Consider the following 41,059-nt stretch of genomic DNA (forward strand, 5'->3'; position numbering starts at 1 on the left):
GCTCGACCGCCTGTCCCGACTGCTGGCCGGACCCCCCCGCCGCCCCGCGGGGGGGGGGGGGGGGGGGGGGGGGGGGGCGCCGGCGCCCCCGGGCGCGGGGGGGGGGGGGGCCCGTGGGCGGCCCCCCCCCCCCCCGGGCGCCACGTTTCTGCTCAGGCGCTGCTTGGGATCAGCCCTCGTCGTGGGAGACCGCGCGGCGCGCGTCCGCGTCCAGGACACCCCAGCTGATCAGCTGTTCGGTGAGGACCGAGGGCGACTGGTCGTAGATGACGGCGAGCGTGCGCAGGTCGTCCTGGCGGATCGACAGCACCTTGCCGTTGTAGTCACCGCGCTGCGACTGGATCGTCGCGGCGTAGCGCTGGAGCGGGCCGGCCTTCTCGGCGGGCACGTGGGCCAGCCGCTCCAGGTCCAGGACCAGCTTCGGCGGCGGCTCGGCGGCCCCGCCCGGAGTGGTGCCCGGCAGCAGCTCCTGCACCGGAACCCCGTAGAAGTCCGCGAGCTCGGCAAGACGCTGCACGGTTACGGCGCGGTCTCCGCGCTCGTACGAACCGACGACGACCGCCTTCCAGCGTCCCTGGGACTTCTCCTCGACGCCGTGGAGGGAAAGGCCCTGCTGGGTGCGGATGGCCCGGAGCTTGGCCCCGAGCTGTTTGGCGTATTCGCTGGACATATAGCTCCCCGGACGCTGTATCAACGTGCGGCTCGGCCGCGCGGCTGGTGACTCACTGTGAGGTTACGCAGCGTTACTCTGCCCCGTCAAGCCGAATGGTCCGGACCGACTCTTCCGTGAGGGCCACCAGCGATGGCTCGAAGGGGGGGTGATCAGGTGTGTTGCGGGGCTGGTAGCGTGGATGGCGCAATTCCGACGTCCTTTAATGATCCGTCCCGTGAGGCGGAGAAGGAGGTCCGTTTCCTATGGACACCGAGCACGACAAGCAGAGCTACGAGTCCGATGCGCGGCCGGTTCTCGAAGGCCCCGACATCGCGCGGGTACTGACCCGCATCGCCCACGAGATCGTCGAACGCGCCAAGGGCGCCGACGACGTGGTGCTTCTCGGCATTCCGACCCGGGGCGTCTTCCTCGCCCGGCGGCTCGCCGTGAAGCTGGCGGAGGTCACCGGCCGCAAGATCCCGGTCGGCTCCCTCGACATCACCATGTACCGCGACGACCTGCGCATGCATCCACCGCGTGCGCTGGCCCGCACGGAGATTCCCGCCGACGGCATCGACGGCCGCCTCGTCGTCCTCGTCGACGACGTGCTCTTCTCCGGCCGGACCATCCGCGCGGCGCTCGACGCGCTGAACGACATCGGCCGTCCGCGCGCCGTACAGCTGGCGGTCCTGGTCGACCGCGGTCACCGTGAACTGCCCATCCGCGCCGACTACGTCGGCAAGAACCTCCCCACGTCGTTGCGGGAGACGGTCAAGGTCCAGCTCGCCGAGGAGGACGGTCGCGACACCGTCCTGCTCGGAGCGAAGCGGACCTCCACGGGCGGCGAGCAGTAGCCACGCGAGGGCGTCCGTCTCTGTCGTGCGCCCTCGTGCTGCCGCGCGCCCGAATTCTCCCGCGAACTGAACTTCCTTACGGAGCCTGAAAGATGCAGCGTCATCTCATCTCGGCCGCCGACCTCTCCCGCGACGACGCCGTCCTGATCCTCGACACCGCCGAGGAGATGGCCCGAGTCGCCGACCGGCCGATCAAGAAACTGCCGACCCTGCGCGGCCGTACCGTCGTCAACCTCTTCTTCGAGGACTCCACCCGTACCCGGATCTCCTTCGAGGCGGCGGAGAAGCGGCTCTCCGCCGACGTGATCAACTTCACCGCCAAGGGGTCGAGCGTCTCCAAGGGCGAGTCCCTCAAGGACACCGCGCAGACGCTGGAGGCCATGGGTGTCGACGCCGTCGTCATCCGGCACGGCGCCTCCGGAGCCCCCTACCGGCTCGCGACCTCCGGCTGGATCGACTCGGTCGTCATCAACGCGGGCGACGGCACCCACCAGCACCCCACGCAGGCCCTGCTGGACGCCTTCACCATGCGGCGCCGGCTGGTCGGCCGGGACGCGGGGATAGGGCAGGACCTGGCCGGCAAGCGGATCACGCTCGTCGGCGACATCCTGCACAGCCGGGTCGCCCGCTCCAACGTCGACCTGCTGCACACCCTCGGCGCCGAGGTCACCCTCGTCGCCCCGCCCACCCTGGTGCCGGTCGGTGTCGAGACCTGGCCCTGCGAGGTCTCGTACGACCTCGATCGCACGCTCTCCAAGTCCGACGCCGTGATGCTGCTGCGTGTGCAGCGGGAGCGGATGAACGCGGCGTTCTTCCCGACCGAGCGTGAGTACTCGCGGCGCTACGGCCTCGACGGCGACCGCATGGCGAAGATGCCCGAGCACGCCATCGTGATGCACCCCGGCCCGATGGTTCGCGGTATGGAGATCACCGCCGAAGTGGCCGACTCGGACCGCTGCACCGTCGTCGAGCAGGTCGCCAACGGCGTCTCGATCCGGATGGCCGTCCTCTACCTGCTCCTTGGCGGCAACGAGCCCGCCGTCACCCACACCCGTACCGAGGAGAAGTAAGCACATGAGCAAGATCCTTATCCGTGGTGCGCGGGTGCTCGGCGGCGAGCCGCAGGACGTCCTCATCGACGGCACGGTCATCGAGGCGGTCGGCACCGGGCTCTCCGACGAGGGCGCGGAGGTCGTCGAGGCGGACGGCAAGGTGCTGCTGCCGGGGCTCGTCGACCTGCACACGCATCTGCGCGAGCCGGGCCGCGAGGACTCCGAGACCGTGCTGACCGGCACCCGGGCGGCGGCGACCGGCGGCTACACCGCGGTGTTCGCCATGGCCAACACCTTCCCCGTCGCGGACACCGCCGGTGTCGTCGAGCAGGTCTACCGGCTCGGCCAGGAGCACGGCTACTGCGACGTACAGCCCATCGGCGCCGTCACCGTGGGCCTGGAGGGCAAGAAGCTCGCCGAACTCGGCGCCATGCACGAGTCCGCCGCCGGGGTCACGGTCTTCTCCGACGACGGCAAGTGCGTGGACGACGCGGTGATCATGCGCCGGGCGCTGGAGTACGTGAAGGCCTTCGGCGGAGTCGTCGCGCAGCACGCGCAGGAGCCGCGGCTCACCGAGGGCGCGCAGATGAACGAGGGTGTCGTCTCCGCCGAGCTGGGCCTCGGCGGCTGGCCCGCGGTCGCCGAGGAATCGATCATCGCCCGGGACGTCCTGCTCGCCGAGCACGTCGGATCCCGCGTCCACATCTGCCACCTGTCGACCGCCGGGTCCGTCGAGATCGTCCGCTGGGCCAAGTCCCGCGGCATCGACGTCACCGCCGAGGTGACCCCGCACCACCTGCTCCTCACCGACGAGCTGGCACGCACGTACAACCCGGTCTACAAGGTCAACCCGCCGCTGCGCACCGAGCGTGACGTGCTGGCCCTGCGTCAGGCGCTCGCCGACGGCACGATCGACATCGTCGCCACCGACCACGCGCCGCACCCGCACGAGGACAAGGACTGCGAGTGGGCCGCCGCCGCCATGGGCATGGTGGGTCTGGAGACCGCGCTGTCCGTCGTGCAGCAGACGATGGTGGAGACCGGGCTGCTCGACTGGGCCGGCGTCGCGGACCGCATGTCCGTCAGGCCCGCCGGGATCGGCCGGGCCGTGGGCCACGGCCGTCCCGTCTCGGCAGGTGAGCCCGCCAACCTCACGCTGGTCGACACCGAATACCGTGGAGCCGTGGACCCCGCGGGCTTCGCCTCGCGCAGCCGCAACACCCCCTACGAGGGCCGTGAGCTGCCGGGCCGTGTCACGCACACCTGGCTCCGGGGCAAGGCCACCCTCGTGGACGGGAAGCTCGCGTGACACCTCAGATGATGATCGCCGCCGAACAGAAGTCGGCGGAAGTGACCGACTGGGCCGCCCGTATCGGCTGGCTCGTCGGCCTCGCGCTCTTCGTCGCGCTCCTCTACTGGCTGATGCGCGAGGGCTGGAAGTGGCGCGGCACCCTCCAGGGCGACCTGCCGGAGCTGCCCACCGCGCCGTCCGAGCTGGGTCCGGTGAGACTTGAGCTGACCGGTCGCTACCACGGCTCCACCACCGCCGGGCAGTGGCTGGACCGGATCGTCGCGCACGGCCTGGGTACCCGCAGCCGGGTCGAGCTGACGCTGACGGACGCGGGCCTGGACGTCGTACGCCCGGGAGCCGCGGACTTCTTCGTCCCGCTCGCGCGGCTCCGTGAGGCCCGGCTCGACAAGGGCATCGCTGGCAAGGTCCTCACCGAGGGCGGTCTGCTCGTCGTCACCTGGGCGCACGGCGACCGGCTGATCGACTCGGGCTTCCGCTCCGACCGCGCGGCCGAGCACAACGAATGGGTCGACACCCTGAACAGCATGATCAGCGAGATCAACGACACGGAAGGCGCACGATGACGACCTCCACCCGGGGAGCCGTGAAGGTTCCCGCCGTACTCGTCCTGGAGGACGGCCGGATCTTCCGCGGCCGTGCCTACGGGGCCGTGGGGGAGACCTTCGGCGAAGCGGTGTTCTCCACCGGCATGACCGGCTACCAGGAGACCCTCACCGACCCGTCGTACCACCGCCAGGTCGTCGTGATGACCTCCCCGCACGTCGGCAACACCGGCGTCAACGACGAGGACCCCGAGTCGCGGCGCATCTGGGTCGCCGGATACGTCGTACGGGATCCCGCGCGCGTGGCCTCCAACTGGCGCTCCCGGCGCTCGCTGGACGAGGAACTGCGCAACCAGGGCGTCGTCGGCATCAGCGGCATCGACACCCGGGCGCTCACCCGCCACCTGCGCGAGCGGGGCGCGATGCGCGTCGGCATCTTCTCCGGGAACGCGCTGCCCGACGACGGGACCATGCTCGCCGAGGTGCGCCGGGCGCCCGAGATGAAGGGCGCGAACCTCGCCGCCGAGGTCGCCACCAAGGAGACGTACGTCGTCCCCGCGATCGGCGAGAAGAAGTTCACCGTCGCGGCTGTCGACCTGGGTATCAAGGGCATGACCCCGCACCGCATGGCGGAGCGGGGCATCGAGGTGCACGTACTGCCCGCGACCGCCACGGCCGAGGACGTGTTCGCGGTGAACCCCGACGGGGTGTTCTTCTCGAACGGTCCCGGGGACCCGGCGACCGCCGACGGCCCCGTCGCCGTCATGCGGGAGGTGCTGGCGCGGAAGACACCACTGTTCGGCATCTGCTTCGGCAACCAGATCCTGGGCCGCGCGCTCGGCTTCGGCACCTACAAGCTGAAATACGGCCACCGCGGCATCAACCAGCCGGTGCAGGACCGAACGACCGGCAAGGTCGAGGTCACCGCGCACAATCACGGCTTCGCCGTCGACGCGCCGCTCGACAAGGTGTCCGACACCCCCTACGGCCGCGCCGAGGTCTCCCACGTCTGTCTGAACGACCAGGTCGTCGAGGGTCTCCGGCTCCTCGACCAGCCGGCCTTCAGCGTCCAGTACCACCCCGAGGCGGCGGCGGGCCCGCACGACGCGGCCTACCTGTTCGACCGCTTCGTAGAGCTCATGGAGGGCCAGCGTGCCTAAGCGCACCGATATCCAGTCCGTCCTGGTCATCGGCTCCGGCCCGATCGTCATCGGCCAGGCCGCCGAGTTCGACTACTCAGGCACCCAGGCGTGCCGCATCCTGCGCGCCGAGGGCCTGCGGGTCATCCTGGTCAACTCCAACCCGGCGACGATCATGACCGACCCGGAGATCGCCGACGCCACGTACGTCGAGCCGATCACCCCGGAGTTCGTCGAGAAGATCATCGCCAAGGAGCGGCCGGACGCGCTGCTGCCCACCCTGGGCGGTCAGACGGCCCTGAACACCGCCATCTCCATGCACGAGCAGGGTGTCCTGGAGAAGTACGGGGTCGAGCTGATCGGCGCCAACGTCGAGGCGATCAACAAGGGCGAGGACCGCGACCTCTTCAAGGGTGTCGTCGAGGCCGTCCGCGCGAAGATCGGGCACGGCGAGTCCGCCCGCTCCGTGATCTGCCACTCCATGAAGGACGTCCTGAAGGGCGTGGAGACGCTGGGCGGTTACCCGGTCGTCGTCCGTCCCTCCTTCACCATGGGCGGCGCCGGCTCCGGTTTCGCGCACGACGAGGAGGAGCTGCGCCGCATCGCGGGCCAGGGACTCACGCTCTCGCCGACCACCGAGGTACTCATCGAGGAGTCCATCCTCGGCTGGAAGGAGTACGAGCTGGAGCTGATGCGCGACAGGAACGACAACGTCGTGGTCGTCTGCTCCATCGAGAACTTCGACCCGATGGGCGTGCACACCGGCGACTCGATCACCGTCGCGCCCTCGATGACGCTGACCGACCGCGAGTACCAGCGCCTGCGGGACATCGGCATCGCGATCATCCGTGAGGTCGGCGTGGACACCGGCGGCTGCAACATCCAGTTCGCGGTGAACCCCGAGGACGGCCGGATCATCGTCATCGAGATGAACCCGCGGGTGTCGCGTTCCTCCGCCCTCGCCTCCAAGGCGACCGGCTTCCCGATCGCCAAGATCGCGGCCAAGCTCGCCGTCGGCTACACCCTCGACGAGATCCCGAACGACATCACGGAGAAGACCCCGGCGTCCTTCGAGCCGACGCTCGACTACGTCGTGGTCAAGGCCCCGCGGTTCGCCTTCGAGAAGTTCCCGTCCGCCGACTCGACGCTGACCACGACCATGAAGTCGGTCGGTGAGGCCATGGCGATCGGCCGCAACTTCACCGAGGCGCTCCAGAAGGCGCTGCGGTCGCTGGAGAAGAAGGGCAGCCAGTTCACCTTCGTCGGCGACCCCGGCGACAAGGCGCTTCTTCTTGAAGAGGCCGTCCGGCCGACCGACGGGCGCATCAACTCCGTCATGCAGGCCATCCGCGCGGGTGCCACTCCCGAGGAGGTCTTCGAGTTCACGAAGATCGACCCGTGGTTCGTGGACCAGCTGTTCCTGATCAAGGAGACCGCGGACGAACTGGCCGCCGCCGACAAGCTGGACCCCCAGCTGCTGGCGGACTCCAAGCGGCACGGTTTCTCCGACGCGCAGATCGCCGAGATCCGCGGGCTCCGCGAGGACGTCGTCCGCGAGGTGCGGCACGCGCTCGGTATCCGCCCGGTCTACAAGACGGTCGACACCTGCGCCGCCGAGTTCGCGGCGAAGACGCCGTACTTCTACTCCTCCTACGACGAGGAGACGGAGGTCGCTCCCCGCGAGAAGCCCGCGGTCATCATCCTGGGCTCCGGCCCCAACCGCATCGGCCAGGGCATCGAGTTCGACTACTCCTGCGTCCACGCCTCCTTCGCGCTCAGCGACGCCGGCTACGAGACCGTGATGGTCAACTGCAACCCCGAGACCGTCTCGACGGACTACGACACCTCCGACCGTCTGTACTTCGAGCCGCTGACGCTGGAAGACGTGCTGGAGATCGTCCACGCGGAGACGCTGGCCGGTCCGGTCGCGGGTGTCATCGTGCAGCTCGGCGGCCAGACCCCGCTCGGCCTGTCGCAGGCGCTCAAGGACAACGGCGTGCCGGTCGTGGGCACTTCGCCCGAGGCCATCCACGCCGCCGAGGACCGCGGCGCCTTCGGCCGGGTCCTCGCGGAGGCGGGCCTCCCCGCGCCCAAGCACGGCACCGCCACCACCTTCGCCGAGGCCAAGGCCATCGCCGACGAGATCGGCTACCCCGTCCTGGTGCGGCCGTCGTACGTGCTCGGCGGACGCGGCATGGAGATCGTGTACGACGAGACGCGACTGTCCTCCTACATCGCCGAGTCGACCGAGATCAGCCCCTCCCGGCCGGTCCTCGTCGACCGGTTCCTGGACGACGCGATCGAGATCGACGTCGACGCCCTGTTCGACGGCGAGGAGCTGTACCTCGGCGGCGTCATGGAGCACATCGAGGAGGCCGGGATCCACTCCGGCGACTCGGCGTGCGCGCTGCCGCCGATCACCCTCGGCGGGTTCGACATCAAGCGCCTGCGGGCCTCCACGGAGGCCATCGCCCGCGGCGTGGGTGTGCGCGGACTGATCAACATCCAGTTCGCGCTGGCCGGGGACATCCTGTACGTCCTCGAAGCCAACCCGCGTGCCTCCCGCACCGTCCCCTTCACCTCGAAGGCGACCGCGGTACCGCTGGCCAAGGCCGCCGCCCGGATCTCGCTGGGCGCGACCGTCGCCGAACTGCGGGCCGAGGGCCTGCTCCCGGCCAACGGCGACGGCGGCACGCTGCCGCTCGACGCGCCGATCTCCGTCAAGGAGGCCGTCATGCCGTGGTCGCGCTTCCGCGACATCCACGGTCGCGGCGTCGACACGGTCCTCGGCCCGGAGATGCGCTCCACCGGTGAAGTCATGGGCATCGACTCGGTGTTCGGCACGGCGTACGCCAAGTCCCAGGCGGGCGCGTACGGTCCGCTGCCGACCAAGGGCCGCGCCTTCATCTCCGTCGCCAACCGCGACAAGCGCTCGATGATCTTCCCGGCGCGTGAACTGGTCGCCCACGGCTTCGAGTTGCTCGCCACGTCCGGCACGGCCGAGGTGCTCAGGCGCAACGGCCTCAACGCCACCGTCGTACGCAAGCAGAGCGAGGGCGTGGGCCCCAACGGCGAGAAGACCATCGTCCAGCTCATCCACGACGGTCAGGTCGACCTCATCGTCAACACGCCCTACGGCACCGGCGGCCGCCTCGACGGCTACGAGATCCGTACGGCGGCCGTCGCGCGGTCCGTGCCGTGCCTGACGACGGTTCAGGCACTCGCCGCCGCCGTCCAGGGCATCGACGCGCTCAACCGCGGTGACGTGGGCGTGCGTTCACTCCAGGAACACGCCGAGCATCTGATCGCGGCCCGCGACTAGCAGCCCCGAGGGGGACACCGGAAACGGTGTCCCTCTCTTCGTGAGGACACCCTGTCTTCGTGAGGACACCCATGTACAAGATCTTCTTCAACCTCGTCTTCAAGCGAATGGACCCCGAGCGGGCCCACTACCTGGCCTTCCGCTGGATCCGGCTCACGGCCCGTGTCCCCGTGCTGCGCACCTTCGTCGCGGCCGTGCTCGCTCCCCGCCACGAGGAACTGCGCACCGAGGCGTTCGGCCTGCGGATGCACGGCCCGTTCGGGCTCGCCGCCGGCTTCGACAAGAACGCCGTCGCGATCGACGGGATGTCGATGCTCGGCTTCGACCACGTCGAGATCGGCACGGTCACCGGGGAGCAGCAGCCCGGCAACCCCAGGAAGCGGCTGTTCCGGCTCGTGCCGGACCGGGCGCTGATCAACCGCATGGGATTCAACAACGAGGGTTCCGCGGCCGTCTCCGAGCGGCTGGCCGCCCGTACGCCCGTCTTCAGGACCGTCGTGGGCGTCAACATCGGCAAGACCAAGGTCGTACCGGAGTCGGAAGCCGTCGGCGACTACGTGAAGTCGACCGAGCGGCTGGCCCGGCACGCCGACTACCTCGTGGTCAACGTGAGCTCGCCGAACACCCCGGGGCTGCGCAACCTCCAGGCCACGGAGGCGCTGCGGCCGCTGCTGAGCGCCGTCCGTGAGGCCGCCGACCGCGCGGTCACCGACCGGCGGGTTCCCCTCCTCGTCAAGATCGCGCCCGACCTCGCCGACGACGACATCGACGCGGTCGCCGACCTCGCCGTGGAACTCGGCCTGGACGGGATCATCGCCACGAACACCACCATCGCGCGCGATGGACTCGGTTTGAAGTCCCAACCCGAGCTGGTCAAGGAGACCGGCGGCCTCTCGGGCGCGCCGCTGAAGGCACGCTCCCTCGAGGTGCTGCGCCGTCTCTACGCGCGCGTGGGCGACCGGATCACCCTGGTGGGCGTCGGCGGCGTCGAGAACGCCGAGGACGCCTGGCAGCGCATCCTGGCCGGCGCCACGCTGGTCCAGGGCTACAGCGCCTTCGTCTACGAGGGCCCGTTCTGGGCCCGCGCCATCCACAAGGGGCTGGCCGCTCGGCTGGACACGAGCCCGTACGCCACCCTCGCCGACGCGGTCGGCGCCGACGTGAGGAAGTCCGCATGAGCCTGGAGCCCTTCGGAGCACGTCTGCGCCGTGCGATGGACGACCGCGGCCCGCTGTGCGTCGGCATCGACCCGCACGCCTCGCTGCTTGCCGACTGGGGCCTGAGCGACGACATCGCGGGCCTGGAACGCTTCAGCCGCACCGTCGTGGAGGCGCTGGCCGACCGGGTCGCCGTCCTGAAACCGCAGAGCGCGTTCTTCGAGCGCTTCGGGTCGCGCGGCATCGCCGTACTGGAAAGGTCGGTCGAGGAGGCGCGGGCCGCCGGGGCGCTGGTGGTGATGGACGCCAAGCGTGGTGACATCGGCTCGACCATGGCCGCCTACGCGGAGACCTTCCTGCGCAAGGACGCGCCACTGTTCTCGGACGCGCTGACCGTGTCGCCGTATCTGGGCTACGGCTCGCTGCGGCCCGCGGTCGAGTTGGCCCGCGAGAACGGGGCCGGCCTCTTCGTCCTCGCGCTCACCTCCAACCCGGAGGGCGGCGAGGTGCAGCACGCGGTCCGCGCCGACGGCCGGAACGTCGGAGCGACCGTGCTGGCCCACCTCGCCGCCGAGAACGCGGGGGAGGCGCCCCTGGGTTCCTACGGGGCGGTGGTGGGCGCCACGCTGGGCGATCTCTCCTCGTACGACCTGGACATCAACGGACCGCTCCTCGCGCCAGGGATCGGCGCTCAGGGGGCCACCGCGGCCGATCTCGCGGGTGTCTTCGGCGCGGCGGTGCGCAATGTCGTCCCGAATGTCAGCCGGGGTGTTCTGCGTCACGGTCCCGGTGTCGTCGCGCTGCGGGAGGCCGCGGCGGGCTTCGCCGAGGAGATCAGGGCCGCGGTGACGGCCGCCTGAGCCGTCCGTGAGCTGTCCGAGGGCCTCGCGGCAGGCCTTCGGCGGCGCGTCCGTGGACCGTCGGCGGCCGTTTCGCGGTCCGTCGACGGTCCCGGGGAGTCCTCCGGTGGACGCCTTTGGAGGGCCTCGATCTTGGATACATTCTCAAATCCGGGGCGGTATGTCTGAAATGTCAGGCTCCAGGGAGGCTGACCAGGACTTTTCCGCTGTTCTCGCTGACTCTGGCGCACTTGCCCGCTAGTCTCCGTCGAGTGGGAGCCCCTCCCGCGCTCGTAAGGGAGTGGGGGGCACCGGGCAAGCGTGTTGCTCGCGGTTCCCCAGGTGTGGGGCGACTAGGTTCCTCACCGGTCCGTATCCGACAGTTCGACATCCGAGGTGACGTAGGCGTGGCTCTTCCGCCCCTTACCCCTGAACAGCGCGCAGCCGCGCTCGAAAAGGCCGCCGCGGCTCGCCGGGAGCGGGCCGAGGTCAAGAATCGACTCAAGCACTCCGGCGCCTCCCTTCACGAGGTCATCAAGCAGGGTCAGGAGAACGACGTCATCGGCAAGATGAAGGTCTCCGCTCTCCTCGAGTCCCTGCCGGGCGTGGGCAAGGTCCGTGCCAAGCAGATCATGGAGCGACTGGGGATCTCCGAGAGCCGCCGTGTACGCGGCCTCGGTTCGAACCAGATCGCCTCCTTGGAGCGTGAGTTCGGCGGCTCGGGCGCCTGAGTTCTGGGCACCCCGGGATTGCTGGAATAATCGCTGCATGAGTGAACGTCCGCGGCTGACCGTGCTCTCCGGTCCCTCAGGGGTCGGCAAGAGCACGGTCGTCGCTCATATGCGCAAGGAACACCCCGAGGTCTGGCTCTCGGTGTCGGCGACGACCCGCAAGCCGCGCCCCGGTGAGAAGCATGGAGTCCACTACTTCTTCGTCAGTGACGAGGAGATGGACAAGCTGATCGCCAACGGCGAACTCCTGGAGTGGGCCGAATTCGCCGGCAACCGCTACGGGACGCCGCGTGCCGCCGTACTGGAGCACCTGGAGACGGGTGTGCCGGTTCTCCTGGAGATCGATCTCCAGGGCGCCCGGCAGGTCCGCGAGTCCATGCCGGAGGCCCTGCTCGTGTTCCTGGCTCCGCCCTCCTGGGAGGAGCTGGTGCGCAGGCTCACCGGTCGGGGCACCGAACCGCCCGAGGTGATCGAGCGCCGCCTGGAGGCGGCCAAGATCGAACTGGCGGCCGAGACCGAGTTCGATGTCACCCTTGTCAACACCTCCGTCGAGGATGTAGCACGTGAGCTGCTAGCCTTGATGGAAGTTGTTTGATCTTTCAGGTCTTTTTCCCTTTTCGGAAGGCAGAGCGTGTCCTCTTCCATCACCGCTCCCGAGGGCATCATCAACCCTCCGATCGACGAGCTCCTCGAGGCCACCGACTCGAAGTACAGCCTGGTGATCTACGCGGCCAAGCGTGCCCGTCAGATCAACGCGTACTACTCGCAGCTCGGTGAGGGTCTCCTCGAGTACGTCGGTCCCCTGGTGGACACTCACGTCCACGAGAAGCCGCTTTCTATCGCGCTCCGCGAGATCAACGCGGGTCTGCTGACCTCCGAGGCCGTAGAGGGCCCCGCTCAGTAGTCACTGTTCTCTCTTCATCCCAGGCCCGGCAGCGCGACTGCCGGGCCTGTGGTGTGTCATGGGGTTGAACGTTTCCGAGAGTTGTCGAACGTTTTCGAGAGTTGGGGAGGCCCGGTGGACAAGCCGAAGGTCGTGCTGGGGGTCAGCGGCGGCATCGCCGCGTACAAGGCCTGTGAGCTGCTGCGCCGGCTGACCGAGTCCGGCCATGACGTACGCGTCGTGCCGACGGAGTCCGCCCTGCACTTCGTCGGCGCCGCCACCTGGTCCGCCCTCTCCGGGCACCCGGTCTCCACCGAGGTCTGGACGGACGTCCACGAGGTGCCGCACGTCCGCATCGGCCAGCACGCCGACCTGGTCGTGGTGGCCCCGGCGACGGCCGACATGCTAGCCAAGGCGGCCCACGGCCTCGCCGACGACCTCCTCACGAACACCCTCCTCACCGCCCGCTGCCCGGTCGTATTCGCGCCCGCCATGCACACCGAGATGTGGGAGCACCCGGCGACGCGGGAGAACGTGGCGACGCTGCGTCGCAGGGGTGCCGTCGTCATCGAGCCCGCCGTGGGGCGGCTGACCGGCGTCGACACCGGCAAGGGGCGGTTCCCCGAGCCCGCGGAGATCTTCGAGATCTGCCGGCGGGTGCTCGCGCGCGGCGTGGCCGAGCCGGATCTCGCCGGGCGCCATGTCGTCGTCAGCGCGGGCGGCACGCGTGAGCCGCTCGACCCCGTCCGCTTCCTCGGCAACCGTTCCTCCGGCAAGCAGGGGTACGCCCTCGCCCGCACGGCGGCCGCGCGGGGCGCCCGGGTCACGCTGATCGCCGCCAACACCGCGATGCCGGACCCGGCGGGTGTCGACGTCGTCCAGGTCGGAACCGCCGTGCAACTGCGTGAGGCGGTGCTGAAGGCGGCCTCGGACGCCGACGCGGTGGTCATGGCCGCCGCTGTCGCGGACTTCCGCCCGGCGGCGTACGCGACCGGGAAGATCAAGAAGAGGGACGGCCAGGAGCCGGAGCCGATCGTGCTCGTCCGCAACCCGGACATCCTCGCCGAGATCTCCGCGGACCGGCCCCGCCCCGGCCAGGTGGTCGTCGGTTTCGCCGCCGAGACCGACGACGTACTCGCCAACGGACGGACGAAACTCCGGCGCAAGGGATGCGATCTCCTGGTGGTGAACGAGGTGGGGGAGCGCAAGACCTTCGGAGCCGAGGAGAGCGAGGCCGTGGTGCTCGGGGCCGACGGCAGCGAGACCCCGGTGCCGTACGGGCCGAAGGAGGCGCTGGCCGACACCGTCTGGGATCTGGTGGTCCCCCGGTTCCGGTGAACGTCTCAGTCACGTGAAATCTCGGCCGGCGGGAACGCCCCGATTGCCTCGACAGGGGCCTCGGGACGCGCGAGAACGGGCGTGGCGGCCCTGGCGAAAATCTAGCGGGATAGCGCAGAATGCCCGTGCCGCAGGTCACAGCGCTTCCGAGAAGCGAGACAGATGGGCCTGTGGGTGAGTGCGACCGATAAACTGTTCGCGGACGACGCCGGGCGCAGCCCCCGGCCGTTCACCAATGATCAGCCAGCAGCCGCTGCAACCTCAGGGAGCGTTGTGTCCCGTCGCCTGTTCACCTCGGAGTCTGTGACCGAGGGTCACCCCGACAAGATCGCTGACCAGATCAGTGACACCATTCTCGACGCGCTTCTGCGGGAGGACCCGAAGTCCCGGGTCGCCGTGGAGACGCTGATCACGACCGGTCTGGTGCACGTGGCCGGAGAGGTCACCACCAAGGCGTACGCGCCGATCGCGCAGCTCGTGCGCGACAAGATCCTCGAGATCGGTTACGACTCCTCGAAGAAGGGCTTCGACGGCGCCTCCTGCGGCGTCTCGGTGTCCATCGGCGCGCAGTCGCCCGACATCGCGCAGGGCGTCGACTCGGCGTACGAGAATCGTGTCGAGGGTGACGAGGACGAGCTCGACAAGCAGGGCGCGGGCGACCAGGGCCTGATGTTCGGCTACGCGACGGACGAGACGCCGGCCCTGATGCCGCTCCCGATCCACCTCGCGCACCGCCTCGCGCGCCGCCTCTCCGAGGTCCGCAAGAACGGGACGATCCCCTACCTGCGCCCGGACGGCAAGACCCAGGTCACCATCGAGTACGACGGTGACAAGGCGGTCCGCCTGGACACGGTCGTCGTCTCCTCGCAGCACGCCTCCGACATCGACCTGGAATCGCTCCTGACCCCCGACATCCGCGAGTTCGTGGTCGAGCCGGAGCTGAAGGCCCTCCTGGACGACGGCATCAAGCTGGAGACCGAGGGCTACCGCCTGCTGGTCAACCCGACCGGCCGCTTCGAGATCGGCGGCCCGATGGGCGACGCCGGCCTCACCGGCCGCAAGATCATCATCGACACGTACGGTGGCATGGCCCGCCACGGCGGCGGCGCCTTCTCGGGCAAGGACCCGTCCAAGGTCGACCGCTCCGCCGCGTACGCCATGCGCTGGGTCGCCAAGAACGTCGTCGCCGCGGGCCTCGCCACCCGCTGCGAGGTCCAGGTCGCGTACGCCATCGGCAAGGCCGAGCCCGTCGGTCTCTTCGTCGAGACCTTCGGTACCGCCAAGGTCGACGCCGAGAAGATCGAGACCGCCATCACCGAGGTCTTCGACCTCCGCCCGGCGGCCATCATCCGCGACCTCGACCTGCTCCGCCCGATCTACGCCCAGACCGCCGCGTACGGTCACTTCGGGCGCGAGCTGCCCGACTTCACGTGGGAGCGGACGGATCGCGTGGAGGCGCTGCGTAAGGCTGTCGGCCTGTAGGGCCGGTTTCACGGTGAGGCCCGGTGCCCCTTGGGGGGTGCCGGGCTTCGGTGTTTTACTCCTCCGGCTCCGGGGCCGTTTCTCCGACGTCGTCCGCGTCCGCCCGCTCCTGGCCAAAGCGTCGCCCGAGCTCATCGGCCACCTCCGATTTGCCGTGAACGCGGGCCAGCTTGATGAGCCGCCCGGCGAACAGTTCCAGGTCCGGATCGGAGGGTGAGAAGCCGAACCACGCCAGGAACGCGTCGAGCGAAGGTGCGGGATCCGTCCCTTTGTTCGATGCCGCACCGGTGATGTCCTGGGTTTCCTCCCACTCGGACGGAGGCCGATGACCGACGTGGTTTTCGGCGTACGGCTCCGATGGCGGGGACACCAGGTGCTCGAAGACCGGTGCGACACCCTCGTTGTTGGCGGCGGCGGACAGGCGGGCGAGCATGCCGATCCGGTCCACTGCTCCCTCGACTTCCCTTTCGTTCTGTGAGAGCCACCACACCACGGCGCTGCCGGTGTCCTTGAGAACGTCATCGCCCAGGTAGGTGCGCTTACTGCGTTCGTAGTTGCGCTCGTGTTCCCAGACGTCCTCGTCCTTGCGGACGCTGGAGAGTTTGGCGAGACGCTCGCGATCGGACTCGGGAAGGCTGAGTGAGACGTCCTGCGCCATCGCCATGACGCGACCGTGGGAGTCCGGGCGCATGGTGCCCAGAGCTCCGTCGAGCTGGTGCTGTGCGAAGGTGCTTCGATGGGGCGGCTGTTGGGCCGTTACCCCGCGAGCGCGCTGGAGCACAGCGTCGACGGCCAGGCCGGCAGGGTTGATGTAGGGGGCGTCCCCTGCCGTTTCCAGCACCAGCCATCGCACCGTGGCCGAGAAGGAGAAATCGTAGTCCGCGACGGAACTCGGCAGGGCCACGTGCGTGATGCGATGCTCCTGGCGCTGGGGTTCCGGCAGCGGGAGGTCGGGTTCCGGAAGGAATTCACGCGGAAACGCTTCGTGCTCCGGAGCCAGGGTGCGATGCGTCACCAGCGCGATGACCAAGAGGAGCACGGCCGTGGTGGGCCAAGCCCACCACGGCCAGCCAACGCTCAGCCCGAGGATGACGAGGATCAGTCCCAGGATGACGGTGAGGAAAAGCGTCATCGTCTTTTGGCCAGAGCGCATGGAAAGCCCTCGCATTCGGTGTCAGACGGCTTGTTCGTAGGACTCGATGCCCTGAGCGGTATTGATCTTCTCGAGCAGTTGGTAGACGGTGTTCGCCCGCTCGCCGGTGAGGTCCGGGCCCTCGCGTTGCCAGTCGAGAGCGACCCGATAGAGGCGCCCCGAGACGTGGCTGTCCGTCGCGCAGGCCGCGACGAGTACGTCCAGCGCGAAGTCGCGACGACCCTGGCCGCCCGCCGAGTTGAGCCAGTGGGCGACGGCTGGGGCCCAGAATTCGACGGGCCGGCTCACCGCTCCGGCCCAGCCCAAGGTCAGCGAATCGCGCACGATCTGAGACCCGATGAGCCGTACGGGATCGGCGACTGCCAGGAACAGCTTGAAGTCCGCAGGCCACCGCTTCTGGGCGATACTTGTGGAGAGTCGATCCAGCATCCGCTGGTAGAGACGGTTCTCGCTTCTCGCCAGTCGTAGCACGGCTCCCTGGGCAGCTACGCCCGTCGGCCCCTCCGCCCTGCGTGCCAGGTGATGCAGACGGACGAGTGCCTGGTCCGGATGGGAGCGGGCCATGGTCGCGGAGCACACCAGGACCAGGACCCGCCGCAACGTGTCGCCCGTGTCCGAGACAGTGGCCCAGTCGTAGATCCGCTGTCGGAAGTAACGACCGTGCTGGTCGTCGTCCAGTCCGAGCGCGAGCACCTGCGCGGCATCAGGGACCAGGTGGGCCGACGTGCTCCCACTCGTCCATTGTTCCGCCAGCCAGATCAGATCCTGGGGACGGCCGGTACGCAGACTCTGCGCCGTGAACCTCGCGACCGCCTCCTCGCGCTCGGACTGGGTGAGTCCGGGCTCCTTGAGACAGGTCCTGAACCAGTCGCGCAGTTGACGGCGGATGTCCGGCAGAAATGTCCAGAAGTGGTCCCGGACAGCTCGGTCGTAGCCGGCGAGACGGAAGAACACACGGCCGTTCGGCTGGGTCTCGGCGCCGATCGCCATGAACTCCGCGTGGAGATCCGCCCGGTCGAGCCGTGGTGCGGGATCCGGAGGGTGGCTCAGGACTCCCAGCAGGGCGTTGGTGGACTGAAGCACTGTTGCCGGGGTGGTGCCGTGAAACATCGCGAGGGCCAGCAGCAATGCCCGACGGTGGCCGTCCTGTTCGTTCGAGAGGTCCGCCGCCACGCGCGCGGTCTGGTCGTGGAGATCGGCCAGGGATTCGGAGAGCCAGTCGGAGAAACCGCGTTCAGGTCCCGCTGAGTTCCGGCGGCGCCTGATTCGGTCGGCCAGCTCCGCCACCTCGCGCACGGGCGCCTGGGGTAGGTAGGCCGTGAGTTCCGGACCGGCGAGTTCGTCCGCCGAAGGCACCATGCCCTCGCATCGCAGATGGCGGACGAGCAGTCTCCTGGCCGAAGGGCGGCCGATCTCCACGATGAAGCGTCGTAGTTCGTCGTGACGCAGGTAGCCGAGATGGTGCGGTAGTACCACAGCGAGATGAGCGTCGTGTCCGATGAGGCTTTCGCGGAAGGCGGGGAAGTCCTTCTGGATGGCCAGATACCGGGATTCGTCGACTTCGGAGAGATCGAGCAGGAGTCGGTCGCCGTCGTTTATGTCGCGTGTGTCGAGCGGCGAGGTGTTCCTGTCGTCACTGGTGTCGGGGAGTTCGTGCAGACTCCCCCTAGTTCCCGAGAGCTCGTGGAGCAGCATCAGGGCAGCCGCTCGTCGACCACTGCCCGGCAGTCCGTCGACGAGCACTGTTTGCGAACCGCGCAGTTCACTGCGGGCCTGTCGCATGCGCGGAGGTGGTACGAATCGCTGGTAGAGGCGCTCGCGATCGTCCTTGGAAATGGCCAGACGACCTCTGCTCACCTGTACCCGCAGCCGCGCTTCGGCGGCTTGGAGATGGAAGGTGTTGTACTGCGGCCCCGGACCGCTGTGGACCGGGCCCCGGGCCTCGTTGACGAAGGTGGCGAACATGTCGGTCACTTCTCGTCGCCCTCGTGCGGGAGCCGCGATCCGAACCGCTGGCGTATTCCGCCCTGGTTGTCCCCGGCGATGTAGTTGGTGCCGTCGCCGCTGATGTGGGGGCCGTCGTACTGGTTTCCGCTGCCGGTGTGCAGCGGGGCGTGCGCCTCGTTCACGAAGGTGCCCACCGAACCGCCGACCTGACCGATCCCGCCGCCCTGCCGGTCGGTGCGCACGGTCGCATCCTGTACAGGCTCGGCGGTGGCGTCCGGTCGCGCGGCACGGTCAAGCGCCGCGAGGCCGGGAACCTGCTGCACTAGCCGGTCGCCGAGCTGGGCCAGATCCGCGTCCATGCTGTGCAGATCGAGACGCGCATACTGGCATTCGGCGAGCTCCTCGATCGTCTTCGGGAGGCTATGCGGATCGAGCTGTTCGACATGGCGGCCGACAAACAAGGGGATCACCAGTGCGCCGGAGGACAGGGCTTCCTCGATCTCCCGTCGTACCCAGTCCTGGGGGTTGTCCAAGGCCCTCCTGCCGGGCTCCTGCCGATCCGGTGCTGCGAGCCACTGGTCGTCAATGACCGCGAGCAGAACACGACTGCGCCGGGCTGCCTGGACGAGTGCTCCCTTGAAACGGCTTCCGGGATCGATGGACTTTCTGGCGAGGAAGACGCTGTCCGCCCCGAACCTCGCTGACAGCTCCCGGTCACACATGTAGGCGACTTCCTTGCCGCCCCTGGTCCGGTAGTTGATGAAAATCTCGTGCATGATTCGGTCCTCTCTAAGACGGAGTGCCGCAGTTCAGTGAGGAGGCCAGCTCCGGAGCGAGCCCACGTACCGAAGAGTTGCGGGCGTGCCGTCCGAGGGTGTGGGAAAGCCGCCGAAGGTCGGCGTGGACGGTTGCGGAGCGAGTGAGCCGTACGGACGGCAGGATGTCGGCGGCCACTTCGCACGCCCGGTCGACATCGCCTGCCGCGGCGTGGGCGAGCGCACGCCGGACGCCGTACCGGGCCCGGGTGCGAAGCGCGTGCTCGGGGATTCGTTGTGTCTCCACGTCGAGCAGGGCGGCGGCCCGCCGTGGGTGGCCGAGATCGTAGAGGCACCAGCCTGTGAACATCGAGACCACGTCCGGTACGTGGGATGCGCCGAGCACCGGCTGCTCGGGGTCGGCGGAGTCCAGTGCGAGCAATTCACGTGCACGGTCGAGGCTGCGCATGCAGGCGTCGTAGTCGCCCTCGACCGCCGTGCTCTGCGCCAGATGCTGGGCGGCGAGCCCGCGGATCCGGGAGGGCGCGGTGCTCTCCAGCGCATGGGTGGCGAGTTGCGCGGCCTCGGACACGTCACCGCGGTACAGGCTGACCAAGGAGCCCCGGACATGGGCGTACATGGCCAGGCCGGTGTCGTGGCCCGCGTGCGCCAGCTGAACGGCCCGATCGGTCCACCACAGCGCCGACGCGTCGTCGCCGCATTCTTGGGCCATCCACCCGGCGTACTCGGTGTAACGGGAGGCGAGGACCAGCAGTGAACACCGCGTGCGGGGGCCGCTGCGTAGCGCGAGCTGCTCCAGACTGTGGATCTGCGCGATGAGCGGAGGCAGCACGCCTGCCGGCCCCGAAGCCTGGCCGAGTCGCCGAAACTGGTCGAACAGTAGGCGGGCGGCCTCGACAACCGTCGCTGCTCCTTCGTCGATCCAGGGCTGGGACTGTGCCTCACCTGCTCGCACGGTCAGTACGGACGCGGCCCCGGCGGTGATGACCCCGCGCCGCGTCAGGGATTGGAAAGAGCTCGAACCGTCCTTACCCAGTTGCATCAACCACACCTCATCGTCGTGATCGGAAGGAGGCACCGGCGGACGGGAGCGCACCACGGGTACCAATCCGGCGAGCGCACCGTCGGCCTTCAGCTGGGCATCGCACAGTCGTGCCAGTTCCGGCGTCGCACGCTTGAGGCCGCGTTCCACCTTGCTGAGCTGGCTCTTGCTGTAGTGCACGCGCCGTCCGAGCTGCTCCAGAGAGAGTCGGGCGGCCAAGCGCCGCCTGCGCAGTTCCTGCCCGAAGTCGTGCGACTGCTCCAGCACTTCGACCTCCGTCACTCACCGGCCGACAGCCGGCGAGCACCGCATCAGCGTGCGGCCGGGCAGCTGGGCCGATCAAGGCGAATAGGGGGTTTCCCGTTTCCTCTTGCGGAGGGAAGCCGACACCGGACGATGTGTCGAGAAAGCGATATCGGCCATCGCGCCCCACCGAGACCCGGCGGGTGGAGTGCGCCTTGGGCGTGCGGTGAATCTGGATCACGGGCCGCTGCCGCTTGGAATTCGGGAGGACTGGTGTCGCGGCGCCCTCGGGGACTTTCTGGTCCGTGACCGAGTGGGCGCAGGCAGCGTGGCGGTGTCGGTGCGCTCTGGTAGGAATGTGGCTGTGAGCAGCGCTGACGGGGATGGTGAGGGTGGGGCGGAAGGTGCGCCGCCTGAGCAGCTTGCGTTGATTCGGGAGAGTGTGCGCAAGGCCAACGCGCCGAAGGCGAAGCCGCGGACGTGGCGGGGGGCCGCGCTCGCCAAGGAACTGCCCGTCGCGCGTGTGCTCGTGGACAAGGGTGTGCTGCATCTCGACCGGTATTTCGACTACGCCGTTCCCGAGGACCTCGATGCGCAGGCGCGGCCCGGGGTGCGGGTGCGGGTGCGGTTCGGGGCCGGGCGTCATCGGGTGCGGGAGGGGCGCCGCGAGGGCGGCGGGCTGATCGACGGGTTTCTTGTCGAGCGGCTCGCCGAGTCGGACTACGCGGGGCCGTTGGCCGCCCTGGCTCAGGTCGTCTCGCCCGAGCCGGTGCTGAGCGAGGAGCTGCTGGGCCTCGCCCGTGCTGTCGCGGACCGGTACGCGGGCAGTCTCGCCGATGTGCTTCAGCTGGCCGTGCCGCCGCGCAACGCCCGGGCGGAGGGCAAGGACTCGCCCGCGCCGCTGCCGGTTCCCGGGGTGCCCGAGGTGGGGTCCTGGGCGCGGTACGGGCGGGGCACGGCCTTTCTTGAGTCGCTCGCGGCGGGGGGAGCGCCGCGAGCGGTGTGGAACGCGTTGCCGGGACCCGGCTGGGCCGAGGAGCTGGCGCGAGCCGTGGGAGCGACGCTCGCCTCGGGGCGGGGCGCGCTCGTGGTCGTGCCGGACGGGCGGGCCGTCTCGCGCGTCGACGCCGCGCTGACCTCACTGCTGGGGGAGGGGCGGCATGCCGTCCTCACCGCCGAGGCCGGGCCGGAGAAGCGGTACCGCGAGTGGCTCGCCGTGCGGCGTGGGTCCGTACGGGCCGTGGTGGGGACCCGGGCCGCCATGTTCGCGCCCGTGCGGGACCTGGGCCTGGTGGCCATCTGGGACGACGGGGACGGCAGCCACAGCGAGCCGCACGCTCCTCAGCCGCACGCGCGGGAGGTGCTGCTGCTGCGGGCCGCTCACGACAAGTGCGCCTTTCTGCTGGGGAGTTGGAGCTGCACGGTCGAGGCGGCGCAGCTGGTCGAGAGCGGCTGGGCGCTGCCGCTGGTCGCCGAGCGTGAGCAGGTGCGGGCGGTCGCGCCATTGGTGCGGACCGTGGGGGACGGGGATCTCGCGCGGGACGAGGCCGCCAGGGCCGCGAGGCTGCCCACGATCGCCTGGCAGGTGGTCCGGGAAGGGCTGCGGCACGGGCCGGTGCTGGTGCAGGTGCCCCGGCGGGGCTACGTACCGCGGATGGCCTGTGCGCAGTGCCGGGCGGCCGCGCGGTGCCGGCACTGCGCGGGGCCCCTGGAGTCGCAGGACGCGGGGGCGCTGCGGTGTACGTGGTGCGGTCGGGACGAGGCGGCCTGGCACTGCCCCGAGTGCGGTGGGTTCCGGCTGCGGGCGCAGATCGTGGGCGCGCGGCGGACCGCGGAGGAACTGGGGCGGGCGTTTCCGGCGGTCCCCGTGCGGACGTCCGGACGTGAGCAGGTGCTCGACACGGTGCCGGGCGCGCCCGCGCTGGTCGTGAGCACACCGGGCGCCGAGCCGGTCGCCGACGGCGGCTACGCGGCCGCGCTGCTGCTCGACGGCTGGGCGATGCTCGGACGACCCGACCTGCGGGCCGGTGAGGAGGCGCTGCGGCGCTGGATCGGCGCGGCCTCGCTGGTGCGTCCACAAGGCGCCGGGGGGACCGTGGTGGCCGTCGCCGAGCCGACGCTCCGTCCCGTGCAGGCGCTCGTACGGTGGGATCCCGTGGGGCACGCCGTCCGCGAACTCGCCGAGCGCGCCGAGCTCGGGTTTCCCCCGGTGTCGCGGATGGCGGCCGTGTCCGGTGTGCCGGAGGCGCTGGCGGAGTTCCTCGCCGCCGCCGAACTGCCCGGTGACGCCGAGGTGCTGGGGCCCGTGCCGATGCACGTCACGGAGGCGGGGCGTCCTCGGCGGGTCGGTGGGCCGCCTCCGGGTGAGCACTGGGAGCGGGTCCTCGTCCGGGTGCCGCCCGGCAGCGGGTCGGCGCTCGCCGCGGCGTTGAAGGCCGCGCAGGCTGCGCGGATGGCGCGTGGGGGGAGTGAGCCCGTACGGATCCGGATCGATCCGCCGGACATCGGGTGAGGTGGGTGGCCGGAGGGAGTGAGCACAGGGCCGCCTCCCGGGCCTGGCGGCGACGGGAGGCGGACGGACCGAGGGATGTCAGCCGTTGCGGCGGACGGAGGATGGGTGTCAGCCGTTGCGCGGACCCGGGAAGGCGGTGGGCCTCACTTCCTCGCGAAGGGCGGAGCTGCCCGCCGTCGGCTGGGTCGGCATGGAGCGGGCGGCGGGGACCGTCGGCACCGGCATGGTGGGGATGCCCGTGTTGACGGCGACGGTGTGGTTGCCCGCCGGCTCCGTGGCGCGCTCCGCCTCCGCGGCTGCCTGTGCGGTGGCCCGGCGGGCGCCGTAGCGGCGGTGCACCGCCTGCTTGGTGACCCCGAGGGCCGAACCCACCGCGTCCCACGAGAAACCCAGTGAGCGGTCGAAGTCCACCGCGGCCGTGACCAGGGTCTCGACGCTGTCCCGCAGCTCCTGGGCGAGGCGGACGGTCGGGGCGGGGGCGCGTCCGTAGACGACGAAGCCCGCGGAGGGGCCCGAGCGGCGCGGGCGGTAGACGTTGCCCAGTTGGGCGGTGAGCGTGCGCAGTGCGTCCACCTGCCGGCGGACCCGCTCGATGTCCCGCACCAGCAAGTGCAGGCTGGCCCGAGCCTGGGCGTCGTGGGTTGCGTGGTCGGCCATGAACAAGCCTCTCGAACCGGCGTTGAAAAGGATCGGGCCGCGATCGCGGCCCGTTGTGGTCAACTCTTTCTTGACCAACGCGTTTACGGGTGAGTGGTCACGCTGCGGGGGCGTAAGGGCATATGCACGGGGCGCGTCACAGGGCGTACGCCCCCGGCGGACTGTTGACCCTCGGCGGACTTCGCCCGGCTCGTGCGTTCCCGCTTGGACCGTCTGTGCGAGTGGCCGCCGGGTGCGGGCCTCCCGAGCGGTCCGAGCGGCCCCCGCGCCCCCGACGCCCCGCCCCGCATAGACTGGTGCGCTGCCCCGCACCCCTGCCGAGGACGGTGTGCGCGCGGGGTCTGAAGCGTTCCCCTCCGAGAGGTCAACCGCCACCCATGAAGCTCGTCTTCGCAGGTACCCCCGAGGTCGCCGTTCCCGCCCTGGACGCCCTGATCTCCTCCGGGCGGCACGAGGTGGCCGCCGTCGTCACGCGGCCCGACGCGCCGGCCGGGCGCGGGCGCCGGCTCGTCGCGAGTCCGGTCGCGGAGCGTGCGGAGGAGGCCGGCATCGAGGTGCTGAAGCCGGTGAAGCCACGGGACGAGGAGTTCCTGGCCCGGCTGCGGGAGATCGCGCCCGACTGCTGTCCCGTTGTCGCGTACGGCGCCCTGCTGCCCCGGGTCGCGCTGGACGTCCCGGTGCACGGGTGGGTCAACCTGCACTTCTCGCTGCTGCCCGCCTGGCGCGGTGCCGCACCCGTGCAGCACTCGATCATGGCGGGGGACGAGATCACCGGCGCCTCCACCTTCCTCATCGAGGAGGGGCTCGACTCCGGACCCGTGTACGGCACCGTCACCGAGGAGATCCGGTCCACCGACACCAGCGGCGACCTGCTCACCCGGCTGGCCTTCGCCGGCTCCGGGCTGCTCGCCGCGACCATGGACGGCATCGAGGACGGCACCCTGAAGGCCGTGCCACAGCCCGCCGACGGCATCTCCCTGGCACCCAAGATCAGCGTCGAGGACGCCCACGTCGACTGGACGGCTCCGGCGCTGCGCGTGGACCGGGTCGTACGCGGGTGCACGCCGGCGCCCGGTTCCTGGACCGTCTTCCGGGGCGAGCGCCTCAAGCTCATCCAGGTCGCTCCGGTGATCGACCGCGCCGACCTCGCGCCTGGCGAGCTGGCCGTCGGCAAGAACAGCGTGCACGTGGGGACCGGTTCGTACGCCGTCGAGCTGCTGTGGGTCCAGGCCCAGGGCAAGAAGCCGATGCGGGCCGCCGACTGGGCACGCGGGGTGCGGATCGCCTCCGGGGAGCGGGTCGGGGCCTGACCCGGCACGCCGCCGGGGTATCCGGCACCACGCCCGCGACCCGGCATCGCCTCCCCGACACCGTCGGGACATCGAGGGCGGCGCCCCGCACCACCCCGCGCACCGGGACAGGCCACCCGGCGACACCACCGAGCCCCGACGCCGGTCCCCCGGCGTACGCTGACAGACGTACCTTGTTTACCGGATCCGGAGCACCTTTTTCGTGAGTGAGCAGTCCCGTCCGCCGCAGAAGACCGGCAAGCCCCACCGTCGTCCCAAGAAGGACGCGGTCCGCATGCTCGCCTTCGAGGCGCTGCGTGCCGTGGACGAGCGGGACGCCTACGCGAACCTCGTGCTGCCGCCGCTGCTGCGGAAGGCGCGCGAGAAGGGCGACTTCGACGGGCGGGACGCGGCCCTGGCGACCGAGCTGGTGTACGGGACGCTGCGCCGGCAGGGGACGTACGACGCCATCATCGCCGCCTGTGTAGACCGGCCGCTCCGCGAGGTCGATCCGCCGGTCCTCGACGTGCTCAGCCTGGGCGCCCACCAACTGCTCGGCACCCGTATCCCGACCCATGCCGCGGTCTCCGCCTCCGTCGAGCTCGCCCGTGTGGTGCTCGGCGACGGGCGGGCCAAGTTCGTCAACGCCGTCCTGCGCAAGGTGTCGCGGCACGAGCTCGACGAGTGGATCGAGCAGGTCGCACCGCCGTACGACGACGACCCCGAGGACCATCTCGCCGTCGTCCACTCGCACCCCCGGTGGGTCGTCTCCGCACTGTGGGACTCCCTCGGCGGCGGTCGCGCCGGGATCGAGGACCTGCTCGAAGCCGACAACGAACGGCCCGAGGTGACCCTTGTCGCCCGGCCCGGGCGGTCCACCGCCGATGAGCTCCTCGACGTGCTCGGCGAGGAGTCCGCGCTGCCGGGCCGCTGGTCGCCGTACGCCGTGCGGCTCTCCGAGGGCGGCGAACCGGGTGCCATCGACGCCATACGGGAAGGCCGTGCCGGGGTTCAGGACGAGGGCAGCCAGCTCGTCGCGATCGCCCTGGCGAACGCCCCGCTCGACGGGCCCGACAAGGCATGGCTGGACGGGTGCGCCGGTCCCGGCGGCAAGGCCGCCATGCTGGCCGGGCTCGCCGCCGAACGCGGTGCCCTGCTGCTCGCCTCCGAGAAGCAGCCGCACCGCGCCAAGCTGGTGGCGAAGGCACTCGCCGGGAATCCCGGGCCCTACCAGGTCATCGCCGCCGACGGGACCCGTCCGCCGTGGCGGCCCGGCACCTTCGACCGCGTGCTCATGGACGTGCCCTGCACCGGGCTGGGCGCCCTGCGCCGCCGTCCCGAGGCCCGCTGGCGGCGGCGCCCCGAGGACCTGGAGGGCTTCGCACCGCTCCAGCGGGGACTGCTGCGCACGGCACTCGAATCCGTCCGGACCGGCGGCGTGGTCGGTTACGCGACCTGCTCGCCGCACATGGCGGAGACCCGGGCCGTCGTCGACGACGTGGTCAAGCAGTACGACGCCGAACTCATCGACGCCCGGCCGCTCCTGCCCGGCGTACCGGCCCTGGGCGACGGTCCCGACGTACAGCTGTGGCCGCATCTGCACGGGACGGACGCGATGTACCTGGCGCTGATCCGCAGGACCGGGTGACCCGGCTAGTCCGGCCGTGAGGCCGGTTCCGGGGCCGGTGCTTCTGCCGTCGGCGGGGCCGGGTCCGTGCTGTCCTCGTGCGCCAGCCGGTGTGGCCACCACACCTTCGGGCCCGCGTCCAGGAACAGGGACGTGACCAGCACCGAACGCACGATGAAGGTGTCGAGCAGGACGCCCAGCGCCACCGTGAAGCCGAGCTCCGCGAAGGCCACCATCGGCAGCGTGGCCAGTGCGGCGAAGGTGCCCGCCAGGACCAGGCCGGCCGAGGTGATGACCGCGCCGGTCGCGGTCAGGCCTGTCACCACGCCCTTGCGGGTGCCCTGACGGGCCGCTTCCTCGCGGATGCGGGTGGTCAGGAAGATGTTGTAGTCGATGCCCAGGGCGACCAGGAAGACGAAGACGAACAGCGGAAAGTCCGTCGACTCGCCCGCGTAGTCGAAGATGTACCGGAACGCCAGAGCGCTGATGCCGAGCGCTGCCGCGAAGGACAGCACCACCGTTCCGATGAGCAGCAGAGGCGCAACCAGGGCGCGGAGCAGCCCGCACAGGATCAGCAGAACCACGACCAGCACCAGCGGGATGATCAGGAGGTTGTCGTGGGTCGTCGCCTTGTCCATGTCGAGCAGGGCCGCGGTGCCGCCACCCACCTGAGCGTCGGCGTCCGGGACGGCGTGAACGGCGTCCCGGACCCGCTCCACCGTCTGTTTCGCGGCCTCGCTGTCGGCGGGGGCGGTCATCGTGGCCTCGAAGAGGGCCTGCCCCTCGAACTCGCTCTTCGTGCCGGGTGGCAGGCCGAGGGAGTCCGGTACGACCCCGGGCGTGTCGGCCACCGCCCGCCGGACCTCCTCGGACCGGGCGCTGTCGCTGACCACGACGAGTGGATCGCCGCTGCCCGCGGGGAAGTAGCGCGCGGACACCTCCTGACCGACGATCGAGTCGGGTTCGCCGGTGAAGGCGTCGGCGTTGCTGATGCCCTCCGCGCGCAGCTGGATCAGGCCCAGCGAGAGCAGTGCGAGCACCGCCGCGGTGACGCCCCAGATCATCCGCGGGCGGCGCGAGATGCGGCGGCCCATCCGTGCCCAGATGCCGTGCTCGGTCGGATCGGCCGAGCCGAGTGTCGGGATCACCGGCCAGAAGATCCAGCGGCCGAAGATCACCAGCAGAGCGGGGAACAGCGTCATCATCGCGACCAGCGCGACCGCGACACCGATGGCGGCGACCGGGCCGAGGCCGCGCGTCGAGTTCATCTCGGCGGCCAGCAGCACCAGCATGCTCAGCACGACGGTGGCGCCGGAGGCCAGTACGGCGGGGCCCGCGCGGTGCAGGGCAAGCGCCATCGCCTCGTGGCGGTCCTCGTGGCGGCGTAGTTCCTCCCGGTAACGGGCGACCAGGAGCAGGGCGTAGTCGGTCCCCGCGCCGAAGACGAGCACGGTGAGGATGCCCGCGCTCTGGCCGTTGACCGTGAGTCCGGCGTGCTCGGCGAGGAAGTAGATCAGCGCCTGCGCGGTGAACAGCGCGGCGATCACACCGAGCAGCGGGACGACGATCAGGGTCGGGCTGCGATAGGTGAGCAGCAGCATCACGATGACCACGCCGAGCGCGGAGAACAGCAGCGTGGAGTCGATGCCCTCGAAGGCTTCGGAGAAGTCCGCGGACGTGCCGCCCGGGCCGGTGACGTGCACCGCGAGCCCCTCGCCGCCCTCGCCGGTCACCTCACGGATCGAGTCGACCGCGGGCGCGATCTCCTCCCAGCCCTTCTCGTCCATCGTGATGGGGACGATGATCTGGGCCGCGCGCGGGCCGGTCTCCCGGTCGTAGACCGGTCCCCGGGTCTCCGCGCCGCGGATGCCGTGCGCGGTCAGTTGCTTGATCTGCGCCGCGTCCTCGGCGATCCGGGTCCGGTCCTGTGCCGTGAGGCCGTCCGCGCGGGCGTACACGACGATCGCCGGGATCTGCTCCGGCCTGAAGTCCTCGGAGATCTCGAGGACTTGGGTGGACTCGGCGGAGCCGGGCAGCCAGGAGGCCGCGTCGTTGTCCTGGGCGTCGGTGAGTTTCTGGGCGAACGGCGCGGTGAGCACCAGCAGCACCAGCCACAGGACCACCACCGCCCACTTGCTGCGCCGACCGCAGACAAGCCGGGCGATTCCCCGCCGTCGCTTTCCCGCTGGAACCTCTGAGACCTCTGGGACCTCTGGGACCGTCATGGCCACCCCCGTAGCCGCTCCTGGAGCCGGTGGGCCGCCCAGCATGGCATGTCGCGCCGTGCCACAACATCCGCGGAACGACCCAGGTCCGGACCGAGGAGAGCAACCGGCCCGGGACATGGCAGTCTTGGTGCATGGCCGTGCAGATCAACCCCAGCATCCTGTCCGCCGACTTCTCCCGTCTTGCCGAGGAGGCAAAGGCGGTGGAAGGGGCTGACTGGCTCCACGTCGACGTCATGGACAACCATTTCGTACCGAACCTCACGCTCGGGGTGCCGGTCGTAGAGTCTCTGGCCCGTGCGACGGACACACCGCTGGACTGCCATCTGATGATCGAGGACGCCGATCGGTGGGCGCCCCAGTACGTAGAAGCGGGTGCCGGTTCCGTCACCTTCCATGTCGAGGCGGCCGCCGCGCCGGTGCGGCTCGCCCGCGAGATCCGGGCCAAGGGCGCCCGCGCCTCCATGGCGCTCAAGCCCGCGACCCCGATCGAGCCGTACGAGGATCTGCTCCCCGAACTCGACATGCTGCTGATCATGACCGTCGAGCCGGGGTTCGGCGGCCAGTCCTTCCTCGACATCATGCTCCCGAAGATCCGGCGCACCCGCGAGTTGATCAGCAAGCACGGTCTCGAACTCTGGCTCCAGGTGGACGGCGGAGTTTCGGCCTCCACGATCGAGCGGTGCGCGGACGCCGGAGCCGACGTTTTCGTCGCCGGATCGGCGGTCTACGGGGCATCCGACCCGGCCAAGGCGGTACGTGCATTGCGCACGCAGGCTCAGGAGGTGACGGCCCGGGCGACATGGGCTTGCGACCACTGACCGAAGGGAACGTGAACGCCGCCCATCTGGGCTGATCAAGTACGCCGGATCTGCAAGGATGAACGGCGAATCCAGAGTGTGAACAGCAGTGAGGAGATCGCCGTGTCGGGTATGTCGACGGGCCGGTCAGCCATGCGGATGGGACCCGCAGAGCTGGTGCAGGCGGCGGCCATGGCCCGCCGCTTCTACCTCGAGGGCAAATCCAAGATCCAGATCGCCGAGGAGTTCGGCGTCAGCCGCTTCAAGGTGGCCCGGGTCCTGGAAACCGCTCTCGAACGGGATCTCGTGAGGATCGAGATCCGCGTCCCCGCAGAGCTGGACGCGGAGCGCTCGGACGCGCTGCGCGCCCGTTACGGCCTCCGGCACGCGGTCGTGGTGGAGTCCCCGGTCGAGGCCCAGGAGTCGCCCGACCCCGAGAACCTCGGCGAGGTCGCCGCGGACCTGCTCGGCGAACTGGTCAACGAGGGCGACGTGCTCGGCCTCGCCTGGGGCCGCTCCACCATTCACATGGCGGCGGCCCTCGACCGGCTCCCGCCGTGCACCGTGGTGCAGCTGACGGGGGTGTACGACGCCGGGACCGCCGAGCGCGGTTCGGTGGAGGCGGTACGGCGGGCGGCGCAGGTCTCGGGCGGCGACGCGCACCCGATCTACGCGCCGATGCTGCTGCCCGACGCGGCCACCGCGGCCGCGCTGCGCAACCAGACCGGGATCGCCCGCGCCTTCGAGTACTTCGACAAGGTCACGGTCGCCTGCGTGTCCATCGGCTCCTGGGAGGCCGGCATCTCCACGGTGCACGACATGCTCACCGAGGACGAGCGCGCCCACTACGCCACTCTCGGTGTCGCCGCCGAGATGTCCGCGCACCTCTTCGACGCCGAGGGGCGCCGGGTCGGCCGTGACCTGGGCGAGCGCTGCATCACCGTCGAGACGGACCGGCTGCGCCGCATCCCCGAGGTCGTCGCGATCGCGGGCGGTCAGCGCAAGGCGGCCGCCATCGACGCGGTGCTGCGGTCCGGGCTGGTCACCAGCCTGGTGACGGACACTTCCGCGGCCGACTACCTGATGACGGCGGGAACGACGCCGCGTCCGGCGCTGAACCGGGCGGACCCGGACGGTCCCTGAGGGCTCGTACGACGCGCCGTGAGGGGGCGGCCGTGGCAGCATCGACGTCATGTCGCCGCGGTTCGTCCCCCGTCTGCTGTCGGGACTGGTCATCTTGTTCGGGGTGCTGCTCATGGGCTGCGCGTCGACGGACACCAGTACGTCGCCCACTGTCACCAGTACCGTGCTGTCGGACGTGTCGGCCCCGCCCTGGGCCGGGGACCTCGCGACCGTCCCCGCCTCCCGGCTCCCCGCCGAAGCCCGCGAGACCCTCGCGCTCATCGACGACGGCGGCCCCTTCCCGTATGCCAGGGACGGCGCCGTCTTCGGGAACTTCGAGCGGGAGCTGCCTCGGCAGCAGCGCGGCTACTACCACGAATTCACGGTCAGAACCCCCGGCGAGAGCGATCGGGGAGCCCGTCGCATTGTCACCGGGGAGGGCGGCGAGATCTACTACACCGATGATCACTACAAGTCGTTCAGGGCGGTGCTGAGATGACGGACGACCCGCTCGCGCCGGTGCTCGACAGAAGCGCACCCGCCGGTGTCCTCTCCTGGCCCGCACAGCTGCCCGTGGAGCCCGCGCTCGAAGCCGCCCGGAAGGCGGGCTGGGAGACCCCGGTCCTGGACCTCTCGGGTGTCTCGGACAAGGACGGGCTCATGGCCGCATGCGCCACCGCGCTGCGGCTGCCGGACTACTTCGGCGCCAACTGGGACGCCCTCGCGGACTGCCTCGGCGACCTCGCGTGGTGGCCCGCCTCGCACGGCCGGCTGCTCCTCGTACAGGACTGGCAGGAGTACGCGGCGGCCGCGCCCGCGGACTGGCGCGTCCTCCAGGAGATCTTCGCCGACGCGGCGGCGCGGTGGCGGGACACCGACACCCCGCTGGCCGTGGTGATGGTCCTGTCGGAGGCCCACTAGCGCGCGGTTCCGGGCGGGGTGTCGGAGGATGCCACGAACCGTGCGCACCCCTGTCTGGAGGATCGGCCCGGGCCGCACATACCCGGCGCCGTGGGACAATGAAGTACGTGCTCTTCCCCCTGGCTGACCTGTCCGGGGGCCACCTCTGATCGACCGGGATGTGCAGCACGTGCGTTTCCTCAACGACATCCAGCCTCCGTACGACCTGACGTACGACGACGTCTTCATGGTGCCCAGCCGCAGCGCGGTCGGCTCGCGTCAGGGTGTGGACCTCGCTTCCCCCGACGGCACGGGCACCACGATCCCGCTGGTCGTCGCCAACATGACGGCGATCGCGGGCCGCCGGATGGCCGAGACCGTCGCCCGTCGCGGTGGGCTCGTGGTCATCCCGCAGGACATCCCGATCGAGGTCGTCACCGAGGTCGTGTCCTGGGTCAAGGGACGCCATCTGGTGCTCGACACCCCGATCATCCTCGCCCCGCACCAGACCGTCGCGGACGCGCTGGCGCTGCTGCCCAAGCGCGCGCACAACGCGGGCGTCGTCGTGGACGAGGAGGGCCGCCCCGTCGGCGTGGTCACCGACGCCGACCTCACCGGTGTCGACCGCTTCACGCAGCTCTCCGAGGTCATGGCCAAGGACCTGCTGCTGCTCGACGCCGACATCGAGCCGCGGGAGGCCTTCAACAGGCTGGACCAGGCCAACCGCCGCTACGCACCCGCCGTCGACAGGGATGGCCGGCTCGCGGGCATCCTCACCCGCAAGGGCGCCCTGCGCGCCACGCTCTACACGCCGGCCACCGACGCGAACGGACGGCTGCGCATCGCCGCCGCCGTCGGCATCAACGGCGATGTCGCGGGCAAGGCCAAGCAGCTCCTCGACGCGGGCGTCGACACGCTCGTCATCGACACGGCGCACGGTCACCAGGAGTCGATGATCAGCGCCGTCAGAACGGTGCGCGCGATCGATCCGCAGGTGCCGATCGCGGCGGGCAACATCGTCGCCGCGGAGGGCGTGCGCGATCTGATCGAGGCGGGCGCGGACATCATCAAGGTCGGTGTGGGCCCCGGTGCCATGTGCACCACCCGCATGATGACCGGCGTCGGCCGGCCGCAGTTCTCGGCCGTGAAGGAGTGCGCCGCCGAGGCGAAGAAGTACGGCAAGCACGTGTGGGCCGACGGCGGGGTACGGCATCCGCGCGACGTCGCGATGGCGCTGGCCGCGGGCGCGTCCAACGTCATGGTCGGCTCGTGGTTCGCCGGTACGTACGAGTCCCCGGGCGACCTTCAGCAGGACGCCGACGGGCGCCTCTACAAGGAGTCGTTCGGCATGGCGTCCGCCCGCGCGGTCAAGAACCGGACCAGTGACGAGTCCGCGTACGACCGGGCCCGCAAGGCCCTGTTCGAGGAGGGCATCTCCACCTCGCGCATGTTCCTCGACCCGTCCCGCCCGGGCGTCGAGGACCTGATCGACTCGATCATCGCGGGCGTCCGTTCCTCCTGCACCTACGCGGGTGCCAACTCCCTGGAGGAGTTCGCCGAGAACGCGATCGTGGGCATCCAGAGCGCGGCCGGCTACGCCGAGGGCAAGCCGCTGCACGCCAGCTGGAGCTGACTGCGCGTTTCTTCTCCCTGGTGCGGCCCCCGTGGGTGACTGCGGGGGCCGTCGCCATGCCGTCAGGACACCTTGACGTCAAGCTCGCTTGACGCGACGCTGAAGGCATGACGACACCACAGAGCATCGAGCCGCAGCACACCCTGCTGACCGCCGTGGCCCGGCTCGACGAGCTGCGGGTACGGGAGTCGCTCGCCGGGGCCGGGAGCGACGCCGAGGCGCTCGACAGGCCCGGGCTCCTTGAACTGCTCGCGCTGAGCGAGGTGGTGGCCCGCAAGGCGGCGTACGGACGTCAGCTCACCGTCCGTACGGCCCGCGAGGCGGGTGCCTCCTGGTCCCAGATCGGCGCGGCCCTCGGCACCAGCAAGCAGGCGGCCTGGGAGGCGCACAGCCGCTGGATCGACGGGCAGGCGGCGGCGTACGGGCGGCCCGGGCAGATGGGGTTCGACGAGGACGACGTGGCGCGGGCGCGGGCGGTCGCGGGGGAGCCGGACGAGGCCGAGTCCGGTTCGGACGGGGGCGGCCCCGGTTCGGAGAGGGCGTGAACCCGGCTCGGCTCCGACGGCTCGCGGATCCGTGTTCGGTCGCGGACTCCCGTACGTCAGCCTCTCGGCCGTCACCTGGGTGGTCTTCGGGGTCTGGACGGCCGCCGGGCTCGTGTTCTACTTCAGTTACGGCTACCGCCGGTCCCGTGTCGCCACCGTAGAAAAGTGAACCACCCGTAGTGCTGAACGATCTCGACGAACGCATCGTGCACGCCCTCGCCGAGGATGCGCGGCGCTCCTATGCCGACATCGGGCAACAGATCGGCCTGTCCGCGCCCGCCGTGAAGCGGCGGGTGGACCGGCTGCGGTCCAGCGGCGCGATCACGGGGTTCACCGTGCGGGTGGATCCGGCGGCGCTGGGGTGGGAGACCGAGGGGTTCGTCGAGATCTACTGCCGGCGCAACACCTCGCCGGAGACGATTCAGCGGGGTCTTGAGCGGTATCAGGAGGTCGTGGCCGCGTCCACCGTCACCGGGGACGCGGACGCGGTCGTGCAGGTCTTCGCCTCGGACATGCGGCACTTCGAGCGGGTGCTCGAGCGGATCGCGGGGGAGTCGTTCGTGGAGCGGACGAAGTCCGTGCTGGTTCTGTCGCCGTTGCTGCGCCGTTTTTCTTCCGGGTCGCCCACGTAGGTGCCGTCGGGGTTCGGTGGCGGCCGCGGGTTCATCGCGGCCGGACGCGGAGCCCTCGAGCGGCGCTTCTGCCCGGGGTGCTGCCAAGCCGCCGCTACTCCGCCGTTTTGCGGGCCAGCGCGTTGTTCCCTATCGAGTTGTGCACGCTGAAGCTCACGGCGTCCGAGCGGTAGCGGTCGTCGGACCACTCCACCGGGCGGCCTTCGCGGGTGGTCGTGACCCGGCGGACCCGGAGGAGCGGGCTGGTTCGGCGGACGACGAGGAGTTCGGCGTCCTGGGCGCTCGCCGCCACCGCGTCGATGACGTGCTCGCCGTAGGCGAAGACCAAACCCGTGTCCTCCAGCAGGTGTTGGGTGACGGAGGGGCAGTCGGGTTCGATGGCCTCGACGGCGGGGGAGATCCAGTCCGCGTAAACGGTCCGTTCCAGAAGGACCGGCTCGCCGTCCAGGCCGCGGACCCGCAGCACCTGCAACACAGCGGTTTTCTCCGGGAGTTGGAGACGCACCGCGTCCTCCGCCGTCGCCGGGCGGTACTCCTGCGTCACCACCCGGCCGGTCGCCTCCCGCCCCATCGCGCGCGCCCACTGGGCGAAGCTGCGCAGCTCGGCGAAACTCTGGCTGCGGCGGCCGGCCAGTACCACCCGGCGGGCACCCTGGCGTGAGCCGATGAGTCCCTCGGCGGTCAGGGTCGCGAACGCCTGACGGACCGTGCCGCGCGAGACGGCGTACCGCGCCGCGACCTCGGTCTCCGCCGGAAGCAGGCTGCCGACGGTGTAGTCCTCGCGGTCGATCGCCCGCCGCAACTCCTCGGCGATCTCCTCGTGTCGGGCCGGCATGCTTCCCCTCTGACTAGGTGGTTGTGCGCAGAGTGAGCAGCCTAGCCGAGGTGTGGAGGGGGCGGCGTAGGAGGGGATTGGCCAGGGAATCAGGGCTCAGGGTTTCGCCGGTGTTTACGAACAAGACATCAGCGGCGGGCCTACTGAGGGCAACTTGTTCATACAAGTTTTCCGTCCCACCACACCCTCGCGCGTAATTCCTGGAGAGACCGTGTCCGTGTTCCTGCCGAGGACCGCAGTCCTCACCGGCGGCCTCGCCGTCGTCGCCGCACTGACCCTGAGCGCCTGTGGCGCGGCCCCCGAAGAGTCCACCGCCGCCAACGGCAGGAATGCGGCCACCGCGACCTCCGCCGAGGACTTCGGCGGCCTCGACGCCCTGGTGACGGCCGCCAAGAAGGAGGGCAAGCTGTCGGCGATAGCCCTGCCCCGTGACTGGGCCAACTACGGCGCCCTCATCGACGGCTTCGAGAAGAAGTACGGCATCAAGATCACCGTGGAGAACCCGGACGGCTCCAGCCAGGACGAGATCAACGCCGTCACCTCCCGCAAGGGCCAGGACCGCACCCCCGACGTCCTCGACCTCGGCAGCTCCTTCGCTCTGAGCGCCGCCCAGCAGGGGCTGCTCGCGCCCTACCGGGTCGCGTCCTTCGGTGACATCCCCGAGGGCCAGAAGGACCCGAAGGGCCAGTGGTACAACGACTACGGCGGCTACATCTCCATCGGCTGCGACGCCAAGGCCGTCAAAACCTGCCCCACCACCTTCAAGGACCTGCTGAAGCCGGAGTACAAGGGGCAGGTCGCCCTCAACGGCAACCCCACCAAGTCCGGTTCGGCCTTCGGCGGCGTGTACGCGGCGGCCCTCGCGAACGGCGGCTCCTTCGACGACATCCAGCCCGGCCTCGACTTCTTCGCCGAGCTGAAGAAGAACGGCAACTACACGCCCGTCGAGTCGACCCCGGCCACCGTCGAGAAGGGCGAGACGCCGATCAGCATCGACTGGGACTACCTGAACGCCGGCTACGCCGAGGAGTTCAAGTCCAAGGGCGTCGACTGGAAGGTCTCGGTCCCGGAGGACGGCAAGTTCTCCCAGTACTACTCCCAGGCCATCAACAAGGACGCCCCGCACCCGGCGGCCGCCCGCCTGTGGCAGGAGTACCTCTACAGCGCCGAGGGCCAGAACCTGTGGCTCGCGGGATACGCCCGTCCGGTCCTGATGACCGCCATGGAGACGGCCGGCACGCTCGACAAGACCGCCGCCGCCAAGCTTCCCGAGGTCTCCGGCACGCCGAGCTTCCCGAGCGAGGACCAGCAGAGCAAGGCCAAGGAAGTGCTGGCCCAGGGCTGGGGCAAGGCCGTCTCCGGATGACCGCCACTCTCCCCGCGGTCGACGTGGTGCCCGTCGCTTCCCAGAAGCGCGGGCGCCGCGTCGCCGGCTGGCTCCCCGTGGTCCCGCTGCTCGTCTTCGTGGCGATCGCCTTCGGGATCCCCGCCCTGGCCATGCTGAACGGCGCCTTCACGGTGAAGGACCAGGCCACCGGCGCGACTTCGTACACCGCGGCCAACCTGACCGACTCGCTCCAGGGCGCCTACCTCACCGCCCTGATCGGCAGCGTCAAGCTGTCCGCCGTCTCCGCCTGCATCGCGACCGTCCTCGGACTGCCGCTCGCCCAGGCAGTGGTGACCTCACGCTTCAGCGCGCTGCGCGAGGCCGTGCTCACCGCGTCCGGTGTCCTCGCCAACTTCGGCGGCGTCCCGCTGGCCTTCGCGTTCGTCGCCACACTCGGCAACGCGGGTGTTCTCACCAGGCAGTTCGGCCTGGCGGACAAGGGCTGGAACCTCTACAGCTTCTGGGGTCTGGTCATCGTCTACCTGTACTTCCTGATCCCGCTGATGGTCCTCACCATCACGCCCGCCCTCGACGGACTGCGCTCCCAGTGGCGCGAGGCAGCGCGGAACAACGGCGCCACCTCCTCGCAGTACTGGCGGCACGTCGCCCTGCCCGTCCTCGCACCCTCGCTGCTCGGCGGACTCGTGCTCCTCTTCGGCAGCGCCTTCGCCGCGTACGCCACGGCGGCGGCCATGGTGGGCAGCGCGGTCCCGCTGGTCACCCTCCAGATCGCCGACGCCATCTCCGGCAACGTCCTGGTCGGCCAGGAGAACGTGGCGCTCGCCCTCAGCCTCGACATGGTCCTGATCGCGGGCGTGGTGATGGCCGTGTACCTGCCCCTGCAACGACGGAGCGCGCGATGGCTCGCCTGAACCTCTGGCGGTGGGCCGTACTGGCCCTCGCCGGGCTGTACTTTCTGGTGCCGCTGGCCGCGTCCGTGATCTTCACCGTGGACGTGCCGGGCCAGGGGATCACCTTCGACGCGTACAGCGAGATCGTCTCCACCGAGGGCTTCACCTCCAGCCTGGTGCTCTCGCTGGAACTCGCCCTCGCCACCATCGCCGTGGTGCTGCTCCTGATGGTGCCCGCGATGGTCGCGCTGCGGCTGGGCGCGCCCCGGCTGCGGCCGGTCGTCGAGGTCGTGTGCTCGCTGCCGCTGGTCGTCCCGCCGATCGCGTTCGTCGCCGGGATCTCCACGGTCCTCAAGTGGGGACCCGAACACCTCTCCCGTACACCGCTGTTCCAGACCTTCGTGGCGATCCAGAACCCGAGCTTTCCCTTCATCCTCGTGCTGGCGTACGTCGTGATGGCGCTGCCGTTCGTGTACCGGGCACTGGACGCCGGGCTGCGCGCCGTCGACATACGCACGCTCGTCGAGGCCGCCCGGAGCTGCGGCGCTCCCTGGCCGCAGGCGCTCGTCCGGGTCGTGCTGCCCAACCTGCGCGGGGCGCTGCTCAACGCCTCCTTCCTCACACTGGCGCTGGTGCTCGGCGAGTTCACGGTCGCGCAGCTGCTCGGCTTCCAGCCGTTCGCCGTGTGGATCTACAGCGTCGGCGGCTCGCAGGCGCAGCTGTCCGTCGCGGTGTCGGTGCTCAGCCTGCTCCTCACGTGGGCGCTGCTTCTCTCGCTCGCCGTGTTCGGCGGGCGCTCCCGTACAGCATCCGCTTCGGCCTGACGAGGGTGAACCATGACTGCCACCACGATCCAGAAGACGGCCGAGAAGGCCGCCACCGTCGAGTTCCGCGGCCTGCGCCGCGAGTTCGGCTCGACCGTCGCCCTCGACGGGCTCGACCTCACCGTGCGGCCCGGTGAACTCCTCGCCCTGCTCGGCCCGTCCGGCTGCGGCAAGACCACCGCGCTGCGCATGCTCGCCGGGTTCGAGCACCCCGACTCCGGCGAGGTGCTGGTCGACGGCGCGGACGTCACGCGCGTCCCCGCGCACCGCCGGGACGCCGGCATGGTCTTCCAGTCCTACAGTCTCTTCCCGCATCTGAGCGCCCTCGACAACGTGGCCTTCGGTATGCGGATGCGCAAGGTCCGTACGGCTGAACGCCGGGCCCGCGCGGCCGAGTTGCTCGAACTGGTGGGACTCGCCGACAAGGGGGAGAGCTTCCCCCACCAGCTCTCCGGCGGCCAGCAGCAGCGCGTCGCGCTGGCCCGGGCGCTCGCCCTGCGCCCGCGGGTGCTGCTGCTCGACGAACCGCTCTCCGCCCTCGACGCCAAGGTACGGCTCAGCCTCCGGGAGGAGATCCGCCGGCTTCAGCAGGAACTCGGCATCACCACACTGTTCGTGACGCACGATCAGGAGGAAGCCCTGTCCATGGCGGACCGGGTCGCCGTGATGCGGGCCGGGCGGCTCGAACAGTGCGCCGCGCCCGCCGAGTTGTACGGCCGTCCGGCCACCCCGTTCGTCGCCGAGTTCGTCGGCACGATGAGCCGGATCCCGGGACGGCTGAGCGGCGGCCTGGCGGAGGTGCTCGGGCAGCGGCTTCCCCTCGACGGAGAGGCGCCCGTCGTGGCGGAGGGAGATGTGGTGGACGTACTCGTACGACCCGAGGCCGTACGGGTACGGGCCGACGACGCCGGTGACGCCCGGGTCGTCGCCACCGCGTTCCTCGGGGCGGCCACCCGGGTCACAATACGGCTCGCCGACGCCACCGAGGTCAAGGCGGACCTGCCGACGCACGAGGCGGTGACGCTCGGATCGGGGGCCGCCGTGACGGTGAGCCTGCCCGAGCGGCCGGTACTGGTCGCCGCGCGCGCCAACTGAACCACCCCCCGGTCGAGCCCTTCTCGGGCCCGTGTCGATTGAAAGAGAGTTCCGTGACCCACCGCACCACCCCCCGGCCCATCCTCCAGGCCGTCCTGTTCGACATGGACGGCACGCTCGTGGACACCGAGCGGCTGTGGTGGGAGGCGGTGGAACAGGTGGCCGACGGGCTCGGCCGGCGACTGACAGGGGCCGACCAGCCGGACGTGCTCGGACGCCCGGTCGAGTACACCGCGGCCTGGCTGGGCGGGATCACCGGCACCCCGGTGGAGAGGGTCGCCGGGGAACTGCACCGGGAGTTCGCCGACCGCGTCCGCACCGGCATCGTGCCCCGCCCCGGCGCGCTCGAACTGCTCGACTCCCTGGCCCGGGACGGCGTACCCACCGCGCTGGTGACCGCGTCGCCGCGAGCCGTCGCCGACACCGTCCTGGAGGCTCTGGGCGCCGGGCGCTTCGCCGTCTCCGTCACCGCAGACGACACCGAGCGCACGAAGCCGGCACCCGATCCCTACCTCGCGGCCTGCCGCGCCCTCGGGGTCGACCCTGCCGCGTGCGTCGCCGTCGAGGACACCCAGACGGGCGTCAGCTCCGCCGAGGCCGCGGGCTGCGCCGTGCTCGCGGTGCCCTCGCTCGCGCCGATCGCCCCCGCCCGCGGACGGACCGTCCTCAGCAGCCTGCGTGAGGTGACCCCGGCGCGGTTGCGGGCCATGGTCGCGCCGCACGAGCTGCGGGTGATGAGCTGGAACCTCTGGTACGGCGGTACGAAGGTCGACGACCACCGGGAGAAGCAGCTCAAGATCATCACGGAGGCGGGCGTCGACGTGGTCGCGCTCCAGGAGACGTACGGGACCGCCGCGCGGGAACTCGGCGAGGCGCTCGGCTGGTACCACCACCGGGCCGGCGGCAACCTCGGCATCATCAGCCGGTATCCGATCACCGCCCGCCTCGGCGACCCGGACGTCGGCTTTTACGGGGGCACCGGGGTGCGGATCAGACTGGACGGCGGCCAGGAAGTCGCTCTCTGGAGCGCCCATCTCGACTACACGCCGTACGGGCCCTACGAGGCGCGCTTCGACGGGCTTCCTGCGGCCGAGCTGATCGCCCACGAGGGGGTGCGGCTCGGCCAGATGCGGGAGATCCTCCGGTGGATCGCCGACTCGGCCGATGCCGGCACGCCCGTTCTGCTGCTGGGGGACTTCAACGCTCCCTCGCACCTCGACCGGTCCGATGTCGAGTGGCCCGTCACGAAGGCGGCCGAGGAGGCGGGGCTGATCGATTCGTATCGCGAGGCTCACCCCGATCCCGTGCGTGATCCGGGGCACACCTGGTCGCCGGTTCACGTCGAGCACGAGGACGGGAGCGGGCGGGCCGAGCCGCAGGACCGGATCGACTACGTCCTGTACCGGGGGTTGCGGGTGCTCGACTCCCGCGCGTTCGTCAGCGGGAGCCCGCGGGCGTGGCCGGATGTCGCGGGGAACGAGTGGCCGTCTGACCATGCTGCGGTGATCTCCACGTTCGGATTGAGGTAGGGGTTGTTCGCCCCCTCCGCCCCTTCCCGTCCCGTTTCTGGGGGCTGCCGCCCCCAGACCCCCGCTTCGCGCTGACGCGCTCGTCCTCAAACGCCGGACGGGCTGGAAATAGCCCCTCCGGCGTTTGAGGAG

36 protein-coding genes and 1 pseudogene are annotated in these 41,059 nt (G+C 70.4%); 29 read left to right on the forward strand and 8 right to left on the reverse strand.

Features of this window, described 5'->3' with window-relative positions:
- Positions 1–169: 169 nt before the first annotated feature.
- Positions 170–670: a transcriptional regulator BldD gene (gene bldD, locus ACIBLC_RS40245; RefSeq protein ID WP_067366005.1), complete on the reverse strand. Its 501-nt coding sequence runs from the start codon at positions 668–670 to the stop codon at positions 170–172.
- Positions 671–915: 245 nt separating this feature from the next.
- Here bldD and pyrR point away from each other — a divergent pair, with 245 nt between their 5' ends.
- From pyrR to metK, 13 genes are all read left to right on the forward strand, one after another.
- A complete protein-coding gene (gene pyrR / locus ACIBLC_RS40250) occupies positions 916–1,506 on the forward strand; it encodes a bifunctional pyr operon transcriptional regulator/uracil phosphoribosyltransferase PyrR (protein ID WP_399216463.1) in 591 nt (196 codons plus the stop codon).
- Positions 1,507–1,598: 92 nt separating this feature from the next.
- Positions 1,599–2,576: an aspartate carbamoyltransferase catalytic subunit gene (locus ACIBLC_RS40255; protein WP_399216464.1), complete on the forward strand. Its 978-nt coding sequence runs from the start codon at positions 1,599–1,601 to the stop codon at positions 2,574–2,576.
- Between the two features lie 4 nt (positions 2,577–2,580).
- A complete protein-coding gene (locus ACIBLC_RS40260; RefSeq protein ID WP_399216465.1) occupies positions 2,581–3,867 on the forward strand; it encodes a dihydroorotase in 1,287 nt (428 codons plus the stop codon).
- Between the two features lie 8 nt (positions 3,868–3,875).
- On the forward strand, positions 3,876–4,433 hold the full coding sequence (locus ACIBLC_RS40265) for a hypothetical protein (RefSeq protein WP_399216492.1): 558 nt from the start codon (positions 3,876–3,878) through the stop codon (positions 4,431–4,433).
- Positions 4,430–5,572 carry a glutamine-hydrolyzing carbamoyl-phosphate synthase small subunit gene (gene carA, locus ACIBLC_RS40270; RefSeq protein WP_399216466.1) on the forward strand — a complete coding sequence of 381 codons (1,143 nt, stop codon included), beginning with the start codon at positions 4,430–4,432 and terminating at the stop codon, positions 5,570–5,572. The genes ACIBLC_RS40265 and carA overlap by 4 nt, the downstream gene beginning before the upstream one ends.
- Entirely contained in the window at positions 5,565–8,873 is a 3,309-nt protein-coding gene (gene carB / locus ACIBLC_RS40275; RefSeq protein ID WP_399216467.1) for a carbamoyl-phosphate synthase large subunit, read from the forward strand. Before carA ends, carB begins: the two co-directional genes overlap by 8 nt.
- 71 nt (positions 8,874–8,944) lie before the next feature.
- Positions 8,945–10,051 carry a quinone-dependent dihydroorotate dehydrogenase gene (locus tag ACIBLC_RS40280; protein ID WP_399216493.1) on the forward strand — a complete coding sequence of 369 codons (1,107 nt, stop codon included), beginning with the start codon at positions 8,945–8,947 and terminating at the stop codon, positions 10,049–10,051.
- The gene (pyrF, locus tag ACIBLC_RS40285; protein WP_399216468.1) at positions 10,048–10,890 is read left to right on the forward strand and encodes an orotidine-5'-phosphate decarboxylase; all 843 of its coding nucleotides are present in this window, start codon (positions 10,048–10,050) and stop codon (positions 10,888–10,890) included. Before ACIBLC_RS40280 ends, pyrF begins: the two co-directional genes overlap by 4 nt.
- 386 nt (positions 10,891–11,276) lie before the next feature.
- Positions 11,277–11,600, forward strand: coding sequence for an integration host factor (locus tag ACIBLC_RS40290; RefSeq protein ID WP_016638838.1), 324 nt, complete (start codon positions 11,277–11,279; stop codon positions 11,598–11,600).
- 37 nt (positions 11,601–11,637) lie between these two features.
- A complete protein-coding gene (gene gmk, locus ACIBLC_RS40295) occupies positions 11,638–12,195 on the forward strand; it encodes a guanylate kinase (protein WP_399216469.1) in 558 nt (185 codons plus the stop codon).
- Positions 12,196–12,231: 36 nt separating this feature from the next.
- Positions 12,232–12,504, forward strand: a complete 273-nt coding sequence (gene rpoZ, locus ACIBLC_RS40300) for a DNA-directed RNA polymerase subunit omega (RefSeq protein WP_003982715.1) — start codon at positions 12,232–12,234, stop codon at positions 12,502–12,504.
- A gap of 114 nt (positions 12,505–12,618) precedes the next feature.
- Positions 12,619–13,821: a bifunctional phosphopantothenoylcysteine decarboxylase/phosphopantothenate--cysteine ligase CoaBC gene (coaBC, locus tag ACIBLC_RS40305; protein WP_399216470.1), complete on the forward strand. Its 1,203-nt coding sequence runs from the start codon at positions 12,619–12,621 to the stop codon at positions 13,819–13,821.
- Positions 13,822–14,094: 273 nt separating this feature from the next.
- Positions 14,095–15,303, forward strand: a complete 1,209-nt coding sequence (gene metK, locus ACIBLC_RS40310) for a methionine adenosyltransferase (RefSeq protein WP_399216471.1) — start codon at positions 14,095–14,097, stop codon at positions 15,301–15,303.
- Between the two features lie 55 nt (positions 15,304–15,358).
- Here metK and ACIBLC_RS40315 read toward each other — a convergent pair whose 3' ends face one another.
- The 4 genes from ACIBLC_RS40315 to ACIBLC_RS40330 are packed head-to-tail and all read right to left on the reverse strand — an operon-like array spanning position 15,359 to position 20,488.
- The gene (locus ACIBLC_RS40315) at positions 15,359–16,435 is read right to left on the reverse strand and encodes a hypothetical protein (RefSeq protein WP_399216472.1); all 1,077 of its coding nucleotides are present in this window, start codon (positions 16,433–16,435) and stop codon (positions 15,359–15,361) included.
- A 42-nt stretch (positions 16,436–16,477) separates the two neighbouring features.
- Complete coding sequence (locus ACIBLC_RS40320) at positions 16,478–18,421, reverse strand: ABC transporter substrate-binding protein (RefSeq protein ID WP_399216473.1); 1,944 nt, start codon at positions 18,419–18,421, stop codon at positions 16,478–16,480.
- 5 nt (positions 18,422–18,426) lie between these two features.
- On the reverse strand, positions 18,427–19,179 hold the full coding sequence (locus ACIBLC_RS40325; RefSeq protein WP_399216474.1) for a TIR domain-containing protein: 753 nt from the start codon (positions 19,177–19,179) through the stop codon (positions 18,427–18,429).
- A 13-nt stretch (positions 19,180–19,192) separates the two neighbouring features.
- Positions 19,193–20,488 carry a helix-turn-helix domain-containing protein gene (locus ACIBLC_RS40330; RefSeq protein WP_399216475.1) on the reverse strand — a complete coding sequence of 432 codons (1,296 nt, stop codon included), beginning with the start codon at positions 20,486–20,488 and terminating at the stop codon, positions 19,193–19,195.
- Between the two features lie 340 nt (positions 20,489–20,828).
- Here ACIBLC_RS40330 and ACIBLC_RS40335 point away from each other — a divergent pair, with 340 nt between their 5' ends.
- On the forward strand, positions 20,829–22,976 hold the full coding sequence (locus ACIBLC_RS40335; RefSeq protein WP_399216476.1) for a primosomal protein N': 2,148 nt from the start codon (positions 20,829–20,831) through the stop codon (positions 22,974–22,976).
- Positions 22,977–23,084: 108 nt separating this feature from the next.
- Here the strand turns inward: ACIBLC_RS40335 and ACIBLC_RS40340 are convergent, their stop codons facing one another.
- On the reverse strand, positions 23,085–23,633 hold the full coding sequence (locus ACIBLC_RS40340; RefSeq protein ID WP_399216477.1) for a hypothetical protein: 549 nt from the start codon (positions 23,631–23,633) through the stop codon (positions 23,085–23,087).
- A 377-nt stretch (positions 23,634–24,010) separates the two neighbouring features.
- Between ACIBLC_RS40340 and fmt the strand changes: the two genes are divergently transcribed.
- Together fmt and ACIBLC_RS40350 are read left to right on the forward strand one after the other, a co-directional pair.
- Positions 24,011–24,943, forward strand: coding sequence for a methionyl-tRNA formyltransferase (gene fmt, locus ACIBLC_RS40345; RefSeq protein WP_399216478.1), 933 nt, complete (start codon positions 24,011–24,013; stop codon positions 24,941–24,943).
- A 202-nt stretch (positions 24,944–25,145) separates the two neighbouring features.
- Complete coding sequence (locus tag ACIBLC_RS40350; RefSeq protein ID WP_399216479.1) at positions 25,146–26,570, forward strand: RsmB/NOP family class I SAM-dependent RNA methyltransferase; 1,425 nt, start codon at positions 25,146–25,148, stop codon at positions 26,568–26,570.
- Positions 26,571–26,575: 5 nt separating this feature from the next.
- On the opposite strand, the gene ACIBLC_RS40355 is transcribed toward ACIBLC_RS40350, so the two are convergent.
- Entirely contained in the window at positions 26,576–28,774 is a 2,199-nt protein-coding gene (locus ACIBLC_RS40355) for an MMPL family transporter (protein WP_399216480.1), read from the reverse strand.
- Between the two features lie 134 nt (positions 28,775–28,908).
- Here ACIBLC_RS40355 and rpe point away from each other — a divergent pair, with 134 nt between their 5' ends.
- The 8 genes and pseudogenes from rpe (at position 28,909) to ACIBLC_RS40395 (ending at position 34,406) form a co-directional block, all read left to right on the forward strand.
- Entirely contained in the window at positions 28,909–29,595 is a 687-nt protein-coding gene (gene rpe / locus ACIBLC_RS40360; protein WP_399216481.1) for a ribulose-phosphate 3-epimerase, read from the forward strand.
- A 78-nt stretch (positions 29,596–29,673) separates the two neighbouring features.
- Positions 29,674–30,717, forward strand: a complete 1,044-nt coding sequence (locus ACIBLC_RS40365) for a sugar-binding transcriptional regulator (RefSeq protein WP_399216482.1) — start codon at positions 29,674–29,676, stop codon at positions 30,715–30,717.
- Between the two features lie 49 nt (positions 30,718–30,766).
- Positions 30,767–31,195: a ribonuclease domain-containing protein gene (locus ACIBLC_RS40370; RefSeq protein WP_399216483.1), complete on the forward strand. Its 429-nt coding sequence runs from the start codon at positions 30,767–30,769 to the stop codon at positions 31,193–31,195.
- Positions 31,192–31,617, forward strand: a complete 426-nt coding sequence (locus ACIBLC_RS40375) for a barstar family protein (protein ID WP_399216484.1) — start codon at positions 31,192–31,194, stop codon at positions 31,615–31,617. Before ACIBLC_RS40370 ends, ACIBLC_RS40375 begins: the two co-directional genes overlap by 4 nt.
- A gap of 169 nt (positions 31,618–31,786) precedes the next feature.
- On the forward strand, positions 31,787–33,229 hold the full coding sequence (locus tag ACIBLC_RS40380) for a GuaB1 family IMP dehydrogenase-related protein (protein ID WP_399216494.1): 1,443 nt from the start codon (positions 31,787–31,789) through the stop codon (positions 33,227–33,229).
- A 107-nt stretch (positions 33,230–33,336) separates the two neighbouring features.
- Entirely contained in the window at positions 33,337–33,774 is a 438-nt protein-coding gene (locus tag ACIBLC_RS40385; protein WP_399216485.1) for a hypothetical protein, read from the forward strand.
- A gap of 58 nt (positions 33,775–33,832) precedes the next feature.
- Positions 33,833–33,943: pseudogene (locus tag ACIBLC_RS40390) on the forward strand (amino acid permease C-terminal domain-containing protein); the annotation flags it as partial.
- Between the two features lie 10 nt (positions 33,944–33,953).
- Positions 33,954–34,406, forward strand: a complete 453-nt coding sequence (locus tag ACIBLC_RS40395; RefSeq protein ID WP_387188058.1) for an Lrp/AsnC family transcriptional regulator — start codon at positions 33,954–33,956, stop codon at positions 34,404–34,406.
- A gap of 94 nt (positions 34,407–34,500) precedes the next feature.
- Here the strand turns inward: ACIBLC_RS40395 and ACIBLC_RS40400 are convergent, their stop codons facing one another.
- Entirely contained in the window at positions 34,501–35,241 is a 741-nt protein-coding gene (locus tag ACIBLC_RS40400) for a GntR family transcriptional regulator (protein ID WP_399216486.1), read from the reverse strand.
- Between the two features lie 211 nt (positions 35,242–35,452).
- Here ACIBLC_RS40400 and ACIBLC_RS40405 point away from each other — a divergent pair, with 211 nt between their 5' ends.
- Genes ACIBLC_RS40405 through ACIBLC_RS40425 form a run of 5 tightly spaced genes read left to right on the forward strand, consistent with a single transcriptional unit; the run spans position 35,453 to position 40,927 of the window.
- Positions 35,453–36,607 carry an ABC transporter substrate-binding protein gene (locus tag ACIBLC_RS40405; protein WP_399216487.1) on the forward strand — a complete coding sequence of 385 codons (1,155 nt, stop codon included), beginning with the start codon at positions 35,453–35,455 and terminating at the stop codon, positions 36,605–36,607.
- On the forward strand, positions 36,604–37,500 hold the full coding sequence (locus tag ACIBLC_RS40410; RefSeq protein WP_399216488.1) for an ABC transporter permease: 897 nt from the start codon (positions 36,604–36,606) through the stop codon (positions 37,498–37,500). Before ACIBLC_RS40405 ends, ACIBLC_RS40410 begins: the two co-directional genes overlap by 4 nt.
- The gene (locus tag ACIBLC_RS40415; protein WP_399216489.1) at positions 37,488–38,303 is read left to right on the forward strand and encodes an ABC transporter permease; all 816 of its coding nucleotides are present in this window, start codon (positions 37,488–37,490) and stop codon (positions 38,301–38,303) included. The genes ACIBLC_RS40410 and ACIBLC_RS40415 overlap by 13 nt, the downstream gene beginning before the upstream one ends.
- A 12-nt stretch (positions 38,304–38,315) precedes the next feature.
- Positions 38,316–39,398 carry an ABC transporter ATP-binding protein gene (locus tag ACIBLC_RS40420; protein WP_399216490.1) on the forward strand — a complete coding sequence of 361 codons (1,083 nt, stop codon included), beginning with the start codon at positions 38,316–38,318 and terminating at the stop codon, positions 39,396–39,398.
- Between the two features lie 53 nt (positions 39,399–39,451).
- Positions 39,452–40,927, forward strand: coding sequence for an HAD-IA family hydrolase (locus ACIBLC_RS40425; RefSeq protein ID WP_399216491.1), 1,476 nt, complete (start codon positions 39,452–39,454; stop codon positions 40,925–40,927).
- Positions 40,928–41,059 lie beyond the last annotated feature (132 nt).

The organism is Streptomyces sp. NPDC050535 (genome assembly GCF_044457665.1).
In the GTDB taxonomy this organism is placed as follows: Bacteria; Actinomycetota; Actinomycetes; order Streptomycetales; family Streptomycetaceae; genus Streptomyces.

Excerpts from the sequence above, each read along its gene's own strand:
- bldD (WP_067366005.1), bottom strand. The coding sequence starts at position 670 with ATGTCCAGCGAATACGCCAAACAGCTCGGGGCCAAGCTCCGGGCCATC.
- pyrR (WP_399216463.1), top strand. The coding sequence starts at position 916 with ATGGACACCGAGCACGACAAGCAGAGCTACGAGTCCGATGCGCGGCCG.
- ACIBLC_RS40255 (WP_399216464.1), top strand. The coding sequence starts at position 1,599 with ATGCAGCGTCATCTCATCTCGGCCGCCGACCTCTCCCGCGACGACGCC.
- ACIBLC_RS40260 (WP_399216465.1), top strand. The coding sequence starts at position 2,581 with ATGAGCAAGATCCTTATCCGTGGTGCGCGGGTGCTCGGCGGCGAGCCG.
- ACIBLC_RS40265 (WP_399216492.1), top strand. The coding sequence starts at position 3,876 with ATGATGATCGCCGCCGAACAGAAGTCGGCGGAAGTGACCGACTGGGCC.
- carA (WP_399216466.1), top strand. The coding sequence starts at position 4,430 with ATGACGACCTCCACCCGGGGAGCCGTGAAGGTTCCCGCCGTACTCGTC.
- ACIBLC_RS40280 (WP_399216493.1), top strand. The coding sequence starts at position 8,945 with ATGTACAAGATCTTCTTCAACCTCGTCTTCAAGCGAATGGACCCCGAG.
- pyrF (WP_399216468.1), top strand. The coding sequence starts at position 10,048 with ATGAGCCTGGAGCCCTTCGGAGCACGTCTGCGCCGTGCGATGGACGAC.
- gmk (WP_399216469.1), top strand. The coding sequence starts at position 11,638 with ATGAGTGAACGTCCGCGGCTGACCGTGCTCTCCGGTCCCTCAGGGGTC.
- ACIBLC_RS40315 (WP_399216472.1), bottom strand. The coding sequence starts at position 16,435 with ATGACGCTTTTCCTCACCGTCATCCTGGGACTGATCCTCGTCATCCTC.
- ACIBLC_RS40320 (WP_399216473.1), bottom strand. The coding sequence starts at position 18,421 with ATGTTCGCCACCTTCGTCAACGAGGCCCGGGGCCCGGTCCACAGCGGT.
- ACIBLC_RS40325 (WP_399216474.1), bottom strand. The coding sequence starts at position 19,179 with ATGCACGAGATTTTCATCAACTACCGGACCAGGGGCGGCAAGGAAGTC.
- ACIBLC_RS40340 (WP_399216477.1), bottom strand. The coding sequence starts at position 23,633 with ATGGCCGACCACGCAACCCACGACGCCCAGGCTCGGGCCAGCCTGCAC.
- fmt (WP_399216478.1), top strand. The coding sequence starts at position 24,011 with ATGAAGCTCGTCTTCGCAGGTACCCCCGAGGTCGCCGTTCCCGCCCTG.
- ACIBLC_RS40355 (WP_399216480.1), bottom strand. The coding sequence starts at position 28,774 with ATGACGGTCCCAGAGGTCCCAGAGGTCTCAGAGGTTCCAGCGGGAAAG.
- rpe (WP_399216481.1), top strand. The coding sequence starts at position 28,909 with ATGGCCGTGCAGATCAACCCCAGCATCCTGTCCGCCGACTTCTCCCGT.
- ACIBLC_RS40370 (WP_399216483.1), top strand. The coding sequence starts at position 30,767 with ATGTCGCCGCGGTTCGTCCCCCGTCTGCTGTCGGGACTGGTCATCTTG.
- ACIBLC_RS40375 (WP_399216484.1), top strand. The coding sequence starts at position 31,192 with ATGACGGACGACCCGCTCGCGCCGGTGCTCGACAGAAGCGCACCCGCC.
- ACIBLC_RS40385 (WP_399216485.1), top strand. The coding sequence starts at position 33,337 with ATGACGACACCACAGAGCATCGAGCCGCAGCACACCCTGCTGACCGCC.
- ACIBLC_RS40400 (WP_399216486.1), bottom strand. The coding sequence starts at position 35,241 with ATGCCGGCCCGACACGAGGAGATCGCCGAGGAGTTGCGGCGGGCGATC.
- ACIBLC_RS40410 (WP_399216488.1), top strand. The coding sequence starts at position 36,604 with ATGACCGCCACTCTCCCCGCGGTCGACGTGGTGCCCGTCGCTTCCCAG.
- ACIBLC_RS40415 (WP_399216489.1), top strand. The coding sequence starts at position 37,488 with ATGGCTCGCCTGAACCTCTGGCGGTGGGCCGTACTGGCCCTCGCCGGG.
- ACIBLC_RS40420 (WP_399216490.1), top strand. The coding sequence starts at position 38,316 with ATGACTGCCACCACGATCCAGAAGACGGCCGAGAAGGCCGCCACCGTC.